Annotated in this window: 54 protein-coding genes (1 of these 54 cut by a window edge); 21 read left to right on the plus strand and 33 right to left on the minus strand. The window is 58.7% G+C overall.

What is annotated here, in order from left to right; translation table 11 throughout:
* From ACJJU9_RS23405 to hutC, 6 genes are all read right to left on the minus strand, one after another.
* Nucleotides 1-686, minus strand: partial view of a proline/glycine betaine ABC transporter permease gene (locus tag ACJJU9_RS23405; RefSeq protein WP_123751050.1) — the 5' portion only. Its footprint begins 166 nt before the window's first position; only the first 686 of its 852 coding nucleotides appear in the window; it begins with the start codon at nt 684-686; its stop codon lies beyond the left edge, outside the window.
* A gap of 53 nt (nt 687-739) precedes the next feature.
* On the minus strand, nt 740-1,708 hold the full coding sequence (locus ACJJU9_RS23410) for an ABC transporter substrate-binding protein (RefSeq protein WP_153328113.1): 969 nt from the start codon (nt 1,706-1,708) through the stop codon (nt 740-742).
* Between the two features lie 45 nt (nt 1,709-1,753).
* Nucleotides 1,754-3,286, minus strand: coding sequence for a histidine ammonia-lyase (gene hutH, locus ACJJU9_RS23415; protein WP_323368847.1), 1,533 nt, complete (start codon nt 3,284-3,286; stop codon nt 1,754-1,756).
* Between the two features lie 131 nt (nt 3,287-3,417).
* The gene (gene hutU / locus ACJJU9_RS23420; RefSeq protein WP_407729646.1) at nt 3,418-5,115 is read right to left on the minus strand and encodes a urocanate hydratase; all 1,698 of its coding nucleotides are present in this window, start codon (nt 5,113-5,115) and stop codon (nt 3,418-3,420) included.
* 315 nt (nt 5,116-5,430) lie between these two features.
* Entirely contained in the window at nt 5,431-6,006 is a 576-nt protein-coding gene (locus tag ACJJU9_RS23425) for a HutD family protein (protein ID WP_407729647.1), read from the minus strand.
* Complete coding sequence (gene hutC, locus ACJJU9_RS23430) at nt 6,003-6,713, minus strand: histidine utilization repressor (RefSeq protein ID WP_407731028.1); 711 nt, start codon at nt 6,711-6,713, stop codon at nt 6,003-6,005. The genes ACJJU9_RS23425 and hutC overlap by 4 nt, the downstream gene beginning before the upstream one ends.
* 145 nt (nt 6,714-6,858) lie before the next feature.
* Between hutC and ACJJU9_RS23435 the strand changes: the two genes are divergently transcribed.
* A complete protein-coding gene (locus tag ACJJU9_RS23435) occupies nt 6,859-8,223 on the plus strand; it encodes a formimidoylglutamate deiminase (protein WP_407729648.1) in 1,365 nt (454 codons plus the stop codon).
* 75 nt (nt 8,224-8,298) lie between these two features.
* Here ACJJU9_RS23435 and ACJJU9_RS23440 read toward each other — a convergent pair whose 3' ends face one another.
* On the minus strand, nt 8,299-10,233 hold the full coding sequence (locus ACJJU9_RS23440) for an ATP-dependent DNA helicase RecQ (protein WP_407729649.1): 1,935 nt from the start codon (nt 10,231-10,233) through the stop codon (nt 8,299-8,301).
* A gap of 202 nt (nt 10,234-10,435) precedes the next feature.
* Here ACJJU9_RS23440 and ACJJU9_RS23445 point away from each other — a divergent pair, with 202 nt between their 5' ends.
* The 3 genes from ACJJU9_RS23445 to ACJJU9_RS23455 are packed head-to-tail and all read left to right on the plus strand — an operon-like array spanning nt 10,436 to nt 11,319.
* Nucleotides 10,436-10,708: a BrnT family toxin gene (locus tag ACJJU9_RS23445; RefSeq protein ID WP_407729650.1), complete on the plus strand. Its 273-nt coding sequence runs from the start codon at nt 10,436-10,438 to the stop codon at nt 10,706-10,708.
* Nucleotides 10,668-10,946, plus strand: coding sequence for a BrnA antitoxin family protein (locus ACJJU9_RS23450; protein ID WP_407729651.1), 279 nt, complete (start codon nt 10,668-10,670; stop codon nt 10,944-10,946). The genes ACJJU9_RS23445 and ACJJU9_RS23450 overlap by 41 nt, the downstream gene beginning before the upstream one ends.
* Nucleotides 10,947-10,968: 22 nt before the next feature.
* Complete coding sequence (locus ACJJU9_RS23455; RefSeq protein WP_123751042.1) at nt 10,969-11,319, plus strand: DUF1493 family protein; 351 nt, start codon at nt 10,969-10,971, stop codon at nt 11,317-11,319.
* A 66-nt stretch (nt 11,320-11,385) separates the two neighbouring features.
* On the opposite strand, the gene ACJJU9_RS23460 is transcribed toward ACJJU9_RS23455, so the two are convergent.
* The 5 genes from ACJJU9_RS23460 to ACJJU9_RS23480 all read right to left on the minus strand — a co-directional run bounded on the left by ACJJU9_RS23460 (nt 11,386) and on the right by ACJJU9_RS23480 (nt 15,516).
* Nucleotides 11,386-11,724 carry a type II toxin-antitoxin system RelE family toxin gene (locus ACJJU9_RS23460; protein ID WP_407729652.1) on the minus strand — a complete coding sequence of 113 codons (339 nt, stop codon included), beginning with the start codon at nt 11,722-11,724 and terminating at the stop codon, nt 11,386-11,388.
* Nucleotides 11,693-11,962, minus strand: coding sequence for a type II toxin-antitoxin system Phd/YefM family antitoxin (locus ACJJU9_RS23465; protein ID WP_314915325.1), 270 nt, complete (start codon nt 11,960-11,962; stop codon nt 11,693-11,695). The genes ACJJU9_RS23460 and ACJJU9_RS23465 overlap by 32 nt, the downstream gene beginning before the upstream one ends.
* 345 nt (nt 11,963-12,307) lie before the next feature.
* Nucleotides 12,308-13,852 carry a phosphoenolpyruvate carboxykinase gene (locus ACJJU9_RS23470; RefSeq protein WP_153331510.1) on the minus strand — a complete coding sequence of 515 codons (1,545 nt, stop codon included), beginning with the start codon at nt 13,850-13,852 and terminating at the stop codon, nt 12,308-12,310.
* 179 nt (nt 13,853-14,031) lie between these two features.
* A complete protein-coding gene (gene hslO, locus ACJJU9_RS23475) occupies nt 14,032-14,946 on the minus strand; it encodes an Hsp33 family molecular chaperone HslO (RefSeq protein ID WP_153331509.1) in 915 nt (304 codons plus the stop codon).
* 165 nt (nt 14,947-15,111) lie between these two features.
* Nucleotides 15,112-15,516 (minus strand): RNA-binding S4 domain-containing protein, encoded by a 405-nt coding sequence (locus tag ACJJU9_RS23480; RefSeq protein WP_331368414.1) that lies wholly within the window; start codon nt 15,514-15,516, stop codon nt 15,112-15,114.
* 274 nt (nt 15,517-15,790) lie between these two features.
* On the opposite strand from ACJJU9_RS23480, the gene ACJJU9_RS23485 reads away from it, so the two are divergent.
* Both ACJJU9_RS23485 and rimK read left to right on the plus strand, forming a co-directional pair.
* On the plus strand, nt 15,791-16,240 hold the full coding sequence (locus tag ACJJU9_RS23485) for an ATP-dependent zinc protease (protein ID WP_173430587.1): 450 nt from the start codon (nt 15,791-15,793) through the stop codon (nt 16,238-16,240).
* Entirely contained in the window at nt 16,237-17,142 is a 906-nt protein-coding gene (rimK, locus tag ACJJU9_RS23490) for a 30S ribosomal protein S6--L-glutamate ligase (protein ID WP_048366762.1), read from the plus strand. Before ACJJU9_RS23485 ends, rimK begins: the two co-directional genes overlap by 4 nt.
* A 91-nt stretch (nt 17,143-17,233) precedes the next feature.
* Here the strand turns inward: rimK and ACJJU9_RS23495 are convergent, their stop codons facing one another.
* Nucleotides 17,234-18,547 (minus strand): ATP-binding protein, encoded by a 1,314-nt coding sequence (locus ACJJU9_RS23495; protein ID WP_153331508.1) that lies wholly within the window; start codon nt 18,545-18,547, stop codon nt 17,234-17,236.
* A 111-nt stretch (nt 18,548-18,658) separates the two neighbouring features.
* Nucleotides 18,659-19,399, minus strand: a complete 741-nt coding sequence (ompR, locus tag ACJJU9_RS23500; protein WP_123751038.1) for a two-component system response regulator OmpR — start codon at nt 19,397-19,399, stop codon at nt 18,659-18,661.
* A 358-nt stretch (nt 19,400-19,757) separates the two neighbouring features.
* Between ompR and ACJJU9_RS23505 the strand changes: the two genes are divergently transcribed.
* The 3 genes from ACJJU9_RS23505 to gshA all read left to right on the plus strand — a co-directional run bounded on the left by ACJJU9_RS23505 (nt 19,758) and on the right by gshA (nt 24,245).
* Nucleotides 19,758-22,079 (plus strand): Tex family protein, encoded by a 2,322-nt coding sequence (locus ACJJU9_RS23505; protein WP_048366765.1) that lies wholly within the window; start codon nt 19,758-19,760, stop codon nt 22,077-22,079.
* Nucleotides 22,079-22,462, plus strand: coding sequence for a PaaI family thioesterase (locus tag ACJJU9_RS23510; protein WP_048366766.1), 384 nt, complete (start codon nt 22,079-22,081; stop codon nt 22,460-22,462). The genes ACJJU9_RS23505 and ACJJU9_RS23510 overlap by 1 nt, the downstream gene beginning before the upstream one ends.
* Nucleotides 22,463-22,661: 199 nt before the next feature.
* The gene (gene gshA, locus ACJJU9_RS23515) at nt 22,662-24,245 is read left to right on the plus strand and encodes a glutamate--cysteine ligase (protein ID WP_407729653.1); all 1,584 of its coding nucleotides are present in this window, start codon (nt 22,662-22,664) and stop codon (nt 24,243-24,245) included.
* Between the two features lie 133 nt (nt 24,246-24,378).
* Here the strand turns inward: gshA and argA are convergent, their stop codons facing one another.
* Together argA and argE are read right to left on the minus strand one after the other, a co-directional pair.
* A complete protein-coding gene (gene argA / locus ACJJU9_RS23520; protein ID WP_048366768.1) occupies nt 24,379-25,677 on the minus strand; it encodes an amino-acid N-acetyltransferase in 1,299 nt (432 codons plus the stop codon).
* 135 nt (nt 25,678-25,812) lie between these two features.
* On the minus strand, nt 25,813-26,964 hold the full coding sequence (gene argE / locus ACJJU9_RS23525; protein WP_048366769.1) for an acetylornithine deacetylase: 1,152 nt from the start codon (nt 26,962-26,964) through the stop codon (nt 25,813-25,815).
* Nucleotides 26,965-27,120: 156 nt separating this feature from the next.
* On the opposite strand from argE, the gene ACJJU9_RS23530 reads away from it, so the two are divergent.
* Nucleotides 27,121-28,509 carry an inorganic triphosphatase gene (locus tag ACJJU9_RS23530; protein ID WP_048386445.1) on the plus strand — a complete coding sequence of 463 codons (1,389 nt, stop codon included), beginning with the start codon at nt 27,121-27,123 and terminating at the stop codon, nt 28,507-28,509.
* Between the two features lie 85 nt (nt 28,510-28,594).
* On the opposite strand, the gene ACJJU9_RS23535 is transcribed toward ACJJU9_RS23530, so the two are convergent.
* The 4 genes from ACJJU9_RS23535 to ACJJU9_RS23550 all read right to left on the minus strand — a co-directional run bounded on the left by ACJJU9_RS23535 (nt 28,595) and on the right by ACJJU9_RS23550 (nt 33,301).
* Nucleotides 28,595-29,158 (minus strand): lipocalin family protein, encoded by a 564-nt coding sequence (locus ACJJU9_RS23535; protein ID WP_282363843.1) that lies wholly within the window; start codon nt 29,156-29,158, stop codon nt 28,595-28,597.
* 18 nt (nt 29,159-29,176) lie between these two features.
* The gene (gene bamE, locus ACJJU9_RS23540; protein WP_048386449.1) at nt 29,177-29,431 is read right to left on the minus strand and encodes an outer membrane protein assembly factor BamE; all 255 of its coding nucleotides are present in this window, start codon (nt 29,429-29,431) and stop codon (nt 29,177-29,179) included.
* A gap of 177 nt (nt 29,432-29,608) precedes the next feature.
* On the minus strand, nt 29,609-30,619 hold the full coding sequence (locus ACJJU9_RS23545) for a class 1 fructose-bisphosphatase (protein WP_048366773.1): 1,011 nt from the start codon (nt 30,617-30,619) through the stop codon (nt 29,609-29,611).
* 234 nt (nt 30,620-30,853) lie between these two features.
* Entirely contained in the window at nt 30,854-33,301 is a 2,448-nt protein-coding gene (locus tag ACJJU9_RS23550; protein WP_153390711.1) for a glycogen/starch/alpha-glucan phosphorylase, read from the minus strand.
* A gap of 254 nt (nt 33,302-33,555) precedes the next feature.
* On the opposite strand from ACJJU9_RS23550, the gene ACJJU9_RS23555 reads away from it, so the two are divergent.
* Nucleotides 33,556-33,993, plus strand: coding sequence for a YkgJ family cysteine cluster protein (locus ACJJU9_RS23555; protein WP_048366966.1), 438 nt, complete (start codon nt 33,556-33,558; stop codon nt 33,991-33,993).
* A gap of 430 nt (nt 33,994-34,423) precedes the next feature.
* Here the strand turns inward: ACJJU9_RS23555 and typA are convergent, their stop codons facing one another.
* Entirely contained in the window at nt 34,424-36,244 is a 1,821-nt protein-coding gene (gene typA / locus ACJJU9_RS23560; protein WP_048366775.1) for a translational GTPase TypA, read from the minus strand.
* Nucleotides 36,245-36,383: 139 nt separating this feature from the next.
* Nucleotides 36,384-37,838, minus strand: a complete 1,455-nt coding sequence (thiI, locus tag ACJJU9_RS23565; protein ID WP_048386453.1) for a tRNA uracil 4-sulfurtransferase ThiI — start codon at nt 37,836-37,838, stop codon at nt 36,384-36,386.
* A 324-nt stretch (nt 37,839-38,162) separates the two neighbouring features.
* Here thiI and glnA point away from each other — a divergent pair, with 324 nt between their 5' ends.
* The 5 genes from glnA to ntrC all read left to right on the plus strand — a co-directional run bounded on the left by glnA (nt 38,163) and on the right by ntrC (nt 43,203).
* A complete protein-coding gene (gene glnA / locus ACJJU9_RS23570; protein ID WP_048386455.1) occupies nt 38,163-39,569 on the plus strand; it encodes a type I glutamate--ammonia ligase in 1,407 nt (468 codons plus the stop codon).
* Nucleotides 39,570-39,742: 173 nt separating this feature from the next.
* Entirely contained in the window at nt 39,743-40,162 is a 420-nt protein-coding gene (locus ACJJU9_RS23575) for a cupin domain-containing protein (RefSeq protein WP_048366778.1), read from the plus strand.
* A complete protein-coding gene (locus ACJJU9_RS23580) occupies nt 40,128-40,463 on the plus strand; it encodes a DUF4124 domain-containing protein (protein ID WP_407729654.1) in 336 nt (111 codons plus the stop codon). Before ACJJU9_RS23575 ends, ACJJU9_RS23580 begins: the two co-directional genes overlap by 35 nt.
* A 224-nt stretch (nt 40,464-40,687) precedes the next feature.
* Nucleotides 40,688-41,773: a nitrogen regulation protein NR(II) gene (gene glnL, locus ACJJU9_RS23585; RefSeq protein WP_048386461.1), complete on the plus strand. Its 1,086-nt coding sequence runs from the start codon at nt 40,688-40,690 to the stop codon at nt 41,771-41,773.
* Nucleotides 41,770-43,203, plus strand: a complete 1,434-nt coding sequence (ntrC, locus tag ACJJU9_RS23590; RefSeq protein WP_048366780.1) for a nitrogen regulation protein NR(I) — start codon at nt 41,770-41,772, stop codon at nt 43,201-43,203. The genes glnL and ntrC overlap by 4 nt, the downstream gene beginning before the upstream one ends.
* 501 nt (nt 43,204-43,704) lie before the next feature.
* Here ntrC and ACJJU9_RS23595 read toward each other — a convergent pair.
* Nucleotides 43,705-44,142: a hypothetical protein gene (locus ACJJU9_RS23595; RefSeq protein WP_153333307.1), complete on the minus strand. Its 438-nt coding sequence runs from the start codon at nt 44,140-44,142 to the stop codon at nt 43,705-43,707.
* Here ACJJU9_RS23595 and trmL point away from each other — a divergent pair.
* Nucleotides 44,141-44,596 (plus strand): tRNA (uridine(34)/cytosine(34)/5-carboxymethylaminomethyluridine(34)-2'-O)-methyltransferase TrmL, encoded by a 456-nt coding sequence (gene trmL / locus ACJJU9_RS23600; RefSeq protein WP_048366782.1) that lies wholly within the window; start codon nt 44,141-44,143, stop codon nt 44,594-44,596. The two genes, ACJJU9_RS23595 and trmL, sit on opposite strands and share 2 nt — an antisense overlap.
* Nucleotides 44,597-44,663: 67 nt before the next feature.
* Here the strand turns inward: trmL and secB are convergent, their stop codons facing one another.
* The 3 genes from secB to ACJJU9_RS23615 are packed head-to-tail and all read right to left on the minus strand — an operon-like array spanning nt 44,664 to nt 45,860.
* A complete protein-coding gene (gene secB, locus ACJJU9_RS23605) occupies nt 44,664-45,149 on the minus strand; it encodes a protein-export chaperone SecB (protein ID WP_048366783.1) in 486 nt (161 codons plus the stop codon).
* Between the two features lie 40 nt (nt 45,150-45,189).
* Nucleotides 45,190-45,444, minus strand: coding sequence for a glutaredoxin 3 (gene grxC, locus ACJJU9_RS23610; protein WP_153433226.1), 255 nt, complete (start codon nt 45,442-45,444; stop codon nt 45,190-45,192).
* A gap of 2 nt (nt 45,445-45,446) precedes the next feature.
* On the minus strand, nt 45,447-45,860 hold the full coding sequence (locus tag ACJJU9_RS23615) for a rhodanese-like domain-containing protein (protein WP_048366785.1): 414 nt from the start codon (nt 45,858-45,860) through the stop codon (nt 45,447-45,449).
* A 147-nt stretch (nt 45,861-46,007) separates the two neighbouring features.
* Here ACJJU9_RS23615 and gpmI point away from each other — a divergent pair, with 147 nt between their 5' ends.
* The 4 genes from gpmI to ACJJU9_RS23635 all read left to right on the plus strand — a co-directional run bounded on the left by gpmI (nt 46,008) and on the right by ACJJU9_RS23635 (nt 51,132).
* A complete protein-coding gene (gpmI, locus tag ACJJU9_RS23620) occupies nt 46,008-47,543 on the plus strand; it encodes a 2,3-bisphosphoglycerate-independent phosphoglycerate mutase (protein ID WP_407729655.1) in 1,536 nt (511 codons plus the stop codon).
* A gap of 167 nt (nt 47,544-47,710) precedes the next feature.
* Nucleotides 47,711-48,997, plus strand: coding sequence for a murein hydrolase activator EnvC (locus tag ACJJU9_RS23625; protein WP_048366787.1), 1,287 nt, complete (start codon nt 47,711-47,713; stop codon nt 48,995-48,997).
* A 36-nt stretch (nt 48,998-49,033) separates the two neighbouring features.
* A complete protein-coding gene (locus tag ACJJU9_RS23630; RefSeq protein ID WP_048366788.1) occupies nt 49,034-50,347 on the plus strand; it encodes a S41 family peptidase in 1,314 nt (437 codons plus the stop codon).
* A 2-nt stretch (nt 50,348-50,349) separates the two neighbouring features.
* The gene (locus tag ACJJU9_RS23635) at nt 50,350-51,132 is read left to right on the plus strand and encodes a divergent polysaccharide deacetylase family protein (RefSeq protein WP_407729656.1); all 783 of its coding nucleotides are present in this window, start codon (nt 50,350-50,352) and stop codon (nt 51,130-51,132) included.
* Nucleotides 51,133-51,203: 71 nt separating this feature from the next.
* Here ACJJU9_RS23635 and ACJJU9_RS23640 read toward each other — a convergent pair whose 3' ends face one another.
* From ACJJU9_RS23640 to ACJJU9_RS23670, 7 genes are all read right to left on the minus strand, one after another.
* Nucleotides 51,204-51,959, minus strand: a complete 756-nt coding sequence (locus tag ACJJU9_RS23640; RefSeq protein ID WP_407729657.1) for a substrate-binding periplasmic protein — start codon at nt 51,957-51,959, stop codon at nt 51,204-51,206.
* A 136-nt stretch (nt 51,960-52,095) separates the two neighbouring features.
* Complete coding sequence (hisF, locus tag ACJJU9_RS23645; protein WP_407729658.1) at nt 52,096-52,866, minus strand: imidazole glycerol phosphate synthase subunit HisF; 771 nt, start codon at nt 52,864-52,866, stop codon at nt 52,096-52,098.
* A 10-nt stretch (nt 52,867-52,876) separates the two neighbouring features.
* Entirely contained in the window at nt 52,877-53,614 is a 738-nt protein-coding gene (hisA, locus tag ACJJU9_RS23650; protein WP_273220847.1) for a 1-(5-phosphoribosyl)-5-[(5-phosphoribosylamino)methylideneamino]imidazole-4-carboxamide isomerase, read from the minus strand.
* Nucleotides 53,615-53,653: 39 nt separating this feature from the next.
* Nucleotides 53,654-53,914, minus strand: a complete 261-nt coding sequence (locus ACJJU9_RS23655; protein WP_048366793.1) for a DUF2164 domain-containing protein — start codon at nt 53,912-53,914, stop codon at nt 53,654-53,656.
* Nucleotides 53,914-54,552 (minus strand): imidazole glycerol phosphate synthase subunit HisH, encoded by a 639-nt coding sequence (hisH, locus tag ACJJU9_RS23660; protein WP_153333315.1) that lies wholly within the window; start codon nt 54,550-54,552, stop codon nt 53,914-53,916. The genes ACJJU9_RS23655 and hisH overlap by 1 nt, the downstream gene beginning before the upstream one ends.
* Nucleotides 54,552-55,145 (minus strand): imidazoleglycerol-phosphate dehydratase HisB, encoded by a 594-nt coding sequence (gene hisB / locus ACJJU9_RS23665; RefSeq protein WP_048366795.1) that lies wholly within the window; start codon nt 55,143-55,145, stop codon nt 54,552-54,554. The genes hisH and hisB overlap by 1 nt, the downstream gene beginning before the upstream one ends.
* Nucleotides 55,146-55,323: 178 nt before the next feature.
* Complete coding sequence (locus tag ACJJU9_RS23670) at nt 55,324-56,985, minus strand: OFA family MFS transporter (protein ID WP_407729659.1); 1,662 nt, start codon at nt 56,983-56,985, stop codon at nt 55,324-55,326.
* Between the last annotated feature and the right edge of the window lie 80 nt (nt 56,986-57,065).

The raw sequence follows: 57,065 nt of genomic DNA on the forward strand, positions 1-57,065 counted from the left end.
GCGATCACCACCATCGACAACGCCATCATCGTGGTCTGGTTGATACCGGCCATGATGCTCGGCATGGCCAGCGGCAGTTGCACGCCGAACAGTTGCTGCCAGCGGTTGGCGCCAAAGGCGTTGATGGCTTCCATGACTTCACCGTCGACCTGGCGAATGCCCAGGTCGGTCAGGCGAATCAGCGGCGGCGCGGCGTAGATCACGGTGGCGAAAATCGCCGGCACCTTGCCCAGACCAAACAGCATCAGCACCGGGATCAAATACACGAAGCTCGGCATGGTCTGCATGATGTCGAGCACCGGCATCAGCACTGCGCGCAAGCGATTGCTGCGCGCCGCCAGAATGCCCAGCGGGATGCCGATGAGCACCGAAATCAACGTGGCCACCAGCATCAATGCCAGGGTTTGCATCAGCTTGTCCCACAAGCCCACGGCACCCACCAAAAACAGCAAGCCGACAATCACCGCCGTGGTGGTTGCCTTGCGCGTTGCGTGCCAGGTAATGCCCGCAACGATGGCCAGCACCAGCCACCACGGCGCCATGCGCAGCACGGTTTCGAGGTTGACGATGGCCCACAGCAAGGTGTCGGAAATATGCCGGAACACATCGCCATAGTTGGCCACCAGCGCGTCAACCCAGCCGTTGACCCAGTCCGCTACAGAGAATGTAAAACGTTCGGGAAACATAAAAACTCTCGATCAAATGAAAGGGACGTTATCCACAGCTACAGCGTCCGCTCTCATAGCGCCGCTTCGATTTTTTTGGCAGCGTCTTCATCGACCCAGGCATGCCAGACTTCCGGGTGTTCCTTGAGGAACAGCTTGGCCAGTTTTGCCGAGTCGATGCGTTCTTTGCTCATGCGGGCCAGGTTCTGGTTGAGCAGATCAATCGGCAGGTTGACCTTTTCCAGCACCGCGATCAGTTCAGGCGCTTGCTCGCTGAAGGTTTTGGAAACGCCCACCTTGATGTCTACGTGCTTGTCGACACCGGGTTTCTCGTCCAGCTTGACCAGGTCAACGCTGCCCAACAGCGGGGTTGGTGACCAGTAGTAAAACAGGATCGGCTCGCCACGGCGGTAGCTCGACAGCACGGCCGCATCGAGGGCCGGGCCGGTGCCCGGGCGGAAGTTGGTGTAGCTGTTTTCCAGGCCGTAATCCTTGAGCATGGCGCTGTTGTCCAGCTCACAGGTCCAGCCCGCCGGGCAGTTGTAGAAGCGGCCCTTGGCCGGTTCTTCCTGGTCTTTGAACACCGAGGCGTACTGCGCCAAATCGGCGATCGACTTCAAGTTCGGCGCGCTGGCTTTGATCTTGCGGCTCTCATCGCCTTCGATCACATAACGCGGCACGTACCAGCCTTCAACGGCGCCCACCACCGGAGCGCCGACGCCCACCACTTTGCCGGCCTTCTCGGCCTTGACCCAGACGTTGCTGCGGCCCACCCACTCTTCGGCAAACACTTGAATGTCGTTGCTGCTCAGGGCGTTTTCCATGGCGATGGAGTTGCCCGGCAAGCTGTCGGTTTTACAGCCGTAGCCTTTTTCCAGCACGAACTGCATCAGGTCGGTGAAGAGCATGCCGCTCTCCCAGTTGAGCCCGGCAAATTTCACCGGTTTACCGGATTCACACCAGGTGGCCGCCTGGGCGGTGCCTGCAGCAACCAACACGCTGAGGGAAAGTAATGGAGTCAGCAGAGTCTTGTAGATTTTCATTGTGTGACACTCCTAATCATTAATGGCCAATGGGCTAATCGACGCCTACAAGCTGGGCAGGGTCTGGCGCACGATCAGTTCATTGAGGCACCGCGACGCCAGTAATTGCTGGGCGGCGTCGATGTCGGGCGCGAAGAAGCGGTCTTTTTCATAAAACGCCACTTTGCTGCGCAGGGTGGTGCGGGCGATTTCGAGTTTGGGGGAGGTTTTGAGGCCAGTGCGCAGGTCCAGGCCCTGGCAGGCGGCCAGCCATTCCACGGCGAGCACGCCGCGAACGTTTTCGGCCATGTCCCACAAGCGCTTGCCGGCCGCCGGGGCCATTGATACGTGGTCTTCCTGGTTGGCCGAGGTGGGAATGCTGTCGACGCTGTGCGGATGCGCCAGCGCCTTGTTTTCGCTGGCCAATGCGGCCGCGGTCACTTGAGCAATCATGAAGCCCGAATTGACGCCGCCGTTGGCCACCAGAAACGGTGGCAACTGCGACATGTGTTTGTCCATCATCAACGAGATGCGCCGCTCGCTCAGGGCACCGATTTCAGCAATGGCCAAGGCCATGTTGTCGGCGGCCATGGCGACCGGCTCGGCGTGGAAGTTGCCGCCAGAGATCACATCGCCCTGTTCGGCAAACACCAGCGGGTTATCCGACACGGCGTTGGCTTCAATGCCCAGCACCTCGGCCGCCTGACGCAACTGAGTCAGGCAGGCGCCCATTACTTGTGGCTGGCAACGCAGGGAATACGGGTCTTGAACCTTGTCGCAATTTTTGTGTGATTCGGACACTTCGCTGCTCGTCCCCAGCAGGTCGCGGTACAGCGCGGCGGCATCGATTTGCCCCCGCTGGCCGCGCGCGGCATGGATGCGCGCATCAAAAGGTGAGCGCGAGCCCAGCACCGCTTCAACCGTGAGGCTGCCGCAGGCAATGGCGGCGGCAAACAGGTCCTCGCCTTCAAACAGCCCGCGCAGGGCAAAGGCGGTCGACACCTGCGTACCATTGAGCAAGGCCAGGCCTTCTTTGGCCGCCAGCGTCAGCGGCGTAAGACCCGCCTGTTTCAGCGCGGCGCCAGCCTCCAGCCATTCACCGTTGTAACGCGCCTTGCCCTCCCCCAATAGCACCAGCGACATGTGCGCCAACGGCGCCAAATCGCCAGAAGCGCCGACCGAGCCCTTGAGCGGAATATGCGGGTACACCTGGGCATTGATCAGCGCGATCAGGGCATCGATCACCACCCGGCGGATCCCCGAAAAGCCACGGCTCAGGCTGTTGACCTTGAGCACCATGATCAGGCGCACCAGGTCATCGCTGAGCGGCTCACCGACACCCGCAGCATGGGACAGCACCAGGGAACGCTGGAGGTTTTCCAGGTCTTCGCTGGCAATTTTTGTCGACGCCAGCAAACCAAAACCGGTGTTGATGCCGTAAATGGTGCGGTGCTCGGCAAGGATCTGCTCCACACACGCCACGCTGGCATCAATCTGCGCACTAGCGCTGTCGTCCAGGCTGAGGCTTACCGGCTGCTGATAAATGTCACGCAGTTGGGCAAGGCTCAGTTGGCCGGGGATCAGGTTTAAACGGTTCACATTGATGCTCCTTGGAAAAGGGGCCGGGCCGTTAATCGCTCCACCTCGCAGAAGCTGGCTGCGATCTTTTGATCGGTTAAAAGATCGCAGCCTTCGTTCCTCGGCAGCTCCTACAGGTTTTACCTCTGGGCTTAGCCGTTGACCATCGGCAGATTCAGGCCCTGTTCGTTGGCGCAGTCGATGGCGATCTGGTAACCCGCATCCGCATGGCGCATCACACCGGTCGCCGGATCGTTGTGCAGCACACGGGCAATGCGCTCAGCCGCTTCGTCGGTACCGTCACACACAATCACCATGCCCGAATGCTGCGAGAAGCCCATGCCAACGCCGCCACCGTGGTGCAGCGATACCCAGGTCGCGCCGCTCGCGGTGTTGAGCAAGGCGTTGAGCAGCGGCCAGTCAGAGACGGCATCCGAACCGTCTTGCATCGATTCGGTTTCACGGTTCGGGCTGGACACCGAACCTGAGTCCAGGTGGTCGCGGCCAATCACGATCGGCGCTTTCAGCTCACCGCTGCGCACCATTTCGTTGAACGCCAGGCCCAACTTGGCGCGCTGGCCCAGGCCAACCCAGCAAATACGCGCTGGCAAACCCTGGAAGCTGATGCGCTCGCGGGCCATGTCCAGCCAGTTGTGCAGGTGGTCGTCGTCAGGGATCAGTTCTTTGACCTTGGCGTCGGTTTTGTAGATGTCTTGTGCATCGCCCGACAGTGCAACCCAACGGAACGGGCCAATGCCACGGCAGAACAGTGGGCGGATGTACGCCGGAACAAAGCCCGGGAAGTCGAACGCAGCTTCAACTCCCACTTCTTTGGCCATCTGGCGGATGTTGTTGCCGTAGTCGAAGGTCGGAATGCCAGCTTTCTGGAACGCCAGCATGGCTTCTACGTGTTCGCCCATCGAGGCTTTGGCGGCTTTGACCACGCCCGCCGGATCGGTCACGGCGCGGTCGCGGTACTGCTCCCAGGTCCAGCCTTTTGGCAGGTAGCCATTGAGCGGGTCGTGGGCGCTGGTCTGGTCGGTGACCATGTCCGGGCGAATGCCACGGCGCACCATTTCTGGCAGCAGTTCAGCGGCGTTACCGCACAGTGCGATGGAAATCGCCTTGCCTTCGGCGGTGTATTTGGCGATGCGGGCCAGGGCGTCATCCAGGTCGGCGGCTTGCTCGTCGACGTAGCGCGTGGCCAGGCGGAAGTCGATACGGCTTTGTTGGCATTCGATGTTCAGTGAGCATGCGCCCGCCAGGGTCGCGGCCAGCGGTTGTGCGCCGCCCATGCCGCCTAAACCTGCGGTGAGTACCCATTTGCCGACCAGGCTGCCGTTGTAATGCTGGCGACCGGCCTCAACAAAGGTTTCGTAAGTGCCCTGAACGATGCCCTGGCTGCCGATGTAGATCCAGCTGCCGGCGGTCATCTGGCCGTACATGGCCAGGCCTTTGGCGTCGAGTTCGTTGAAGTGTTCCCACGTAGCCCAATGCGGCACCAGGTTGGAGTTGGCGATCAGTACCCGTGGTGCGTTGCTGTGGGTTTTGAACACGCCGACCGGCTTGCCCGATTGCACCAGCAGGGTTTCGTCGTCGTTGAGGTTGGTCAGGCTTTCGACGATTTTGTCGTAGCACTCCCAGTTACGCGCCGCACGACCAATACCGCCATACACCACCAGCTCAGTCGGGTTTTCTGCCACCTGTGGATCAAGGTTGTTCATCAGCATCCGCAGGGGTGCTTCAGTCATCCAGCTTTTAGCCGTGAGCTGAGTGCCACGGGCGGCGCGGATCTCACCTTCGCGGTGACGGTTGGACGCGACAGGCGATTTAGGGGTAGTTGAAGTCACGGGTAACTCCTCAGTGCTGGGCAGGTGAACACTTATGTACTTGTACATACAAGCATATGCAAGTAAGCGGCCAACGTGACTTTGCTGTCAATTAAAACATCGCGACATGGGTGTAAAGGCCCGAAAACAAAGGCGTTGAGGCACGCACAAGGTTTGCATAAACATGCAGGAGGGAGAGTAAGGAGATGTTACTTGAAGGGCGTTTTGCGTCTTTTTGGGGCGTTAGGTAACAAGATGGGGCGTTGATTTGCGTGTAGGAGCGAGCTTGCCTCGCGATCTTTTGGTCATTTAAAAGATCGCGAGACGAGCTCGCTCCTACAGATTGGCGCTCAACTCAATCACGCAGCTACGGCCGGTGATGGCGATCTCAAGCAGCTCGCGATTGCCGTTCAGTTGCAGGCAATCGTAGCGGCCCAGTTGTTCGTGCCGCGTGTTACCCACGCGTACGTCAACGTGCTCATCGGCAGCAAACACCAGCACGGTCTGCGCCGGGGTGAACAGGCGGCCACCGGCTTGCAGCCATTGCAAGCGGACGCTGTAACGCTGCGGGGCGTAGATCAGGTTGAAGTCGCGGATCGGCCCGTCGATCAAGCGGCAACTGACCTCGCAGTCACCCTTGAAAGCAAAGGCATCGAACGGTAACAACGCCCGGCTCTGCTCGCCGTCCACCTGCAGGTGCATACCCGCGCCTTGCAGCACGGTGATGACTCGCTGGTAGCCGTCGAAACGCGAAAAACCGCCCGACTCGCCAATGTCGGCAATCGACAAGCGCCAGCCGAAGCCATCAAGACCTTCACCGGCATCGCGGGTGATTTCTTCTGTGCTGCCGCCGCCGTTTTTCCACGGCATGCGCGGGTAATCGGCGGCGCGTAAAACGGTGAGTTCGCTCATTTGCTGAAACGTCCTTCCAGGCGATGACGGGAACCGGGGTGAATCAGACGAGCGGCAGTCACTGGCTGGCGGCCCGACCACGTGCGGCGGCGGATCAGCAGGCACGGCTCGCTGGCTTCAATTTGCAGCAGCTTGCACTCTTTGGGGTCAGCCAAAATCGCTTCGACCACGTGCTCACCTTCGGTCAGCGGTGCGACCTGCGACAGATAGGCGTAAGGCGTTTGCCGAGTGAAGTCTTGCTTGAGGTAGTCAGGGGCGACGAGCGCGTTGACGAAACGGTCCTCAATTTGCACCGGAATACCGTTTTCGTGGTGCACGATCAACGAATGAAACACTTTCTGCCCTTCACGCATGTCGAGGACGGCGGCGCGTTCGGAACCGGCCAGTTCTTCGGCCAGGCTGATCACTTTGCAGGTGTGCTTATGGCCACGGGCGGCGATTTCGTCGGCAATGTTGTTGACCTCAAACAACGCGGATTGCGTTTTTGGCTCGGCCACGAAGGTGCCAACACCCTGCATGCGCACCAGCAGGCCGTCTGCGGTCATTTCGCGCAGCGCCCGATTAATGGTCATGCGGCTGAAACCCAGTTGGCTGACCAGCTCGCTTTCAGACGGCACGCGGTAATGCGGCGGCCAGTTACCGCTCTCGATTTGCTGAGTGATCATCTGTTTTACGCGAGCGTAAAGCGGGGCTGGACTGTCGCCCATGTGGGCGGCCAGCGGGGGCACGACAGGCGGAGTCGACACAGGCAATCCTTGTTCATGAGTTAAGGGGCGTAGCTTGCCGGAGTTTACCGGGCAGGCAAACGTCTGTATATGTATATACAAATTTCCACGATGGGGTGCCGAACCGATGTCCGTCTTCTTCGCTGAACGTGCGCTGTTACCCACAGGCTGGGCTACTCATGTCCGCATCGAGGTCGGGGCCGACGGCTTTCTGACCCGCATTCAAGCCAATGCCGATGCCCAAGGCGCACAACGCTTGAACGGCCCGGTGTTACCGGGCATGCCGAATCTGCACTCCCATGCGTTTCAGCGGGCCATGGCCGGTTTGGCCGAAGTGGCGGGCAACCCCAACGACAGCTTCTGGACCTGGCGGGACCTGATGTACCGGCTGGTCGGAAAAATCAGCCCTGAGCAATTGGGCGTCATCGCCCGCCAGTTGTACATCGAAATGCTCAAGGCCGGGTACACCTCGGTGGCGGAATTCCATTACGTGCACCACGACCTGTCGGGCCAGCCTTACGCCAACCCGGCCGAGCTGGCGCTGCGCATCAGTGAAGCGGCGCGCTCCACCGGCATAGGCCTGACGTTGCTGCCGGTGCTGTACAGCCATTCCGGTTTTGGCGGCCAGGCGCCTAACGAGGGTCAGCGCCGTTTTATCAACAGCACCGAGCAGTACCTGACCTTGCAGCAGCAGTTAAAGCCCCTGCTGGCGCAACAACCGGCGCAACAAATGGGCCTGTGTTTCCACTCGCTGCGGGCGGTCACCCCCGAACAACTAAACGACGTGCTGCGCGCCAGCGACACGGCGTGCCCGGTGCATATCCACATCGCCGAGCAGCAAAAGGAAGTCGATGACTGCATGAGCTGGAGCGGCAAACGCCCGATCCAATGGCTCTATGACAACGTTGAAGTCGACGCGCGCTGGTGCCTGGTGCATGCCACCCACGCGACCCCCAATGAAGTGCGCCTTATGGCGCACAGCCAGGCCGTGGCCGGGCTGTGCCTGACCACAGAAGCCAACCTGGGCGACGGAATTTTCCCGGCGGTGGACTACCTCGCACAAAACGGCCGCATGGGCATTGGTTCAGACAGCCATGTGTCGTTGAGCGTGGTTGAAGAGTTGCGCTGGCTGGAATACGGCCAGCGTTTACGCGACCAACGGCGCAACCGCCTGTACCGCAGTGACCAGCCGATGGTCGGGCGCACCCTGTACGACGCCGCCGTGGCGGGCGGTGCACAAGCGATGGGCCAGCCAGTGGCCGGATTGGCCGTGGGCCAGCGGGCTGACTGGCTGGTACTCGACGGCAACGACCCGTACCTGGCGACGGCCCAGGAAGACGGAATTCTTAACCGCTGGTTGTTTGCCGGTGGCGATCGGCAGGTCCGTGACGTGGTGGTGAACGGCCAATGGGTGGTGCGTGACGGGCACCATGCAGATGAAGACGTGAGCAGCCGGGACTTCACTCGCGTGTTGCGTGAGTTATTGGGCTAAGCACCAATTTTCTGTAGGAGCGAGCTCGCCTCGCGATCTTTTAAAAGATCAAAAGATCGCGAGGCAAGCTCGCTCCTACATGGGGAGGTGGTGTTCGGCCCAGTGGCGTACGTCGGCGTAGGGGTAGTTTTCCAGGGCGGCAAAACCTGCAATCGAACGCGCTTTGATCTTGGTGAATAACGGCACGCTAATGCCGCACAAAAACCGGGTCACGCGTTCCGCCGGTGGATAACTGCCTGTGTATTCCTGATGCCTGTGGATAAAAGCACCGCACAGCGCGTCAAAGTTTTTATCCACAAGCGGCGCCAGCGCAGGCGGGTCGGGCAAGCGCGCAATCTGCCCCGCACACACAGAACAATGCCCGCACTGCTGCGGCGCCTGCTCATCGCCAAAGTACTGCGCCAGCCGATAACTCAGGCAGGTGTCACTGGAGAACAGCGCCAACATTGCGTGGATACGCGCAATTTCGCTGCGCTCATGGGCGGTGAAGTACTGATGCAACTCAAGGCTCAACGCCTGTGTATCCACCTCCGTCACCAGCACGTTATAGACCTCGGTCATCTGCTTGCTTTCAAGCTCGATCCAGCCCTTCTCCTGAAAGTAGTCCAGCGCCTTGACCACTCGATTGCGGTCCGCCTGATGCTGTTCGTACAGGGTGTCAAAGTTCACCGTGGCCCAGGTCCGGGCACGGCTGGAGGTCTGGATAATCGCCGCTACAAACTGTTGGCGCTCGCCTTCAAACTTGGCCAGCAAGGTGTCGGGTTCAATCAAGAACTTGAAACGGTACTCGGCAAAATAGGCATAACGCGGGGCGATCAGGCCGCGCAATTCCAGCTGCACCAAGAGGGTTTTGAGGGGTAACTGGCGGATGTTGCTCTGGTCCGACAGCGGCGTCAGCATGAACTCCCACTGCCCTTCGGCAATCGCTGCACTCAGTTCTTCCAGCACACAGCAAATGCCTTGCAGCTCTGGCGTATCGCCATACACAAAGTTCTCCAGGACATTGAGGCTGTCGCGATTGGCCAGGACCAGACACTCGGACGTTTCGCCATCGCGACCGGCGCGGCCGATTTCCTGGCTGTAGTTTTCAATCGACTTGGGCAGGTCAAAATGCACCACGTTGCGGATGTCGCTTTTGTCGATGCCCATGCCGAAGGCGATGGTCGCAACGATGCAATTGAGCTGGCCCGCCATGAACTGGCGCTGGATGCTTTCCCGTTGCTCGTGGGGCAAGCCGGCGTGGTAAGCGTTGGCGCTGATCCCGTGTTGGCTCAGGTGTTGGGCGATCTGTTCGGCAGTTTTTTGCAAGGTGACGTACACAATGCTCGGCTGGCCGAGACGCTCGCCCATCCACTGCACCAAGCGCTGACGCTTGGCCGCGCCGGTGACGGGCTCGACCCACAAATCCAGGTTGGCGCGATAGAAACCGGTGGTAATGACGTCTGACTCGGCAATCGCAAATTTGCGCTGCATGTCAGCGATCACCGCAGGCGTAGCCGTGGCCGTCAGCAGCAAGGCTTGCGGGATATTGAACTGGTGCTGGTAGTCCGGCAGCTTCAAGTAATCAGGGCGAAAGTTATGCCCCCACTCAGAAATACAGTGCGCCTCGTCCACCACCAGTAATGAAATAGGTACCTGCTGCAAAAAGTGGCGAAAGCGCTCGTTCTTCAGGCGCTCAACCGACACCATCAGAATCTTCAACTCCCCCGCCTTGGCCCGCGCCATGACAGCGCTGGCCTCATCGCGGCTTTGCACCGAATCGATACTGGCGGCAGCAATGCCATGACGCTGCAAAAACGCCAGTTGATCCTGCATCAGCGCCAGCAGCGGCGACACCACCAGCGTCAGGTGCGGCAGCAACAATGCAGGCAACTGATAACACAACGACTTGCCCGACCCCGTCGGAAAAATCGCCGCCGCCGAACGCCCGGCCAGCACCGCACTGATCGCCGCCTCTTGGCCTGCGCGAAACTGTGGATAACCGAAAACCTGTTCCAGGGTGTTGTACATCGCTGTCACTCCATTGACCGCCGCAGAGTCCTGAACCGTAGCGCAGGGTTTGCGGCGAATCGAGAAAAGGTCGGAGGCAAATTGAGAGGGGATGATACAGGGTAGTGGCAAGCAGCTTTGAATACCCTCCGTCTGAAGCGAGGGCAAAATTTGGCAACACCTGAATTTTGCAAGTATGCTTTATTGTGCATACGATAAATCCATGCAAATAACCTACGACATCGCTAAGCGCAACAAAACGTTGATTGAGCGGGGACACGATTTCGCCGATGCAGCAACCGTTTTTGCGGGTTGCCACTTAACGGCTGAGGACCTACGACAAAACTACGGAGAAGTCAGATTTATCAGCGTCGGCTTGTTACAACACCGCATAGTTGTTTTGGTCTGGACACCGCGCGGCGCGGACCGCCGTATTATTTCCATGAGGAAAGCCAATGAGCGCGAACAAGCACTCTACGCACATCGACTGGGTTGATCCCGATGATGCGCCTGAACTGATGGACGAGTTTTTTGAAATTGCCGATGAGTTTAAAGGCCCGCAGCTAGTCAAACGCGGAAGACCCAAAGCTGAAAAAGTACTTACGCGCATCACTATTCGGCTTGCGCCAGAGGTAGTGGATAAATTCAAGGCTTCCGGGCCCGGCTGGCAAACGCGGATGAATGCAGCATTGGCGGACTGGCTAAAAAACCACTCGCCTGAAGAGCTGTCTTGAGCCAATTTACGGACTATCCATCATGAAACTCGCCAGCACCCTCCCCGACACCCCGGCCCTGCGCGAGCTGATGCAGTTGCTGCATGAAGAAATCGGCCTGCCCGAGCACAAGACCATCAGCCTCAAGACCTCGATCAACCTCGACCTGGGTTGTAATGGCAGCGATGCCCAGCATTTGATGGAAAGCTTGGAAGAGCGCTTCGGGCTGGAACTGGCCGATTACGATGCGTATCGCTATTTCCACCCAGCGGGCAACGACCCGCATTTCAAGCGTAACGCCAAAGGCCGGGGCAACAAGGTGCCGCTGACCATTGGCATGCTGTATGAAGCCATCACACTCGGGCATTGGGACACACAAGCCCTGGAAGCCTGAACGGGACCTGTAGGAGCGAGCTTGTCTCGCGATCTTTCAAAGGCTAAAACGATCGCTCTCAGCAAATCAGTGAAGGCGCTTTTTAGCGGCTATGTAAGCCGCGTTATCATCGCGCCTGCCAACCCCCAGCACTAACACCACCAAGCGGTTATCAATGACTTCATACACCAGCCTTACACCGCTGGCGCGCAGTTTGATTTTGTAGCAATCAGCCATATTGCTGAGTTTTGCTGCCGGCACCCTGGGTGCTAACAGGCGTGATTTGAGCTTTTTCAACAGTTGGACCTGAAGAACTGGATCCAGCTTTGACAGTTCCTTTTTGGCTTCCATTACAAATTCAAGGGTATAGCGCTTGATCACATCTGCCTGAGGTTCAGTTCTTTTCGGCAGTGGCGATGAGCTCATCAATATCGACCTTGATAGCAGGATTGCCCCGCCGCTCATTGACCAGCTTTTCCAGCTCAGCGTCGTCAATCATCTCGAGCAGCAGCTCATAGCGCTCTGGCGAGAGGATGTAAAAAGCGGGTTCATTACGATTGAGAATAACCATCGGGTCGCCGCCGCTTTCGCGAAAGGTGCCCATAGGGTCCTTTTTCAAATCGGTTACAGAAGCTGCAACTTTAGCGAGTACGGTGAACGTCATATACGGCCTCATGTCTTTGAATAAGGGATGACTTATCCGTTATCGCTGTAAGTCATCAGAGCCAAAATTCATCTTTAGTCTGCGCGATAAGCCAAATCGAAACACTTAAGCGACTGGCCGTTGATCGCATGATAAGGGCCGAAAATAGCACGCTTAAAGATTTTATCAAAAGCACTTTTAAAAGGGCTTTAAAAGAATCAAAAGCCCACGTATCACTTCAGACAAGCTCGGTTATTGGATATACACCGATGCAGGAGCTGCCGAAGGCTGCGAGCTTTTAATTTTCAGGCACAAAAAACCGCCCTTTCAGGCGGTTTTTTTGTAGATCAATGCGCTAACCGATGCTTACAGCTTCGGGCCAGCAGCTTTGATCGCGTCGCTGACGTCGAACTTCTTGAAGTTCTCAACGAACAAGCCAGCCAGGGCTTTGGCCGCTTCGTCGTAGGCCGCTTTGTCAGCCCAGGTGTTACGTGGGTTCAGCAGGGCAGTGTCAACACCCGGTACGGCCAATGGCACGTCGAGGTTGATGGTGTCCAGGTGCTCGGTTTCTGCGCCGATCAGAGCACCGCTCTGGATCGCTGCAATCACGCCACGGGTGGTCGGGATGTTGAAGCGCTTGCCAACGCCGTAGCCGCCGCCAGTCCAACCGGTGTTAACCAGGTAAACCTTGGAGCCAAAACCGCGGATGCGCTTGATCAGCAGCTCTGCGTATTCGCCAGCAGGACGTGGGAAGAATGGCGCGCCGAAGCAGGTCGAGAAGGTCGACTTGATGCCGCTGCCCGAACCCATTTCAGTCGAACCCACCAGTGCGGTGTAACCCGACAGGAAGTGGTAAGCCGCTTGTTCTTCGCTGAGGATCGACACCGGTGGCAGAACGCCGGTCAGGTCGCAGGTCAGGAAGATCACAGCGTTTGGCTCGCCACCGAGGTTTTTAGGTGCGCGTTTTTCGATCAGTTCACGCGGGTAAGCAGCACGGCTGTTTTGCGTCAGGCTGTCGTCTGCGTAGTCCGCTTTTTTGGTGACTGGATCAATAACAACGTTTTCCAGTACCGCGCCGTGCTGGATGGCTTTCCAGATTACCGGCTCGTTTTTCTCGGACAGGTCGATGCACTTGGCATAGCAACCGCCTTCGATGTTGAACACCACGCCCACGCCCCAGCCGTGTTCGTCGTCACCGATCAGGTAACGGCTTTCGTCAGCCGACAGGGTGGTTTTACCGGTGCCCGACAGGCCGAAGAACAGGGTCACGTCGCCCTCTTCGCCCATGTTGGCCGCACAGTGCATCGGCAGAACGTCAACCGCTGGCAGCAGGAAGTTCTGAACCGAGAACAGGGCTTTTTTCATTTCGCCGGCGTAACGCATACCTGCGATCAGTACTTTTTTGGCTGCAAAGTTGATGATCACGCAACCGTCGGAGTTGGTGCCATCACGCTCTGGCTCGCACACGAAGTTCGGTGCGTTGATGATTTGCCACTCGTCTTTGCCCGCAGGGTTGTACTGTTCCGGGTTGATGAACAGGCAACGGCCAAACAGGTTGTGCCACGCGGTTTCGGTGGTCATTTTGACGGGCAGGTAGTGCGCCGGATCAGAGCCTACATGAACGTGAGAAACGAAACGCTCACGCTCAGCCACGTAAGCCGAAACACGGTCCCACAGAGCGTCGAACTTGTCGGCCGGGAACTTGCGGTTGATCGGGCCCCAGGCGATTGCGTCCTGAGTAGTCGGCTCTTCAACAATGAAGCGGTCAGCAGGTGAACGACCCGTGCGATGGCCGGTACGAACAACCAGTGCACCGCTGTCGGCAAGCTCGCCTTCACCACGGCTCAGGGCTTCTTTTACCAGATCGTCGATGCTCAGATCGATGTGCACGGCGTTATTAGCTTGCGTCATGAGGTTCCCCGTCGGCCATTGGCCGAGTGCGCCAAACGTTTTGTAGTAGAAATAGTTGCACTACTACCGCGAAAAAAGTGGGCCGGATTATGCCAGAAATGGCCAAAAAGAGTAGGGCCCACCTGTCAGAACCGCGCAAGAACGGCAATTGACAGGTGTTTCACCTGCGCTGAAACGTTTTAGTGATGAGTATTGGAAGGCGACTGAACACCCGCGCCGGAGAATAATTGATCCACATCGGCCGCATCGAACAGGTATTGAGCGTTACAAAACTGGCAATCGATCTCGATATGACCACCGTGTTCGGCCACCAGATTGAGCGCATCTTCATGGCCCAGGCTGGTCAATGCATTGCCTGAACGCTCACGCGAGCAACTGCATTTGAACTCAAGTGCTTCTGAGTCGAACACACGCACGGTTTCTTCGTGGTACAGACGGTGCAGGATGGTTTCGTTGTCCAGCCCCATCAGTTCTTCAGCCTTGAGCGTATCGCCCAGCATCAGCAGTTCTTTCCACTTATCGGCACGCTCGTCTTCGTCATCGATCACGTCGACCGGCAGTTGCTGCAAGAACATGCCACGTGCACGCAGGCCGTCTGCTTTCAGCCAGAAACGCGTAGGCACTTGCTGAGACATGACGAAGTAATTGGTGAAGCAGTCAGCCAGCGTGTCGCCATCCAGGTCCACAAAACCCTGGGAACGTTCGCCCACTTTGGGCACAACGGTAATGGCCAGCAGGCCGTCTGGCAGCAGGTCGGCCAAGGTGGCATCCGGGGCAATCTGCTCAGGATCAAAACGGGCCAGGCCACGGATTTCGCGCTCGCTGGTGCACTCGATGGTCAACAATGGCACCGGGCCTTCGGAACGTGCTTGCAGGCTCAGCAAACCGTCGTTTTTCTGGTTGCCCACCAGCAACGCCGCTGCCGCCATCAACTCGCCCAGCAATTGCTGGACCGGTTCTGGGTAGTTATGTTTGGCCAACACTTCTGCGTAGCTGTGCTCCAGCGAAACCAGCTCGCCACGGGCATCGCAGGTGTCAAACATAAAGCGTTGGGTGGCGTCTTTTGGGAGGTCGTTTTTAAGTAGATCGGACATAAGAATAGAGTTCTGAATGGGTTACTTAATGTAGATGGGGCTTTAACAGGCCGCTGGCTAATAACCCTATATGGCGTTTCACCTGCGCAGTTACAAGTCATGTCTGCACAGACACGACGCACGGCAAAGCAATGGCAGCCCACAACGTACCCGTCGTTGCCGTTGTTACAAATCGCTCACGTCATGCAACTGGTGCAGTTGGCGACGTTGTTTTTTGGTCGGCTTACCGTCGGTAGTGATCCCCATCGCCCCGGCCTTGCGCAGCGCAGCCGCGTTTTCGCGCTTGGCGATGCTTTGCTCGGTTTCGGCATACAGCGTTTGCGCCTCCGGGGCGCCACGACGTACGACTGACAAGGCTTTGACTTCGACGGTGCGCTCTTCAAGCCCTACCCGGATCTGCAACTCATCACCCACACGCGGCTCTTTGCTGGGCTTGCAACGCTCGCCACGGCAGTGAACCTTGCCACTTTCAATGGCCGCCTTGGCCAACGCCCGGGTTTTATAGAAGCGTGCGGCCCACAGCCATTTGTCCAACCGGACTTTGTCGTCCTCTTCCTGTTTCTGCGCCATTGGAAGCCCCTTCATTTAAATTCACAGAACTGTACTACTACTTTTGATGAACCAAGGAAGGAATACGCCCGATAGAATGCTCATCGGCCAACACTGCAGCTCAATCACTGCATTGCATCCCCCCGTAGGAAAACTGTCGCCATTTGCCAGCTATTCTGCGTGAATACCGCCTGTTGGCTTTCATGTGTGACCTGCAGGGCCTTTCCTGCAACCTGAATACGTTAATCGCTGGTTACTTATATTGAAGACATTTGATCATTTGACCGTTGTCGGTCTGCGCGAGTGGGTGGCGCTGCCCGATTTGGGCGTCGCCGGCTTGCGCGCGAAAATCGACACCGGCGCCAGTACCTCCAGCTTGCACGCCACCGAGATCGAGCCTTTTGAGCGCGACGGTGTCGAATGGGTACGTTTCAATGCCCATTTGGGCACGTTGGTACAACTGCGCCACCGTCGCTGCGAAGCGCCGTTAGTGGCGATTAAAACCATTAAGAGCTCAAACGGTCACACACAGGTGCGCTATGTCATACGCACCGACCTGGCCTTGGGTGATCATGTGTGGCAAGTCGAATTCACCCTCGCTTGCCGCAAATCGATGCGCTACCGCCTGTTGCTGGGCTCAAAAGCGCTGGTCGACGGCCAGTTGGTCGTTAACCCGGGGCAAAAATACGTTCAAGACAAGCCGGTGTTTCCGGTGACTACTACCTCCTCCAAAGGTGCTGCATGAAGATCGCTGTGCTGTCGCGCAACCCGCGTCTGTATTCCACTCGTCGCCTGGTTGAGGCCGGGACCGAACGAGGCCATCAGATGGTGGTGATCGATACCTTGCGCGCCTATATGAACATTGCCAGTCATAAGCCGCAGATCCATTACCGTGGCAAGCCACTGGAAGGCTTTGATGCAGTAATCCCGCGCATTGGTGCATCCGTGACGTTTTACGGCTGTGCGGTGTTGCGCCAGTTCGAAATGATGGGCGTGTTCCCGCTCAATGAGTCGGTGGCCATTGCCCGTTCACGTGACAAATTGCGCTCGCTGCAATTGCTCTCGCGTCGTGGCCTGGGCTTGCCGGTGACCGGTTTTGCCCACTCGCCGGATGACATTCCGGACTTGATCGAGATGGTTAACGGCGCACCGCTGGTGATCAAGGTGCTGGAAGGCACACAAGGCATTGGCGTGGTGCTGTGTGAAACCGCGACGGCGGCCGAGTCGGTGATCGAAGCCTTTATGGGCCTCAAGCAAAACATCATGGTGCAGGAATACATCAAGGAAGCGGGCGGTGCCGATATCCGTTGCTTCGTGGTGGGCGACAAGGTGATTGCCGCCATGAAGCGCCAGGCCAAGCCGGGCGAGTTCCGCTCCAACCTGCACCGTGGCGGCAGCGCCAGCCTGATCAAAATCACCCCCGAAGAACGCATGACGGCCATTCGTGCAGCCAAAGTCATGGGGTTGAGCGTGGCGGGTGTCGATATTCTGCGCTCCAACCACGGCCCGCTGGTGCTGGAGGTCAACTCATCGCCGGGGCTTGAAGGGATCGAAACCACCACGGGCAAAAATGTGGCGGGGATCATCATTGAGCATCTGGAAAAAAACAGCGGCCCGAACATGACGCGGACTAAAGGCAAAGGTTAACGCACCCCAAACGTGTAGGAGCGAGCTTGCCTCGCGATCTTTTAACAGATCAAAAGATCGCGAGACGAGCTCGCTCCTACAGGGTGTGTGTTTAAACGGCGCCGCGCGGCAACATCAAGCCCAGCGGCAGCCGAACTCTGGCTTCCAGGCCACCGCCAGCACGGTTACGCAACTCAACGTTGCCCCCGTGCATGGAGGCGATGCGTTTAACAATCGCCAGGCCCAGACCAGTGCCTTTGCCGCCTCGGGCACGGTCACCGCGAATAAACGGGTTGAAGATGTCTTCAAGCTCCGACGGGTCAATGCCTGCACCGCGGTCCATCACACTCAGCACCACGTAAGGCGCGCTGGTATCGCCTGACACATAGGCGGCCACTTCAACGTCATCCCCCGCATGGTGCAAGGCGTTGCCGATCAAGTTGTTGAGCAGACGCTTCATCGATACCCGGCGCAACGCAAACGGCTGAATGGGCTGCAAGCGCAAGCGCACCTGTTCGTCATTCTGGTTATACGGCGCAACGACTTCGCGGATCAGTTCGCACAGGTCAACTTCTTCAACCGGCTCATCGCGACCGTCGCGGATAAACGCCAAAAACTGATCCAGAATGGCGTCCATGTCTTCAATGTCGCGCACCATGTCGTCGGTCAGGTCGTTGTGGCTGCCCATCAACTCCAGCGACAAACGCAAACGCGTCAACGGCGTGCGCAAGTCATGGGACACACCCGCCAGCATCAGTTCGCGCTCGCGGCCTGCCTGTTCCACATCTTCAGCCATCTGGTTGAAGGCGCTGTACACCTCGGTCATTTCGCTCGGTGTATCACTGATCGGCAGGCGCACACTGCGGCCCTGCCCCAACTGCCTGGCCGCATAAACCAGCCGTTTAAGTGGCTGATTGAGCTGGCTGACGAAAATCCACGCCGAAGCAGTGGATAACAACCCGATGGCCAGGAACCAGCCCAGTACGCTCCAGATTTTTTGACCACGCAGCGGGTGCGGATACAACGGTACCTTTAGCCAGCCATCGCCCAGGCTCGGCGCTCGTACCCACAGCGCCGGAGGCGAGTGCATGCGCAAACGCACTTCGGTGTCAGCGCCCAGTTCGGCCTGCATCTGACGCTCGTAAATCTCGCTGTAAGGCCAGTGTTGCTCGCCTTCGGGCACCCCGCCGCCCACCACACGCGTCAGCGTTGCGGCATCGGCGATCTTGGCGCGGTTCTCTTCATCAGCTGCCCAATAGGCGCGCAGCACCAGGCCCACGCCGTGGCTGTATTGGCGGTCGACCAACATATCTTCGTTCATCAACAGATAAACCAGGGTCAATGCCTTGGAGAACAGGACGACGATGAGCACCAGCCAGAGGGTGCGGGAGAAAAAACTTTGGGGGAACCACAGAGGGGTTTTCATAGATGGCGCTTTACACGTTGCAGGGACGAGTACCAAGACCCGCAATAGAATGAAGTGCGAGCCACCCGGCGCCCTAAGGCCACTGGGTGACTCGCGCCTGCACAGGCGACATCACTTGGTTGCGTTGCCATCCGGCACGAACACATAACCGACACCCCAGACCGTCTGGATGTAGCGCGGTTTGGAAGGGTCCGGCTCGATCATGCGGCGCAGGCGGGAGATTTGAACGTCGATTGAACGCTCCAGGGCATCCCACTCACGGCCACGGGCCAGGTTCATCAGCTTGTCGCGGGTCAACGGCTCGCGCGCATGCATGACCAACGCCTTGAGTACGGCAAACTCACCGGTGGTGAGCATGTGTACTTCATCGCCACGCTTGAGTTCGCGCGTGGCCAGGGACAACTCGTAATCACCAAAGGTGACGCTTTCGTCTTCGCTACCCGGAGCCCCCGGTACAGGCGATGCCTGGCGGCGCAGAACTGCCTTTACCCGAGCCATCAGTTCGTCAGGGTTGAAGGGTTTGGACAGATAATCGTCGGCCCCCAGTTCAAGCCCTTTGATACGGCTCAGTTCGTCGCCTTTGGCCGTCAGCATGATGATCGGTATCTGGTTGTTGCCTGCACGCAAGCGGCGGCACGCAGACAGCCCGTCTTCGCCGGGCAGCATCAGGTCCAATACCACAAGGTTAAATACCTCACGAGCCAGCAAACGGTCCATTTGCTCGACGTTCGGCACAGCGCGGGCGCGGTAGCCCTTGCTGACGAAGAAACGCTCCAGCAGGCTGCTCAGCCCTGGATCGTCATCAACGATAAGAATTTTTTCGCCTTCAGCCGGTTGTGCAATGCTGCTCATTAGATGCTCCTGTGATCTCGGCGCGCATTATGGCTTAGCTGCTGTTATACGCATCGTGTGCATTGTTAGCAGATTTTTCCTTCACGGCCAGTGCGCCGAGTATAGCGGGTGAAGTGCGCAATCCCCTGAATCCGGGAACGCTGGTTATAATGCGCCGCCTTTTGTGTCAGGCAATCTCGGTTTTTCAAACATTGCGCCAGGATTTATTTTTTCAATGCCTGCCGTAATTTGCTGATTTCACGGGTCAACAGGCTGCCCTTTTGGCCCAGGTAGCGGCGCCCTTCGGGCCGCTCAACCAGTCTCGCAAGCCTTACAGCCCGGGCCTGCGAGCCTGCATCACAATTTGTCAGGTGGTTTTATGGACAGCATCAACAGCCGCATCGCCGAAGAACTTGGCGTGCGCCCGCAGCAGGTCGAAGCGGCCGTCGCTCTTCTGGATGAAGGCTCCACCGTACCCTTCATCTCTCGCTACCGTAAGGAAGTGACAGGCAGCCTGGATGACACCCAGTTACGTCATCTGGAAGAACGCTTGCGCTACCTGCGTGAACTCGACGAACGGCGTATCAGCATCCTCGCCAGCATCGAAGAACAAGGCAAATTGACGCCTGAACTGGCCCGCGACATCAAGCTGGCCGACACCAAGACCCGCCTCGAAGACTTGTATCTGCCTTACAAGCAAAAGCGCCGCACCAAGGGCCAGATCGCCCTGGAAGCCGGCCTCGGCGAACTGGCTGACGGCCTGTTCAACGACCCCAACCTCAGCCCGGACACCGAAGCCGCACGTTTTGTTGACGCTGAAAAAGGCGTGGCAGACGTCAAGGCCGCACTCGATGGCGCCAAGTACATCCTCATGGAGCGCTTCGCCGAAGACGCCAGCCTGCTGGATAAACTGCGCAGCTTCTTGAAGCAGGAAGCCACCCTCAGCGCCCGCGTTATCGCTGGCAAAGAGGAAGAAGGCGCCAAGTTCCGCGATTACTTCGAACACGACGAACCGCTCAAAAGTATGCCGTCGCACCGTGCGCTGGCGATTTTCCGGGGCCGCAACGAAGGCATCCTCAGCTCGTCGCTCAAGGTCGGTGAAGAACTGCCCGGCACGATGCACCCTGGCGAAATGATGATTGCCCAGCGCTTCGGCCTGGAAAACCAAAACCGCCCGGCAGACAAATGGCTGAGCGAAGTGGTGCGCTGGACCTGGAAGGTCAAGCTTTACACCCACCTCGAAACCGACCTGCTGGGTGAACTGCGCGACGCCGCAGAAACCGAAGCGATCAACGTGTTTGCCCACAACCTGCACGACCTGTTGCTGGCCGCCCCTGCTGGCCCGCGTGCCACGCTGGGCCTGGACCCGGGCCTGCGCACCGGCTGCAAGATCGCCGTGGTCGATGCCACCGGCAAACTGCTTGAGCACGCCACGGTGTACCCGCACGTGCCGCACAACAAGTGGGATCAGACCATCGCCATCATGGCCGCCCTGTGCGCCAAGCATTCGGTTGAGCTGATCGCCATCGGCAACGGTACCGCCAGCCGCGAAAGCGACAAATTGGCCCTTGAGCTGATCAAAAAATACCCGGCCCTGAAAGTCACCAAAGTGATGGTGTCCGAAGCCGGTGCATCGGTGTACTCGGCCTCTGAACTGGCCGCCAAGGAATTCCCGGACCTCGACGTGTCGATCCGTGGCGCCGTGTCGATCGCCCGCCGCCTGCAAGATCCGCTGGCCGAGCTGGTAAAAATCGACCCGAAATCCATTGGTGTCGGCCAATACCAGCACGACGTGTCCCAGCTCAAACTGGCACGCGGCCTGGACGCCGTGGTCGAGGACTGCGTAAACGCCGTGGGCGTGGACGTGAACACCGCCTCGGTCGCGCTGCTGGCGCGTATTTCCGGCCTTAACGCCACCTTGGCGCAAAACATCGTGGCCCACCGCGATGAAAACGGCGCCTTCAAAACCCGTGCGGCGCTGAAAAAAGTCAGCCGTCTGGGCGAGAAAACCTTCGAACAAGCCGCCGGTTTCTTGCGCGTCATGAACGGTGACAACCCGCTCGACGCCTCGGCCGTTCACCCGGAAGCCTACCCACTGGTGAAGCGCATCGCCTCGGACACCGAGCGTGACATTCGCTCGCTGATCGGCGACGCCGGCTTCCTCAAGCGTCTGGACCCGAAGAAATTCACCGACGAAACCTTCGGCCTGCCGACCGTCACCGACATCCTGCAAGAGCTGGAAAAACCCGGCCGCGACCCGCGTCCCGAGTTCAAGACGGCAGAGTTCCAGGAAGGGGTTGAAGACCTTAAAGACCTGGAGCTGGGGATGATCCTCGAAGGCGTAGTCACCAACGTGACCAACTTCGGTGCGTTCGTCGATATCGGCGTGCATCAGGACGGTTTGGTGCACATCTCGGCTTTGTCCGAGAAGTTCATCAAAGACCCGCGTGAAGCCGTTAAAGCCGGTGACGTGGTCAAGGTCAAGGTCATGGAAGTCGACATCCCGCGCAAACGCGTTGGCCTGTCGATGCGCATGAGCGATACCCCCGGTGAGAAAATCGACGGCGCACGCGGTGCCCGCCCAGGTTCTGCGCCGCGTCAGCAACACTCGGCCCCACGCAAGGAAACGGTCGCCGCTGCCCCGGCCAACAACGCAATGGCTTCGCTGTTCGCCAATGCCAAACAGCTGAAGAAACGCTAATGACGCTGCCTGAGGGTTTGACCCAAAGCGCGTTCAGCGAGTTGATCGGTTGTCGCGTCGAGTCGGTGGAAGACGGCATTGCGCACGTCGCGCTTAGCCTTGAGCCGCAGTTGCGCAACCGCGGCGGCAAAATGCACGGCGGGGTGATTTTTAGCCTGGTCGATATCACCATGGGGCTGGCCTGTTCCGGCGCCCATGGTTTTGACCGCCAAAGCGTGACGATCGAGTGCAAGATCAACTACTTGCGCTCCGTGTCAGACGGCGATGTGCTGTGCATCGCCAAGGTCATCCACCCCGGCCGACGGACGTTTGTCGTCGAAGCGGACGTCATGCAAGGCGACAAACTGGTCGCTAAAGCACAAGGCACGTTCGCTGTCCTGTAGCGGTCATCAGGTCATTTGAGTTAATTTCGGCACTGTGAAAGCAGTGCCGAAATGCGCTCGGAGCGCCGTAATACCGAAACAGGGACGGGGCTGAGCATCACCCCTACAAAGCCAGGCGACCACGCCGGTATAACTTCACCCTTGTAGACCGTCCTGACCACCCCCATATTGGGGCGACTGACGCGTGAAGGAATCTAACTTGAGCGAACTTCTCAACCGCCGCCTGAACTTACTTGGCGAGCGCACACACCTCTCTTTGCTCGAGCAGTGCCTGCATGGTATCGAGCGCGAATGCCTGCGCGTAACGGCCGATGCACGACTGGCGCAGACCCCGCATCCTGAAGAACTGGGGTCGGCGCTGACCAACGACCAAATCACCACTGACTATTCCGAGTCGCTGCTGGAGTTTATTACCCCGGCCCTGCCCGACCCTGCGGACACGCTGGCCAGCCTCGACAAGATTCACCGTTTTGCCTACAGCAAACTTGGTAACGAGTTCCTGTGGAGCCCTTCGATGCCGTGCCCGTTGCCGGCCGAAGAAGACATTCCGATTGCTTACTACGGCACGTCCAACATCGGTCAGCTCAAGTACGTGTACCGCAAGGGCCTGGCCCTGCGTTACGGCAAGACCATGCAGTGCATCGCCGGGATCCACTACAACTTCAGCCTGCCTGAAGCCCTGTGGCCGGTGCTCAAGCAAGCAGAGGGCTTTGTCGGTACCGATCGTGATTACCAGTCAGACGCCTACATCGCGCTGATTCGTAACTTCCGCCGTTACAGCTGGTTGCTGATGTACTTGTTTGGCGCCTCACCTGCGCTGGATGCCGGCTTCTTGCGCGGCCGTTCGCACCAGTTGGAGCAACTGGATGCCGACACGCTGTACCTGCCGTTCGCCACCAGCCTGCGCATGAGCGACCTGGGTTACCAGAGCAACGCCCAGGCGGGCCTCACGCCTTGCTACAACAACCTCGACAGCTACACCGACAGCCTGCGCAAGGCCGTGGCGACGCCGTACCCGCCGTATGTCGAGATCGGTACGCACAAAGATGGCGAATGGGTGCAACTGAACACCAACATTCTGCAAATCGAAAACGAGTACTACTCCAACATTCGCCCCAAGCGCGTGACCTACACCGGCGAACGCCCGATCCAGGCCCTGGTGGCCCGTGGCGTGCAGTACGTTGAAGTGCGCCTGCTGGACATCAACCCGTTCCTGCCGGTGGGCATCGACCTGCCGCAAGCACGCTTCCTGGACGCCTTCCTGCTGTATTGCGCGCTGCAAGAGAGCCCGCAATTCGAGAGCAGCGAATGCGGCAACTGCACCTCCAACTTCTTGAGCGTGGTCAAAGAAGGCCGCCGCCCGGGCCTGCAATTGCAGCGTCAGGGCCAAACGGTCGAGCTGAAAGAGTGGGCGGCAGAACTGCTGGAAAAAATCGCCCCGGTGGCGGCATTGCTGGACCAAGTGCATGGCAGCGACGCCCACAGCAAGGCACTGGACGATCAGTTTGCCAAGGTTAAGGACGTGTCCCTGACCCCGTCGGCCAAAGTGTTGGCCAACATGACTGAACACAAAGAAAGCTTCGCCCAGTTTTCGATGCGCCAGAGCCAGGCCCACGCGGAGTACTTCCGCGACACCCCGCTGAGCCCGGAAGACCAGGCCGCATTCGAAGCCAAAGCCAAGCAATCGCTACTCGAACAAGCCGAGACCGAGAAAATCGAAGAAGGTGATTTCGACCTGTTCGTGGCCTCGTACCAGGCGAGTATTTTGGCGATCAGTAACTAAGGCGACACAGCGACTCTGTAGTCGCTGTCGAGGCACGAAGGCTGCGATGCGGGCCGCAGGACCGCCGTCCGGGGTCGCTTCGCAACCCATCGCAGCCTTCGTGCCTCGTCAGCGACTACAGGCCTTGTATGTTTTACAGCGCCTTTTCAAAGATCTTGGAGTTGCGCTGAAAGTTGTACAGCGACGCCCGCGCTGCTGGCAGGCGTTCGACGCTGCTAGGCTCAAAGCCGCGTTCACGGAACCAGTGAGCCGTGCGTGTCGTGAGGACGAACAGGGTTTTCAGCCCCTGCGCCCGCGCACGGCTTTCGATGCGCTCGAGCAATTCATCACCCCGACGGCCATGACGGTACTCCGGGTTGACCGCCAGGCACGCCAGTTCACCGGCATCCGAATCCGCAATCTGATACAGCGCCGCGCAGGCGATGATCATGCCTTCGCGCTCAACCACGCTGAATTGCTCTATTTCACGCTCCAGCACTTCCCGTGAACGGCGCACCAAGATGCCCTGCTCTTCCAGCGGGCTGATCAGGTCCAGCAAACCGCCCACGTCTTCAATCGCCGCTTCGCGGGTGACTTCAAATTGTTCCTGGGCAACCAGGGTGCCGCCGCCGTGGCGGGTAAACAGTTCGGTCAGCAGCGCACCGTCTTCGGCGTAGCTGACGATGTGGCTGCGGGCCACGCCCCCGCTGCACGCCTCGGCAGCCGCTTCAAGCAATTCAGCCTGGTAATCACTGCCCAGACGCTTCATGTGCGCCGGGATTTGCTGTGGCCGCAACTCACGCACCAGCCGCCCTTGTTCATCCAGTAACCCGGACTCAGCGCCAAACAGCAGCAGTTTGTCAGCCCCTAGGTCGATAGCGGCGCGGGTGGCGACGTCTTCGCAGGCCAGGTTGAAGGTTTCGCCGGTGGGCGAGTAGCCCAAGGGCGACAGCAGCACGATGGAGCGCTCGTCCAGCAGGCGGTTGATGCCCTTGCGGTCGACCCGACGCACTTCGCCGGTGTGGTGGTAGTCCACGCCATCGAGCACGCCAATCGGCCGTGCGGTCACCAAGTTGCCGCTGGCCACGCGCAAACGCGAGCCCTGCATGGGCGATGAGGCCATGTCCATGGACAAGCGCGCTTCAATCGCAATGCGCAATTGGCCCACGGCGTCCATCACGCACTCCAGCGTCGCAGCATCGGTGATGCGCATGCCTTTGTGGTAATGCGGTTGCAGACCACGGGCTTCAAGGCGGCTTTCGATTTGCGGGCGCGAGCCATGAACCAGCACCAGCCGCACGCCCAAGCTGTGCAGCAGCACCAGGTCGTGGACGATGTTGCCAAAGTTGGGGTGCGCTACACCGTCGCCGGGGAGCATGACGACAAAGGTGCAGTCGCGGTGAGCATTGATGTAAGGGGAAGCATGACGCAGCCAGTTAACGTAATCGTGCATAACCAAAGCCTGTAAAAAATGAGCCGCCTAAAAAGGGCAAAAACAGCAAACGCACAGCAGGCTGGTAGTTATCGTCGAAACAAACTTGGCAACACGCGTGCTCTCCTTGTGTATACGGGTCGGGCCTGCGGCCATTTACTGGGCCGGGGTGAGGCAATAATGTTCGATCAGTTGGCTTAGTAGACGCACTGTCGGCTGCAAACGTGACATTTCGAGGTGTTCACCGGGCTGATGCGCGCAGGTGATGTCACCCGGGCCCAACACGATGGTCTCGCAGCCAAGCTGCTGAAGATAAGGTGCTTCGGTGCCAAACGCTACTGCTTCGGCGCGATGCCCGGTGAGCCGCTCGGCCACGCGCACCAGTTCGCTGTCAGCCGCCTGCTCGAACGGCGCGACACCCGCCGCGATCGGGGCAAAGTCGATTTTGACCTGATGGCGCTCGGCCAACGGATCGAGTTTGCTGCGAATGATTGAACGCAACAGCGCCGGGTCCATGCCTGGCAAAGGCCGCAGGTCGAATTCCAGCGAGCATTGGCCACAAATCCGGTTCGGGTTGTCGCCACCATGGATGCAGCCAAAGTTGAGGGTCGGTTGCGGCACGCTGAACTGCGGGTTGCGGTACTCGTTCAGCCATTGCTGGCGCAGCCCTTTAAGCTCGGTGATTGCGTCGTGCATGGCGTCCAGCGCGCTGTGGCCCAGGCTTGGGTCCGATGAATGGCCGCTGCGCCCCAGAATGTCGATGCGCTCCATCATCACGCCTTTGTGCATGCGGATGGGTTTGAGCCCGGTCGGTTCGCCAATCACCGCGGCACGCCCCAGCGGCCGCCCGGCCTCGACCAGCGCACGCGCACCGGCCATGGAGGTTTCTTCGTCGCAGGTGGCCAGAATCAGCAGCGGCTGCTTGAACGGTTGGTCCAGCAGCGGGCGCACGGCTTCGATGATCAAGGCGAAAAAGCCCTTCATGTCGCAACTGCCCAGGCCTACCCAGCGATTGTCCACTTCGGTCAACTTGAGCGGATCGGTCTGCCACAGAGCTTCGTCATACGGCACCGTGTCGCTGTGGCCGGCCAGTACCAGACCGCCGGGGCCGCTGCCGAAACTGGCGAGCAAGTTGAACTTGCCGGGGCTGACCTGCTGGATATCGCAACTGAAGCCCAACTCACCCAGCCACGTGGCCAGCAAATCGATCACGGCGCGGTTGGACTGATCCAGATGGGGCTGAGTACAACTGACCGACGGCGTGCCGATCAACGCAGCGAATTGCTCTTTGAGGGACGGTAAGGGCATGCGCTGGCTTCCTGTTGGCTGGGCGAGGCCCATCATAGAGCCATCTGCGCCACAGAATAAACCCGCGCGACGCGCCGGGGCGGTGAGTCCTGTACACTGCACGGCCTTGGCAGCCACACTTTCCCCGGCTGCGCACCGTTCCTGGATTTTCCGGCCATGCAAAAAGAAACCGAAATCAAGCTCCGCGTCAGCCGAGAAACCCTCGCCGCCTTGCGCGAGCACCCTTTGCTGAAAAAACGCAACAAAAGTGGCTGGGAAAGCCGTGAGTTGTTAAACCAGTACTTCGACACGCCTGAGCGCGATCTGGCCAAGGCCAAGGTTGCCCTGCGCTTGCGCCGCGATGGCGAAGAGGTGATTCAAACCCTCAAGACCCGCGGCCAAAGCATTGCCGGGCTGTCGGAGCGCAACGAATACGACTGGCACTTGCCCAAGGCCAAGCTCGACATCAAAAAGCTCGAAGGCGAATGCTGGCCTGACGAACTGGCCGAGCTGGACAAAAAAACCCTGAAGCCGATCTTCACCACTGATTTCGTTCGCGAGCGCGCTGAAATCTCGTGGGGCCGTGGCAAAGCCAAAGTAGTGATCGAAGCCGCGCTGGACCTGGGCCACGTGATTGCCGGCAAGCAGAAAGAAGAAATCTGCGAGCTGGAACTCGAACTGCGCGAAGGCGAACCTGCCGCCCTGCTGGAACTGGCCGCCGAACTGGCTGAAAAATTGCCGCTGATGCCATGCGACATCAGCAAGGCTGAGCGCGGCTACCGCCTGTTCGATGCCAACAGCTACACCGTCACCCTGCCTGCCCCTGAGTTGACCCCGGAAACGCCGCTGGACGACGCCTTTGCCGCGTTGGCCTGGCACCTGTTGGGCAACAGCCAGCGCTTGGCTGAGCAATACCGCTTCAATGGTCACTGGCGCTTGCTGCAAGACTGGCTGCACCAGTTGATTGACCTGCGTGCACTGGTCAGCAGCCTCGGCCAGGCCGCCCCGCGCCAGTCGACCCACACCCTGCGGGCCGAGCTGGATGCCCTGCTTGAAGACTGGCGCCCGATTGTGCAAATCGGCCAGGACGATGAGGACGTGCGTAAAGCCGCCCCTGAGCAGTTCCTTGAAGAGCTGCAAGACCCGCGCTGGGGCCAGTTCTCGCTGAACACCTCGCGCTGGCTGCTGGCCCGCAGCTGGACTATCGACCGTGGCACCACCCGTGGCAACCGTCAGGGCGCTGCACAATTGGCCAGTTGGCTGCCACGCCTGCTGTCGGACGAAGCCATTGCGTTGCGTCTGAACCGCTACCAGCAGCAGCCAGAAGACTTGGCCGAGCAACTGCCACGCATTGAGCGCATTCAGGCCTGGTTGCGCCTGGCGCGCGGCGTGCTGGAGATCCCGGAAGTGGATCGCTTGTACGGCGAGATGAACAAGTTGCAAGAATTGGCGAACTTGCCAATCACTGACGACGCCGAGAGCAATGACCTGCTGCTCAACGCGCGCAAGCAACAAGCCATTGCCGTGTACCAGAACCGCGCCTGGAAAACCCTGCTGCGCGCCTAAGCCTCAACCCCTGTAGGAGCGAGCTTGCTCGCGATCTTTTAGAAGATCAAAAGATCGCGAGACGAGCTCGCTCCTACACAGGGATTTACTCTTTGGGCATGTCCGCGTCGGGCGTTCGCCAGATCAGGCGGGTGGTGTCATAACCCTGCTGCTGAGCCTTGCTGAGCAGTTCGTCGCGGGTTTGCTGGTCGATCTGCGGCTTGCGCGACAGCAGCCACAGGTAGCGCCGGTCCGGGTTGCCGACCAGCGCGGTGCTGTAGCCATCCCCCAGATACAACACCCAGTAATCGCCCTTGGTCGCGCCCGGCAACAGCCTGGACACCCAGTTATCGAACTCGACCCACAGCTTGTCGGTTTTGCCCGGTACTTGCGGGCTGGCGGTGCCCTTGGCCTCTTCCCACTTGCCTTCTGCCGTTCGGCAACGGTTCAACACCGCGACATTGCCGTCAGATTTGAGCGTGTACTGAGCCTCGGATTGCGCGCAGTTACGCTGGAAGAACATCGGCAACCGCGCCTGCTCATACCACGTGCCCTGATAGCGCTGTAAGTCGACGCTACCCACCGTGTTCGGTGCCAGCGCGTCGTTGTTGGATGTCGAGCACCCGGCCAATAACCAGGCAGCCCCGAGGCAAACTAAAAGACGTTTCATCGCAAACGCTCCTGCGCTTTATTTAAGGCCCTGCCCCGAGAACATCAGCACTTTGTCACCGGCGTATTGCACGCTGATAAAGCTGCTCTTATCGCCCCAAGTGCAACTCGACATTCCCAGCGCACCCGAGCAATCGGTTGGGCTGCCCAGCAGTTGCTCCACCTCGGCCTTGGTCATGCCCGCCGACAGTTTGGAGTAGTTTTCTTGATTGACTTTGCTGCAAGCCGCCAGCAACACACAGAACGACAACAACGCCAATGAACGCAACTTCATGGAAAAGCTCCTGAATAAAAGAATCGGCATCGCTGCCTGCTGCAAGCTTAGAAGAGAAAAGCGCGGGCGGGTTCCCTGACCCAGAAACGACTGTAGGAGCGAGCTCGCCTCGCGATCTTTTAAACAGTCAAAAGATCGCGAGACAAGCTCGCTCCTACAGAGGGTGCGGCGATGTATTTACGCTTTGTGGTACGAGGTCACGCGCGCCACTTCTTCTTTCGAGCCCAGGAACACCGCTACGCGCTGGTGCAGGCCTTCTGGCTGGATGTCGAGGATGCGCTGATGGCCGTCAGTCGACGCGCCGCCAGCCTGCTCAACCAGGAACGACATCGGGTTGGCTTCGTACATCAGGCGCAGTTTGCCCGGCTTGGACGGCTCGCGGCTGTCGCGCGGGTACATGAACAGACCACCGCGGGTCAGGATGCGGTGCACGTCAGCGACCATCGCGGCCACCCAACGCATGTTGTAGTTCTTGTTCAGCGGGCCTTCTTCGCCAGCCAGCAATTCGTCAACGTAGCGCTGTACCGGGGCTTCCCAGTGACGCTGGTTGGACATGTTGATGGCGAATTCCTGGGTAGTTTCCGGAATGCTGATGTTTTCGTGGGTCAGCACGAAGCTGCCCATTTCGCGGTCCAGGGTGAAGCCTTTTACGCCGTCGCCCAGGGTCAGAACCAGCATGGTCTGTGGACCGTAGATGGCATAACCGGCAGCAACTTGCTGGGTGCCTGGCTGCAAGAAGGCCTTCTCATTCAACGGCTCGTTCTGGCTCAGGTATTCGTTCGGGCAACGCAGTACCGAGAAGATCGTGCCGACTGGAGCGTTGATGTCGATGTTCGACGAACCGTCTAGCGGGTCGAATACCAGCAGGTAGGCGCCTTTCGGGTATTTGCCCGGGATCTGGTAGGCATTGTCCATTTCTTCGGACGCCATGCCGGCCAGGTGACCGCCCCATTCATTGGCTTCGAGCAGGATTTCGTTGGAAATCACGTCGAGCTTCTTCTGCACTTCACCTTGCACGTTTTCAGTGCCCATGCTGCCCAGAACACCACCCAGGGCGCCTTTGGACACGGCGTGGCTGATCTCTTTGCAAGCACGCGCCACCACTTCGATGAGGAAACGCAAATCAGCAGGGGTGTTGTTGCTACGGGTCTGCTCGATCAAATAGCGACTCAGGGTAACGCGGGACATGTAAGGCTCCGAACAATGGGGAGGGGGCGAAAAAACCCGCGCAGTTTAACGCGTGTTGCCGTGCAAATCTTCTAAACAGACTCACAACCGACGGAGAGGCCGGTGCTGAACCCTTAAATCAACTTAAAACAGTAGCCACTGCCGCAGGCTGCGATAAGGCCCGAAAGGGCTTCGTTGTTAAAAACGCGAGCCCTGCGGACTCGATCGCAGCCTTCGGCAGCGACTACAGGGGTATTACAACGCCTTCCAGATGTCGGTCGCGTATTCACGAATGGTCCTGTCCGATGAGAACCAGCCCGCACGTGCGGTGTTCAACACGGCTTGGCGCCACCATTCGTCCGGGTTGTGCCACAGGTGTTCAACGCGCATCTGCGCATCCCAATAAGCATCAAAGTCGGCACACACCAAAAAGCGGTCGTACTCGATCAGAGAATCGACAAAACCGGTGTAACGCGCCGGATCGTCGTGGGAAAACACCCCGCCGCGTATGGCTTGCAGCACATCATTGAGCCGATGCGACGCCGCAACGTCCGCCGAGGCGTGGAACTCGCCATTGAGCTTGCGGGCTTCGACCTGCTCGGAGGTCAGGCCAAAAATAAACATGTTTTCAGCGCCGATGCGCTCACTCATCTCCACGTTGGCACCGTCCATGGTGCCGATGGTCAACGCACCGTTTAGGGCGAACTTCATGTTGCTGGTGCCCGACGCCTCGTAGCCGGCAGTAGAGATTTGCTCGGACAAGTCCGCTGCCGGAATGATGTTCTCGGCCAGGCTGACGTTGTAATTGGGGATAAACACCACTTTGAGCAGGCCGCGCACCGTGGGGTCGCTGTTGACGGTGCGGGCGATATCGTTGGCCAGCTTAATAATCAGCTTGGCCTGTGTATAACTGGCCGCCGCCTTGCCCGCGAAGATCTTCACCCGTGGCACCCAGTTGTTGCTCGGCTCTGCTCGAATGGCCTGATACAGCGCCACGGTGTGCAGCAGGTTAAGCAACTGGCGCTTGTACTCATGGATCCGTTTGATCTGCACGTCGAACATCGCTTCAGGGCTGACCACAACTCCCAGCCGCTCGTAGATCAGCGCCGCCAGGGTGCATTTGCTCTGCAGGCGCTGTTCGGCAAACTGTTTGCGGAAATCAGCGCGCTCGGCAAACGGTTCGAGCTTGATCAATTTATGTTCAGTTTCATCCAGCACATCTTCGCCCAGCGCATTTTTGAGCATCGCGGTCAACGGCGGGTTGGCCTGGAACAGCCAGCGGCGGAAGGTCACGCCGTTGGTTTTGTTGTTGATACGGTCGGGGTACAGCTTGTGCAGATCGGCAAACACCGTGCTGCGCATCAGTTGGGTGTGCAAGCCCGACACGCCGTTAACGCTGTGCGAGCCGAGAAACGCCAGATTGCCCATGCGCACCCGGCGGCCGTTGTCTTCTTCGATCAGCGACACGGCCCGCAGCACGCCAAAGTCGTGAATGCCTTTTTCACGCAGTTGGTCGATGTGGTAGCCGTTGATCAGGTAGATGATCTGCATGTGGCGCGGCAGCAGGCGCTCCATCAAGCCCACCGGCCAGGTCTCCAGCGCCTCGGGCAGCAAGGTGTGGTTGGTGTACGACAGCGTGTCGACGGTGACCTGCCAGGCGGTGTGCCACTCGATGCCGTGCTCATCGACCAGAATGCGCATCAACTCGGCGACAGCGATGGAAGGGTGCGTGTCGTTGAGCTGGATCGAGACATGCTCGGCCAGGTTGAGCAAGGTGTCATGGACGTTCAGGTGGCGACGCAGCAAGTCTTGCAGCGAGGCCGAAACAAAGAAGAATTCCTGACGTAAACGCAGCTCTTGGCCAGCCTCGTTGCTGTCAGCCGGGTACAGCACGCGCGAGATGCTCTCGGCCCGTACCACTTCGGCCACCGCGCCCAAGTGATCACCGGCGTTAAAGCGCCCCAGGTTCAAGTCATGCAGCGCCCTCGCACGCCACAACCGCAAGGTATTGACGCTAGCCCCGCGCCAGCCGACCACCGGCGTGTCGTAGGCGATGGCGCGCACGGTTTCGCTGGGCCACCAGATTTGCCGTGACAGGCCTTGCTCGTCCTGTTTGGTTTCAACCGAGCCGCCAAAGCCCACTGAGTACAGCACCTCGGCGCGCTCAAACTCCCAGGGGTTACCGAAGTCGAGCCAGTTTTCGGTTTGCTCTTGCTGCCAGCCGTCGACGATGCTCTGGCGGAACAACCCGTGCTCGTAGCGAATGCCATAACCGTGCGCGGCGACGCCCAAGGTCGACATGCTTTCCATAAAGCACGCGGCCAGTCGGCCCAGGCCGCCGTTGCCCAGAGCCGCATCGGGCTCCAGCAGGCGGATGCGCTCCAGGTCCACGCCCAGCTCGGTCAGCGCCTCACGTGCGACGTCGAGCAGGCCCAGATTGCTCAGGCTGTCGTAGAGCAAACGGCCGATCAAAAACTCCAGCGACAGGTAATACACCCGCTTCTGGTCTTTGCGGTAAATCTGCCGGGTATGGTCCATCCAGTGCTCGACCATATGGTCGCGGGCGGCCAGAGCAATGGCTTCAAACCAGTCATGGTCAAACGCGTGATCCGGGTCTTTACCCACCGCGTAAGTCAGTTTGGCCAGTACAGCGTCACGAAAAGCCGTTACCTGCGCGTCACGAACAAGCGGTTCCTGGGGCATCGATACAACCTCTGGCGGGATGGAGCGATTAGAAGGACGAGTGGTGTCAGCCTAGACCGTTCGACAGGAACAACGCGCGTTGATTCGGGCTTTTTTTTATTAAAAACAGACGAAATGAACAGCGCCCCAAAACGATGCACCCCGCCTGCTAAACGCTTCAACGCACACTTTGTACAAAAAACCGGCAAATGGTGATTCACTCTGCGATCAACCCCGGTATGATCGCGCGCCCTGATGCACGCTGGAATACACCCCTGATGAAGTCCAACCTGATTGCTGCCGCGGAAATCGACCGTCTCGATACCTGGGCCAAATACTCCGCACCCATGTGCGGCTCCTGCATTTCCAGCTGCTGCACCCTGCCGGTTGAGGTCAAGGTCAAAGACTTGATCCGCATTGGCCTGGTGGACGAATTCGAGCTGGGCGACCCGCCGAAGAACATCGCCAAGCGCCTGCAAAAAGAAGGGATCGTTGAGCGTTTCAACCAGAAGTCAGGGATTTTCACCCTGCAGCGCATGAGCAATAACGATTGCCTGTACCTGGATCGCAAGTCGCGCATGTGCACCATTTACGACAAACGCCCCGACACCTGCCGCAACCACCCGCGTGTAGGCCCGCGCCCAGGCTATTGCGCGTACGTGCCCAAAGCCGTAGAGCGTAAAAACAGCAGCGAACGGCTGATGAATTTTTAAAGCAGCCCTCACCCCAACCCTCTCCCGGAGGGAGAGGGAGCTTGACCGAGTCGCCTGCAAGATCGCCGATTGCCTGAACACCGCAAATCGGCCCCCTCTCCCTCGGGAGTGTATGGGCCGGGGACATAGCGAACACAATGTTCGCAGACATAGCGAACAGTTAACGAAGCTTTTTCCCCGAAATTACAACCCCGGTCGCTCTGTCAATTTGCGCACTACGATGGCTTCCCCAGAAGACATACTCCCGGAGTGAGAGGAAGCTTGACCGAGCTCCCTGCAAGATCGCTGATTGCCTGAACGCCGAAAATCGGCCCCCTCTCCCTCGGGAGAGGGCTGGGGTGAGGGGCCAGCCGTTACACAAAACCCGGACATAAAAAAACGCCCCCAACCACAAGGTCGGGGGCGTTTTTGTAACCGCTAACTAATTAACTTAGTTTTTGGCCTTTTTAGCAGCGCGGGTACGCTCGCCTTCGTCCAGGATCTTCTTACGAAGACGGATGGACTTAGGAGTCACTTCACACAGCTCGTCGTCCTGGATGAATTCCAGTGCTTGTTCCAGAGTGAAGCGAACAGGCGGAACCAGAGCGATGGTTTCGTCTTTACCCGAAGCACGCATGTTGTCGAGCTTCTTACCCTTGGTAGGGTTAACGCCCATGTCGGTGTCACGGCTGTTCAGACCAACGATTTGACCGTTGTAGATCTCTTGACCGTGCTCAACAAACAGCTTGCCGCGTGCTTGCAGAGTTTCCAGGGAGTAGGTCAGTGCCTTGCCAGTTTCAACCGAAACCAGAACGCCGTTCTGACGGCCAGACATTTGGCCCGACTTCATCACGTCGTAACGGTCGAAGATCGAGGTCAGGATGCCAGCACCGTTGGTCAGGGTCAGGAACTGGTTACGGAAACCGATCAGACCACGAGCAGGGATGTTGTATTCCAGACGAACACGGCCTTTACCATCCGGCACCATGTTGGTCAGGTCGCCTTTACGCAGACCCATCTCTTCCATCACCTTGCCCTGAGATTCTTCTGGCAGGTCGATGGTGACGTTTTCGAACGGTTCGTGCTTCACGCCGTCAACCAGACGGATGATCACTTCTGGACGACCAACGCCCATTTCGAAGCCTTCACGACGCATGGTTTCGATCAGTACCGACAGGTGCAGCTCACCACGGCCAGAAACCTTGAACTTGTCAGCCGAGTCGCCTTCTTCAACGCGCAGAGCAACGTTGTACAGCAGCTCTTTGTCCAGACGTTCCTTGATGTTACGGGAAGTCACGAACTTGCCTTCTTTACCGCAGAATGGCGAGTCGTTTACCTGGAAGGTCATGGAAACGGTTGGCTCGTCAACGGTCAACGGCTTCATCGCTTCAACGTTCAGCGGGTCGCACAAGGTGTCGGAGATGAACAGCGAGTCCATACCGCTGATGCAAACGATGTCGCCTGCTGCAGCTTCTTCAACGTCTACACGGTGCAGACCGTGGTGACCCATCAGCTTCAGGATACGACCGTTGCGGCGCTTGCCGTCAGCGTCGATCGCTACAACCGGAGTGTTCGGCTTGACGCGACCACGAGCGATACGGCCAACACCGATAATGCCCAGGAAGCTGTTGTAGTCCAGTGCCGAGATTTGCATCTGGAACGGACCGTCACGGTCTACAGCTGGCGCAGGTACGTTGTCGACGATCGACTGGTACAGCGGGGTCATGTCTTCAGCCATGTCGGTGTGGTCAAGACCAGCAATACCGTTCAGGGCAGAGGCGTAAACCACTTTGAAGTCCAGCTGTTCTTCGGTAGCACCCAGGTTGTCGAACAGATCGAAGATCTGGTCCAGAACCCAATCAGGACGCGCGCCCGGACGGTCAACCTTGTTGATAACCACGATTGGACGCAGGCCGGCTTCGAAGGCCTTTTTGGTCACGAAACGGGTTTGCGGCATAGGGCCGTCTTGAGCGTCAACCAGCAGCAGAACGGAGTCAACCATCGACATTACGCGTTCTACTTCACCGCCGAAGTCGGCGTGGCCCGGGGTGTCCACGATGTTGATGTGGTAGCCGTTCCAGTTGATGGCGGTGTTTTTCGCCAGAATGGTAATACCGCGCTCTTTCTCCTGGTCGTTGGAGTCCATCACGCGCTCGTCGTTGAGCTCGCCGCGCTCCAGAGTGCCGGATTGGCGCAAGAGTTTGTCTACCAAGGTGGTTTTACCATGGTCAACGTGGGCGATGATGGCGATGTTACGTAGATTTTCGATCACTTGTGTATCTCGATCAGAGGATTCGGTGTGCTGACAGGTCGTGGCAGCGATTAACAGTAGAGTCAGGCCTTGCCGTTACAACTTGACGGTGGCGTCGGGGGGCCGGTGACGCAGGCCACAGGCAAACAGCCCCGGGCTCTTAGCTCGGTCGATAAACGCGCACATTGGCATGTCCCTCACTGAGCAAATGGTGAGCATGCAGGCGACTCATCACGCCTTTGTCGCAATACAACAGGTACTGACGTGTTTCATCCAGTTCCTTGAAGCGGCTGTTCAATGCATAGAACGGCAACGCTTGTACTTCGATGCCAGCCAGTTCCAGCGGTTGATCCTCTTGGGCATCCGGGTGACGGATGTCGATGACGATCTGGCCCGCCAGCACTTCGCTGACCTCTTCGACTTGCAAGTCCTGGCCCAATTCGTCGATCACCCGATCGATCGGCACCAGTTTGGCCCGCTCAAGCGCACGCTCAAGCACGGCCATATCAAACTGTTGTTCTTCGTACTCCACACGCGGACGCTTGGCGTGGGTCTTGGGGTTGACCGAAATCACCCCGCAATATTCAGGCATGTGCTTGGCAAAATCGGCAGTGCCGATCTCGTTCGCCTGATCAATGATGTCTTGCTTGTGGCTGGCGATCAGCGGGCGCAAAACCAGCTTGTCGGTCACGCAGTCGATCACCGACAGGTTAGGCAAGGTCTGGCTGGACACCTGGGAAATCGCTTCACCGGTGACCAGTGCATCAATTTCGAGGCGGTCCGCAATACGGGACGCAGCGCGCAACATCATACGCTTCAAAATGACGCCCATATGACTGTTGTCGACTTTGCCGAGAATTTCACCCAGCACTTCTTCAAACGGAACGCTCACAAACAGCACGCGCTGCGAGCTGCCGTACTTCTTCCAAATGTAGTGCGCGACTTCCATCACGCCCAATTCGTGGGCACGCCCGCCGAGGTTGAAGAAGCAGAAGTGGCTCATCAGGCCGCGACGCATGATCTGGTAAGCCGCCACGGTGGAGTCGAAACCACCGGACATCAACACCAGGGTCTGCTCCAGCGAGCCCAGCGGGAAACCGCCAATGCTGTCGTGCTGGCTGTGAATCACAAACAACCGTTGGTCGCGAATTTCGAAACGGACTTCGATTTCCGGCTTTTTCAGGTCAATACCGGCCGCGCCGCATTCACGTCGCAGCTTGCTGCCGACGTATTTCTCGACTTCCATCGAGGTAAATGGGTGCTTGCCGCCGCGTTTGCAACGCACTGAAAAGATTTTGCCGGCCAGTACATCGCCGTAGTGCAGTTTGCACTTCTCAACGATGTCATCGAAGTCGCCCAGCGGGTACTCGTCGACTTGCAGGAAGTGCGCGATGCCCGGCATGCAGCTCAGGCGCTCGGTCATCTCCTTCAAGGCTTTGGGGTCGCTCACACGGGTTTGCAACTCAATGTTGTCCCACACGCCTGTCACTACCACGGCCGGGTCCAGATCGCGGAGCACAGCACGGATGTTTTTAGCCAATTGACGGACGAAACGCATCCGAACCGGGCGGCTCTTGATAGTGATCTCGGGGAAGACTTTAACAATTAGTTTCATGAAAACAGCGCGCGAGCAGCCTGCCAAAAAAGGGGGGCGCGGATTATAGCGGAAATTGCTCAAGGTTTAACCAGTTATCGTACAAACGGTTTTCATCGCACCAAAATGGTTCATAAAGCACTTATTTCGCTTCATTTGAGTGCGATTAGGGCCGTGAATCCGTAGTCTTGTGGGCTGCCCTGCTTGAGATTGGGGCAAGTCGGGGCACTGGCATGCAATTTGCTCCCTTGTGAGGCAGGTTGCCTTGGCCGAGTATTCGCGCCGGCATCAACCACATTTAAAGGGCTACTCCACTACCAGCCCTAAGCCACCCCGGAGGACACTATGTCGAAGTCGGTTCAACTCATCAAAGATCATGACGTTAAATGGATTGATCTGCGCTTCACTGACACCAAGGGCACACAACATCACGTGACCATGCCGGCCCGTGATGCGTTGGACGAAGACTTCTTCACCGACGGCAAAATGTTCGACGGTTCCTCCATTGCTGGCTGGAAAGGCATCGAAGCGTCCGACATGATCCTGCTGCCAGACGACAGCACGGCTGTTCTGGACCCGTTCACCGAGCAACCTACGCTGATCCTGGTGTGCGACATCATCGAACCTTCGAGCATGCAGGGTTACGACCGTGACCCGCGTGCAATCGCCAAACGCGCTGAAGAGCACCTGAAAGCGACCGGCATCGGCGACACCGTATTCGCTGGCCCGGAGCCAGAGTTCTTCATCTTTGACTCGGTTAAATTCAAGTCGGACATTTCCGGCTCGATGTTCAAAATCTACTCCGAGCAAGGTTCGTGGATGTCCGACCAGGACGTCGAAGGCGGCAACAAAGGTCACCGTCCAGGCGTTAAAGGCGGCTACTTCCCGGTGCCACCGTTCGACCACGACCACGAAATCCGTACCTCCATGTGCAGCGCACTGGAAGAAATGGGCCTGACCGTTGAAGTTCACCACCACGAAGTGGCGACTGCCGGCCAGAACGAAATCGGCGTCAAGTTCAACACCCTGGTGAAGAAAGCCGACGAAACCCAGACCCTGAAATACGTCGTGCACAACGTTGCCGATGCATACGGCCGCACCGCGACCTTCATGCCTAAGCCTCTGTATGGCGATAACGGTTCGGGCATGCACGTTCACATGTCCATCTGGAAAGATGGCAAGAACACCTTCGCAGGCGAAGGCTATGCCGGCCTGTCCGACACCGCTCTGTACTTCATCGGCGGCATCATCAAGCACGGTAAGGCCCTGAACGGCTTCACCAACCCGGCAACCAACTCTTACAAGCGTCTGGTTCCAGGCTTCGAAGCCCCAGTAATGCTGGCTTACTCGGCGCGTAACCGCTCCGCTTCGATCCGTATTCCTTACGTGTCCAGCCCTAAGGCTCGCCGTATCGAAGCACGTTTCCCGGACCCGGCTGCCAACCCGTACCTGTGCTTCGCCGCACTGCTGATGGCTGGCCTGGACGGCATCCAGAACAAGATCCACCCTGGCGATGCCGCTGACAAAAACCTGTATGACCTGCCGCCAGAAGAAGCCAAGCAGATCCCACAAGTGTGCGGCAGCCTGAAAGAAGCCCTGGAAGAGCTGGACAAAGGTCGTGCGTTCCTGACCAAAGGCGGCGTTTTCAGCGACGACTTCATCGACGCTTACATCGCCCTGAAAAGCGAAGAAGAAATCAAAGTACGTACCTTCGTACACCCACTGGAATACGAGCTGTACTACAGCTGCTAATCCAGACTCACCCGCGCTAGCGGCGTGATGTGAAAGGCCTCCTTCGGGAGGCCTTTTTTATGCGAAACGTCTTACGGTAATACGCGCAAACTCGCAGAACATATCTCCTGCGCCTGACAGCCACTTTAGAGCGCGATCTGTAGTTTGAGGCAACTCACCCTACGGACGCCGACATGACGCTCACTCTTAAAATAAAAGCCCTGCTGCTATCACTGGCCTGCCTGACGTTATTGGGATGCACCAGCAAAACCCCTGGCGTCACAGTCGAGCAATTGATCAAAACCAGTGAATCCTGGGATGGTGCACCTTACGCCCCCTATCCTCTTGGCCCACCTGAAATCACCGTTCTCAAAATCATCATCCCGGCCAACACTGCACTCGGTTGGCACACGCACCCCATGCCCAACGTGGCTTACGTGCTGTCGGGCGAACTATTTGTAGAAACCCGGGACGGCAAACACAAACTGTTGCTCAAGCCCGGCCAGGTGTTGCCCGAAGTGGTGCAAACAGAACATCGTGGAACCAGCGGTAACCAGCCCGTTGAGCTGATCGTGTTCTATGCGGGCGGTAAGGGCATGCCTCTGTCACAGTAATCGATTGGTGCGCTACTTTTTTATAAGCCTCTGCGTGCTCGCGCTGCCCGCGAGCGCGCAGGTGTACAAACACCTCGACGATCACGGCACGACTCACTTCAGCAACACACCTCATGAGCCGTCCAACAACACACCGATGACACTGGCACCCCTTAACCGCCAACCTGCCGTAGCGATTATCCCCGTCGACAACCCACAACACCTGCTGCCCGAGCAAGAACCCGCCCATCGTTTTCCAACTGCCACACCCCCGCCGCCTCCCCCCGCAAACCCGAACATCGGCGCTTTTGAGAGAAACTGAATCTATTCAGCCAAGTTGCACTATATTGGTGCAAGAGCTGCACGATGACGCCGTTACCAGCCCACTTTGGTTCAAAAAGCCTCATTGACCGAGCCGGTACGCGATCCAGACGGCCTCCAAGTCCTTATTTCAGGCAATTAGCGCTTCTTTTCGGAGCCTTGGTTTGTTTTTTGCATTTTCCTTGCACCAGCGCCTCACCCGCGCACGCAATCCGGGATCGGCCCATGACCATCAGTGATGCCCTGCACCGACTGTTACTCGACAACCTGACCACCGCCACGTTGTTGCTCAATGACGCTCTGCGTCTTGAGTACATGAACCCGGCGGCGGAAATGCTGCTGGCCATCAGCGGGCAGCGCAGCCATGGGCAATTCATCAGCGAACTGTTCACCGAGACCACCGAGGCCCTGCAATCGCTGCGTCTGGCGGTTGAGCAAGCGCACCCGTTTACCAAACGAGAAGCGCTGCTGACCTCTGCCACCGGCCAGACCCTGACCGTCGATTACGCGGTCACGCCAATCTTGAGCACCGCAGGCACCATGCTGCTGCTCGAAGTGCACCCAAGGGACCGGCTGCTGCGCATCACCAAAGAGGAAGCGCAGTTGTCCAAGCAAGAAACCAGCAAGATGCTGGTGCGCGGTCTGGCTCACGAAATCAAAAACCCGCTGGGCGGCATTCGCGGCGCGGCACAGTTGTTGGCGCGCCAGTTGCCCGATGAAAACCTGCGCGACTACACCAACGTCATCATCGAAGAAGCCGACCGCTTGCGTAATCTGGTGGACCGCATGCTGGGCTCCAACAAGCTGCCGTCGCTGGCCATGACCAACGTGCACGAAGTGCTCGAACGCGTGTGCAATCTGGTCGAAGCCGAGACCCAGGGCGACATCACCCTGGTGCGCGATTACGACCCGAGCCTGCCTGACCTGTTGATCGACCGTGAACAAATGATCCAGGCCGTGCTCAATATTGTGCGCAACGCGATGCAGGCTATCAGCGCTCAAAACGAGCTGCGTTTGGGCCGCATCACCTTGCGTACCCGGGCCATGCGCCAGTTCACCATCGGCCATGTGCGCCACCGGCTGGTGACCAAAATTGAAATCATCGACAACGGTCCGGGCATCCCGCCTGAGCTGCAAGACACCCTCTTCTTTCCGATGGTCAGCGGACGCCCGGATGGCACCGGGCTGGGTCTTGCCATCACCCAGAACATCATTAGTCAGCACCAGGGATTGATCGAGTGTGAAAGCCAGCCCGGCCACACACTCTTCTCGATCTTTCTACCACTGGAACAAGGAGCCGCATCGACATGAGCCGAAGTGAAACCGTGTGGATCGTCGACGACGACCGTTCAATCCGTTGGGTCCTGGAAAAAGCCTTGCAACAGGAAGGCATGACCACGCAGAGCTTCGACAGCGCCGATGGGGTAATGAGCCGTCTGGCTCGCCAGCAGCCGGACGTGATCATTTCTGACATCCGCATGCCGGGCGCCAGCGGCCTCGACCTGCTGGCCAAGATCCGCGCACAGCACCCGCGCCTGCCCGTGATCATCATGACCGCTCATTCCGACCTGGACAGCGCTGTCGCCTCTTATCAGGGCGGCGCGTTTGAATACCTGCCCAAGCCGTTTGACGTTGACGAGGCCGTGTCGCTGGTCAAGCGTGCCAACCAGCACGCCCAGGAGCAACAAGGCCTGGCCGTGGCACCCGCAGCGGCCCCCACCCCCGAGATCATTGGCGAAGCGCCGGCGATGCAGGAGGTGTTTCGCGCCATTGGTCGCCTCAGCCACTCCAACATCACCGTGCTGATCAACGGCGAGTCCGGCACCGGTAAAGAGCTGGTGGCCCACGCCCTGCATCGCCACAGCCCGCGGGCGGCTTCGCCCTTTATTGCGTTGAACATGGCGGCGATCCCCAAGGACCTGATGGAGTCCGAGCTGTTCGGCCACGAAAAAGGCGCCTTTACTGGTGCGGCCAACCTGCGTCGCGGGCGCTTTGAACAAGCCGACGGCGGCACGTTGTTCCTCGACGAAATCGGCGACATGCCAGCCGACACCCAGACGCGCCTGCTGCGCGTGCTGGCCGATGGCGAGTTCTACCGGGTGGGCGGGCATATTCCGGTCAAGGTCGACGTGCGCATCATTGCGGCGACCCACCAGAACCTCGAAACCCTGGTGCAGGCCGGCAAGTTCCGTGAAGACTTGTTCCACCGCCTGAACGTCATCCGCATCCATATTCCGCGTTTGTCAGATCGTCGCGAAGACATCCCGACGCTGGCGCGGCACTTTCTCAGCAGCGCGGCGCAAGAGCTGTCGGTCGAGCCAAAACTGCTGAAAGCCGAAACCGAGCAATACCTGCGAAACCTGCCGTGGCCAGGCAACGTGCGCCAGCTCGAAAACACCTGCCGCTGGATCACGGTAATGGCTTCGGGCCGCGAAGTGCACATCAGCGACTTGCCCCCCGAGTTGCTGAACCTGCATCAAGACGCGTCGCCGGTGACCAACTGGGAGCAAGCGTTGCGTCAATGGGCCGATCAGGCGCTGGGCCGTGGTCAGTCGAGCCTGCTCGACAGTGCGGTGCCGACCTTTGAGCGCATCATGATCGAGACAGCCCTCAAACACACCGCTGGCCGCCGCCGCGATGCCGCCGTGTTGCTGGGCTGGGGGCGCAACACCCTGACCCGCAAGATCAAAGAGCTGGGCATGAAAATCGACGGCGACGAGGATGACGGCGACGACGCTTAAACGCCGTTTAATGTAGGAGCGAGCTTGTCTCGCGATCTTTTGATCTTTTAAAAGATCGCGAGGCAAGCTCGCTCCTACAGTTTTGTGAACACCGCACCACTCGTATGCATCTCGCCCCACTTCTGTGCACTGCATACCCCAACGCCTCTGGCCTGCTGCACACATCACACCCGCCCTACACGCAAAAGCCCCGGATTCCGGGGCTTTTGCGTGTATGCAAAGAAAATAACAGCCAAAAAACAAAACTGGCACGCGCCCTGCAATAACCCTATTACCTAAGCAACACCGGTTTAGGGGACCTTGGTACAGGCAGGCCAGGACTCCCCACTTTTACACCGCAGCCTTGATGCCATCTGCATCAACGCGCACAACACTTTTAGGGAACCCGGTACAGGCAGGCCGGGACTCCCTTCTTTTACACCACAGCCTTGATGCCACCGCATCAACGCGTTCAACGCTTTTGGGGAGCCTGGTACAGGCAGGCCGGGACTCCCTCTTTTATTACTCTTGCAGGTTCACCTGCAGCCGCCAGCGACCATCCTGCGGCGCACCGGCCCAGTCGCCCTTCAAGGCGCGGGCCGCCACCAGGGTCAGCATCACACCCGCATCGGTGCGACTCACCCGCCAGTTCACATCCCTACCGTTCACCTTAAGCTGGCCGTTTTGCGGCTGGCCCTTGGCCGCGAATAACAGCCCGAGGGTGCCATCCACCCATTCACCGTGCAGCTTGGGCTCGTGGTTAAACCACACCACCAACCCCTGCGGCTGAACCTCTATCTGCTGCAGCTCAGTCGGCTCAGGCATCGTCAAACGGCCGATCATCATCCCGACCATCACACCGACTATCGCTAAAGAACCTAAAACCCGTGGCCATAGTTTCGGCCTTGGGTCCTCTTCAGGCGTAGAATGCTGCCCATCTTTATATTCGGAGCCGTGCATGTTTCACGTCATCCTTTTTCAACCAGAAATTCCGCCGAATACCGGCAACATTATCAGGCTCTGCGCCAACAGCGGCTGCCACCTGCACTTGATCGAGCCTATCGGTTTTGAGCTGGACGACAAGCGCTTGCGCCGGGCAGGCCTGGATTATCACGAATACGCGCCGCTCAAGCGCCATGCCGACCTGGCCAGTTGCCTGGAAAGCCTGGGCCACCCGCGCCTGTTCGCTTTTACCACCAAAGGCTCGCGGCCGTTCCACGATGTGCAGTTTGCCGAAGGCGATGCCTTTATCTTCGGCCCTGAAAGCCGTGGCCTGCCGCCTGAGGTGCTCGACGCGCAAGACAGCGATCACCGCCTGCGCCTGCCCATGCGCGAAGGCTGCCGCAGCTTGAACCTGTCCAACACCGTGGCTGTGGCCGTTTACGAAGCCTGGCGCCAGTTGGGGTTTAAGTAACCGCGGATACAACGTTACCCATAAAAAAAGCGCCATTCAGGCGCTTTTTTTATCGGCGGGGCGCTGTTTACTGAACAGTCGCGCTGCCTTCTTCTTGCATGCGCTGCAGCTCTTGAGCGTACAGAGCATCGAAGTTCACCGGAGCCAGCATCAACGCCGGGAACGAACCACGAACCACCAGGCTGTCCAGAGTTTCGCGGGCATACGGGAACAGCAGGTTCGGGCAGAACGCGCCCAGGGTGTGGCTCATCGAAGCTTGATCAAGGTTTTTGATCAGGAAGATGCCAGCCTGCTGAACTTCAGCAATAAACGCCACTTCTTCAGCGTTTTTCACGGTGACCGACAAGGTCAGAACCACTTCAAAGAAGTCGCCTTCCAGTGGCTTTTGGCGGGTGTTGAGGTCCAAAGCAACGCTCGGCTCCCACTGCTGACGGAAGATGGCCGGGCTTTTCGGCGCTTCAAACGACAGGTCACGTACGTAAATACGCTGCAGGGAGAATTGTGGAGCAGTGTCTTCGTCGCTAACAGCAGCGGTGTTCTGTTGGTCAGTCATCACAGATCCTTGATCATCTTGGGGCTTTAGAGAATGAGAGTCAGACGTTCAGCAGCGCATCCAATTTACCTGCGCGTTCGAGCGCAAACAGGTCATCGCATCCACCCACATGCCGGTCGCCGATCCAGATTTGCGGAACCGAGGTACGACCTGCCTTTTGGGTCATTTCTGCACGAACTTGAGGCTTGCCGTCGACTTTGATTTCTTCGAAGGCAATACCCTTTTTCTCCAGCAAAGCCTTGGCTCGCATGCAGTAAGGGCAATAGTCGCTGGAATATACGATGACCTTGGACATAGTTACTTCACCACTGGGAGGTTATCTGCACGCCAGGTCGCAATACCACCGGACAGCTTGGCGGCGTTGTAGCCGGCCTTGAGCAGTTCGCGTGCGTGCGTGCCGGAGTGTTGGCCAGCCGCATCCACCAGGATCAGGGTCTTGCCTTTGTGCTTGTCCAGTTCGGCAATGCGCGCCATCAGTTTGTCTTGCGGAATGTTCAGCGCACCCACAATGTGGCCGGCAGCAAAGTCTTTGGCCGGGCGAATATCAATCACCACGCCTTCGTCGCGATTGACCAGGCCGGTCAGTTCGCCGGTGCTGACGCTGCGGCCGCCGCGGCTCACCTCATGGGCGATCAACAACGCCAACAAGATGACAAACGCGCCTACAAGCAGGTAGTGAGAAGTGGCAAATGCAATCAGGTGATCAACCATCAGAAGGTTCCAGGGCGTGAAAATGTGGGCCAGTATACACAGGCACCATGGCCCGCCAAACCCCGCCCGGCGGTGACGCCACATGAACTTCGCTTTAAACTGCGCATCTTCTTGATACTTCTATTAACCACGCCACGAGTGGGATCTATGACTACCACGCCTAAACCTCTGATCCTGATCATCCTGGATGGCTTCGGTCACAGTGAAAGTCACGATTACAACGCCGTCTATTCAGCCAAAAAACCTGTGCTTGATCGCCTTACCGCCAGCATGCCAAACGGCCTGATCTCAGGTTCGGGCATGGATGTGGGGCTGCCGGACGGCCAAATGGGTAACTCCGAGGTCGGCCACATGAACCTCGGCGCCGGGCGCGTGGTTTATCAGGATTTCACCCGCGTCACCAAGTCGATCCGCGACGGCGAGTTCTTCGGGAACCCGACCATTTGCGCAGCCGTGGACAAAGCCGTTGGCGCGGGCAAAGCCGTGCACATCATGGGCCTGCTGTCGGATGGCGGTGTTCACAGCCATCAGGACCACTTGGTCGCGATGGCCGAGCTGGCCGTTAAACGCGGCGCTGAAAAAATCTACCTGCACGCCTTCCTGGATGGCCGCGACACGCCGCCTAAAAGCGCTGCATCGTCGATCGAGCTGCTGGACGAGGCCTTCAAAACCCTCGGCAAAGGCCGTATCGCCAGCCTGATTGGCCGTTACTTCGCTATGGACCGCGACAACCGTTGGGACCGTGTGGCGCAAGCCTACAACCTGATCGTCGACGGCAAAGGTGAGTTCAACGCTGCCACTGCACAAGAAGGCCTTGAAGCCGCGTATGCCCGCGGCGAAAGCGATGAGTTCGTCAAAGCCACCACCATTGGTGAGCCAGTGACCGTTGAAGACGGCGATGCCGTGGTCTTCATGAACTTCCGTGCCGACCGCGCCCGTGAGCTGACCCGCGTGTTTGTGGAAGACGGCTTCAAGGAATTCGAACGTGCACGCCAGCCGAAACTGGCCGGCTTCGTCATGCTGACCCAATACGCGGCCAGCATCCCGGCCCCGAGCGCTTTCGCACCGGGCAGCCTGGAAAACGTGCTTGGCGATTACCTGGCAAAAAACGGCAAAACCCAGCTGCGCATTGCCGAAACCGAAAAATACGCCCACGTGACGTTCTTCTTCTCGGGTGGCCGCGAAGAGCCGTTCCCGGGTGAAGAGCGCATTTTGGTGCCGTCGCCGAAAGTCGCGACCTATGACCTGCAGCCAGAAATGAGCGCGCCTGAAGTCACCGACAAAATCGTTGATGCCATCGAGCACCAGCGCTACGACGTGATCGTGGTCAACTACGCCAACGGCGACATGGTCGGCCACAGCGGTGTGTTCGACGCCGCCGTCAAAGCCGTTGAATGCCTGGATGCCTGCGTGGGCCGTATCGTTGAAGCGCTGGACAAGGTGGGCGGCGAAGCGCTGATCACCGCCGACCACGGCAACGTTGAACAGATGGAAGACGAGTCCACCGGTCAGGCACACACCGCCCACACCTGCGAACCCGTACCGTTCATCTATGTTGGCAAGCGTGCGCTAAAAGTCCGCGAAGGCGGTGTATTGGCTGACGTCGCACCGACCATGCTCAAGCTGCTGGGGCTGCCACAGCCCAAAGAAATGACCGGCACCAGCATCCTGGTCGACGCCTAAGCACCGGCGCTCTGTAGGAGCGAGCTCGTCTCGCGATCTTTTGACCGTTTAAAAGATCGCGAGGCAAGCTCGCTCTTACAGGCCACAATTTCACCTTCATCCATTCCTTATAGACAACGTTGGCGGGCATACTAGGCCGTCCCGTTCCTCCAGGTGTCGCCCGCCCCATGCTTCGCGCCCTTATAGCTCTGACCCTCACATGCTTGCTCCAACCGGCGTTTGCCGACGAGCGCGCGCAAACTCAACAGCAGCTGGAAGCCACGCGTCAGGACATCGGCGAGCTGAAAAAGCTCCTCGGCAAGCTCCAGGAAGAAAAATCCGGAGCGCAAAAAGACCTGCGCAGCACCGAAACTGAAATCGGCAAGCTGGAAAAGCAGGTGGAGGCCCTGCAACAAGAACTAAAAAAGAGTGAAGGCGAGTTGCTGCGCCTTGATAGTGAGAAGAAAAAACTCAACAGCGCAAAAGTTGAACAGCAACGTCTGATCGCCATTCAAGCCCGGGCCGCGTATCAAGGTGGCCGTCAGGAATACCTCAAACTGCTGCTTAACCAGCAGAACCCCGAGAAGTTCGCCCGAACCCTCACCTATTACGATTACCTGAGCCAGGCCCGTCTGGCCCAGCTCAAAGGGTTTAACGAAACCCTGCGCCAGTTGGCCAATGTCGAATCCGACATCAACACGCAACAGGCACAACTGCTGACACAAAAAAGCAGCCTGGACAGCCAGCGCGCCGAACTCGACAAAGTCCGCGCTGACCGCCAGCAAGTGCTGGCCAAGATCAACGCCGACGTCAAAAACCGCGATCAAAAGTTACAAGCTCGCGAGCAGGATCAGGCAGATCTGGCTAAAGTCCTCAAGACCATTGAAGAAACCCTCGCCCGTCAGGCCCGCGAAGCCGAAGAGGCGCGGCAAAAAGCCCTGATCGCGCAGCAAGAAGCTGAAAAGAAACGCCAGCGTGAGGCTGAATCGGTGGCTACCGACGCCCCGCGCAAAGTGGTCAAGTCGACCCCTGGTGCCTTGGTTTCAAGTGCGGGCGTCTCTTATGGCGGACCTTTTTCTCAGGCACGGGGCAAACTTCCTTGGCCGGTTGATGGTCGATTGCTTGCCCGCTTCGGTGAAAGCCGTGGCGATGACGCCCGTGCCAAGTGGGACGGGGTGATGATCAGCGCCAATGCGGGCACCCAGGTGCACGCGGTGCACGGCGGTCGAGTGGTGTTTGCCGACTGGCTGCGCGGCGCCGGGCAACTGGTCATTCTGGACCACGGTAACGGTTACTTAAGCTTGTATGGCCACAATCAGACCCTGCTTAAGTCTGCTGGAGACATTGTAAAAGCTGGCGATGTGATCTCCACCGTGGGCAACAGCGGTGGGCAAGCCACACCAGCGCTGTACTTTGCTATTCGTCAGCAGGGCCGCCCCAGCGACCCTGCACAATGGTGCCGCACTCAAGGATGAGTGCCATCACCTTTAATACGTAGGAGTTCGTTCAACATGCCGCACTTGTCCCGCCTCAACTCGCTGGCCCTGACGATCGCTCTGGTGATTGGATCACCCCTGGTGTTTGCTGCTCAGCCAGTCGCTCAGCCTGCGGCCGCTGCCAGCGCCAAGGCACCGCTGCCGCTGGAAGAGCTGCGTACATTTGCCGAGGTCATGGACCGCATCAAGGCCGCGTATGTTGAACCGGTAGACGACAAGACCCTGCTGGAGAACGCCATCAAGGGCATGCTCAGCAACCTTGACCCGCACTCTGCGTATCTGGGCCCCGAAGACTTCGCCGAGCTGCAAGAAAGCACCAGCGGCGAGTTCGGCGGCCTGGGCATCGAAGTCGGCTCGGAAGACGGCAATATCAAAATCGTTTCGCCGATCGATGACACCCCTGCCAGCAAGGCCGGCATCCAGGCGGGCGACTTTATCGTCAAGATCAATGGCCAGCCTACCAACGGCCTGACCATGACCGAAGCCGTGGACAAAATGCGCGGCAAAGTCGGCCAGAAAATCACCCTGACCCTGGTTCGCGGTGGCGGTGCGCCGTTCGACGTGACGCTGACCCGCGCCAATATCCAGGTCAAGAGCGTCAAAGCGCAATTGCTCGAAGACGGTTACGGCTACATCCGCATTACTCAGTTCCAGGTCAAGACCGGCGAAGAAGTCGCCGCGGCGCTGGCCAAACTGCGCAAAGAAAACGGCAACAAGAAGCTCAAGGGCATCATCCTTGACCTGCGTAACAACCCCGGCGGCGTGCTGCAATCAGCCGTTGAAGTGGTCGACCACTTCATCAAAAAAGGCTTGATCGTGTACACCAAAGGCCGCCTGCCAAACTCCGAACTGCGCTTCTCGGCCACCGGCAAAGACTTGAGCGAAGCCGTGCCGCTGGTGGTGCTGATCAACGGCGGCAGCGCCTCGGCATCCGAAATCGTCGCCGGCGCCCTGCAGGATCAAAAACGTGGTGTGGTCATGGGCACGCCAAGCTTCGGCAAAGGCTCGGTGCAGACCGTCTTGCCGCTGAACAACGACCGCGCACTGAAAATTACTACCGCGCTGTACTACACCCCGAACGGGCGCTCGATTCAGGCCCAGGGCATCGTGCCGGACATCGAAGTCAACCGCGCCAAGATCACCCGCGAGCAAGACAACGAGTACTACAAAGAGGCCGACCTGCAAGGTCACCTCGGCAACGGCAATGGCGGTGCAGACAAACCGACCGGCTCCGGCACCAAAGCCAAACCCATGCCGCAAGACGATGACTACCAATTGAGCCAGGCCTTGAGCCTGCTCAAAGGCTTGAGCATCACGCGCGGCAATTAACGGTGCGCTTCTGGTCTGTCATCGCCCTGCTCTGCTTCCTGAGCGGCGCCGCCCACGCGGCGCCTGCCAACGCCCCCGAGGCACCGCGCAAGGCTTACCTGACCCTGATCATCGACGACCTGGGGCAAAACCTGCCCCGTGATCGGCGGGTTCTGGCCTTAGCGGGGCCGGTGACCACGGCGATCATGCCCGACACCCCGCACGCGGCTGAATTTGCCCGCGAGGCGCACGAGGCCGGCAAAATCGTCATTTTGCACATGCCAATGGACCCGGCCACGGGGCCGTTTGCCTGGCACCCTGACCTGCCTCTGGAGGAACTGGCCAAACGCCTCGATGCAGCATTCAAGGCCGTGCCCTACACCAGCGGCATCAACAACCATGAAGGCAGCCGCATGACCGCTCAGCCGCAGGCGATGGCCTGGTTGATGGGCGAGCTGCAACAGCGGCACAAATTCTTCGTCGACAGCCGCACCAGCGCCAAAACGGTTGCCGCGGCCGAGGCGCAAAAAATCGGCCTGGCCAGCGTGTCGCGGGACGTGTTCCTGGACAACGTACGCACCGAAGACGCCATCACCCAGCAGCTCAATACCGCGATCAAACACGCACGCAGCCACGGCTCCGTGGTCATGATCGGCCACCCCTACCCGCAAACCCTCGCCGTGCTCGAACGCGAACTGCCCACGCTCAAAGCCCAGGGCATCGACTGGATCGACATCAAACAAATGATCGGCGTGCGCAGCAACCAGGCGATGGACGCGCATGGCAAGAATGGGGTTTATCGCTAAAACACCTCTGTAGGAGCGAGCTTGCCTCGCGATCTTTTAAACAATCAAAAGATCACGAGGCAAGGGTTGGGTCAGAGGTAGCGGGCGCGGATTTTGTCCAGTTCGCCTTCGGCCTTGAGCTGATCCAGCGCGGCCTGCAATTTGCTGACCACGGCATCGGGCACTTGTTTGTTCAACGCCAGAAACAGCTCAGCCTGGTTAAACCGCAGCACCGTCTTGAACCCTGAAATACCCACTTGCCGGGCCAAAAACTGCCCCGCCGGATCACCCGTGGCCCACAGGTCGATGTGACCGGCCTGCAGCTTTCTGGCGTTGTCCTGGTCGCGTAACACAATCACCGGCGCGTAGCCCTGCTTCTCCAGGAACATGGCGATCACATCGTCTTTATAAGCGCCTATTCGATAGGCCCGCGCTTGTTCAAGCGTGGTCAGTTGAATGGGGCTATTGGCCCGCGCCAGCAGCACCCAGTCGTCCGGGCCAAGCGGGCCGACCCACTTGAACAGGTGTTCACGCTCAGGCACCCGCGCCGTCACAAACACTCCGTAATTGGGGTTATCCATCGCCAGGTTGTAGATACGCTGCCAAGGGAAGCGCAAGGTCATGCTGTAGTCGACGCCTGCACGCTCGAACGTTTCACGCAGAATATCGACGGCAATGCCTTCAAGGTTCTGGTTTTGCGCAAAGTTCTTGCCGTTTTTGGCCATGTTGTAAGGCGGGAAATTTTCAGTCAGCAGCACCAGCGATGGCCGCTCGGCCGGGGCCGCAAACACGCTACTCACCAGCAACATCGTGCCACTGGCAAGCAAGAGACAAAGACGCTTAAACATAACGTTTACCCAAATCCATGGTGTGCAAAGAGTGCCGTGGGCTTGCCATGCTGTCCAGTAGCCTTTGGACGTGTGGCCGGATTGGGTCAAACGATGAAATATCAGCGCCCATTGCGGGCGCTGAAGGGCCAGGCTATTAGCGCACTACAATCCCGCGCTCAGCCATATAGGCCTTGGCTTCTGGCACGGTGTATTCGCCGAAGTGGAAAATGCTCGCGGCCAGCACTGCACTGGCGTGGCCTTCAAGGATGCCATTGGCCAAATGCTGCAGGTTGCCGACGCCCCCGGAGGCGATGACCGGAATGCCCAGCGCGTCGCTGATGGCACGGGTCACGCCCAGGTCAAAACCGCTTTTCATGCCGTCCTGATCCATGCTGGTCAGCAGGATCTCACCGGCGCCCAAGCCTTCCATCTTCATCGCCCACTCGACTGCGTCGAGCCCGGTCGGCTTGCGCCCGCCGTGGGTGAAGATTTCCCAACGCGGGGTTTCACCCGGCTGTGAAACCTTTTTCGCATCAATGGCGACCACGATGCACTGCGAGCCGAAATGCTGCGCAGCTTCGCCCACAAACTCCGGGTTGAACACCGCCGCCGTGTTGATCGACACCTTGTCGGCACCGGCATTGAGCAGGTTGCGAATGTCTTGAATGCAGCGCACGCCGCCGCCCACGGTCAGCGGGATAAACACCTGGCTGGCCATGCGCTCGACGGTATGCAGCGTGGTGTCGCGACCATCGACGCTGGCGGTGATGTCGAGAAAGGTAATCTCGTCAGCCCCTTGCTCGTCATAGCGGCGGGCAATCTCGACCGGGTCACCCGCATCGCGGATGTTCTCAAATTTAACGCCCTTCACAACCCGGCCGTTATCCACGTCCAGGCAAGGGATGATGCGTTTGGCCAGCGCCATGCGGTTCTCCTCAGCCCTTGTAGCTGTCGCAGAAGGCTTGCGCTTCGGCAACATCCAGCGTGCCTTCATAGATGGCGCGGCCAGTGATGGCGCCCACGATGCCCGGTGCCTTGGCATCCAGCAGAGCTTTGATGTCGCCCAGGTTGTGGATACCGCCCGACGCGATCACCGGGATGCGGGTGGCCGCGGCCAAGGCTGCGGTGAATTCCACGTTGCAGCCCTGCATCATGCCGTCTTTGGCGATGTCGGTATAAACGATGGCCGACACGCCGTCCGCTTCAAAGCGCTTGGCCAGGTCGATGACCTGCACGGTGCTGACTTCAGCCCAGCCATCAGTGGCCACGAAGCCGTCTTGTGCATCCATGCCGACAATGATCTTGCCCGGGAAGGCACGGCAGGCTTCAGCCACGAACTCCGGTTCCTTGACCGCCTTGGTGCCCAGAATCACGTAGCTCACGCCCGCCTTGACGTAGTGCTCGATGGTTTCCAGCGAGCGAATGCCGCCGCCAATCTGGATCGGCAGGTGCGGGTAACGCTTGGCGATGGCAGTCACCACCTCACCGTTGACCGGCTGGCCTTCAAAGGCGCCGTTCAGGTCAACCAGATGCAGACGACGGCAACCGCCCTCTACCCATTTGGCGGCCATGCTCACCGGGTCATCGGAGAACACCGTGGAATCTTCCATACGGCCTTGGCGCAGACGTACACAGGCACCGTCTTTAAGATCGATAGCGGGGATAATCAGCATCTGGCAAACCTTCAAATTCGGGAGTCAGTGACTCGAAAATCAATTCTTTTCAAGTGCCCACAGGTCGCTTTCGATGCTCTCGAACCTCTCTTTGAGGTGCGTCTGCACATCGAAAATCGCGCGATTGTAGTAATGCGGCGCGATTTCGCGAGTGAACAGCTCAAGGATTTCGGCCGCTTCAAACGAACCCAGGTCCAGTTCGAAGCGGTCTTCCATAAAGCGTTTAATTTTGCTGGTGGCTTCGCTCTCTTGCTCTGGGGTGAGCGTGAGAATCGGCAGCTTCGGCTTGCGCGGCGCCATTACCAGCGGCCGTCCCAGGCCGCGAAGTTTTGCAGCAACTGCAAGCCGTGGGTGTGGCTCTTCTCGGGGTGGAACTGCACCGCGAAACGCGAGCCTTCGGCCAGTGCAGCCGCGAAGTCGACGCCGTAATGCCCGCCACCCACCACTTGGCGAGGGTTGCCCGCCGCGATGTAGTAGCTGTGCACAAAGTAGAAGCGCGCCAGGTCCGGGATGCTGTGCCACAGCGGGTGATCGACCTTCTGCTGCACTTCGTTCCAGCCCATATGCGGCACCTTGAGGTGCTCGCCCTCTTCATGCAGGTCTTTGCCGAAGAACTTCACCTGGCCCGGGAACAGGCCGATGCAGTCGACGCCGCCGTTCTCTTCGCTGCTGTCGAGCAGGGCTTGCATGCCCACGCAAATACCGAGAAAAGGACGGTCCTGGCTGACTTCACGCACCAGCGAGTCGAAACCCAAACGGCGGATCTCAGCCATGCAGTCGCGAATCGCGCCTACCCCCGGAAACACCACGCGGTCGGCTTCGCGAATCACGTTGGCATCGCTGGTGATCAACACCCGGCCAGCGCCCACGTGCTCCAGCGCCTTGGCCACCGAGTGCAAGTTACCCATGCCGTAATCGATAACCGCCACTGTCTGCATCAGAGTACGCCCTTGGTCGAGGGCATTTGCCCGGCCATACGCTCATCGAGCGTGATCGCCATGCGCAGTGCGCGGCCGAAAGCCTTAAACACGGTTTCGATCTGGTGGTGGGTGTTGGTGCCGCGCAGGTTGTCGATGTGCAGTGTCACGTTGGCGTGGTTCACAAAGCCCTGGAAGAACTCTTGAAACAGGTCAACGTCGAAACCGCCGACGGTGGCACGGGTGTACGGAACATGCATTTGCAGGCCAGGACGGCCCGAAAAGTCGATGACCACGCGCGACAGCGCTTCATCCAGCGGGACATAAGCGTGACCGTAGCGGGTCATGCCTTTTTTGTCACCGACCGCTTGGTTGAAGGCTTTACCCAAGGTAATGCCAACGTCCTCGACGGTATGGTGATCGTCGATATGCAGGTCGCCTTTGCACTCGATGTCCAGGTCGATCAGCCCATGCCGGGCGATCTGGTCGAGCATGTGCTCAAGAAAAGGCACACCGATATCGAATCGGGCCTTACCGGTACCATCCAAGTTGATCGAGGCTTTGATCTGGGTTTCCAGAGTATCGCGCTCGACTGACGCCTTACGTTCGGCCATCACCAGCTCCGCAAAATCATTGGGCGAAAAAGGTGGCCATTATAGGCACGGGTCAGGCAAACAGAAACATGGAAGGGGATGAGCGTACGCAAAACACTGTAGGAGCGAGCTCGCCTCGCGATCTTTTGATCTTTAAAGATCGCGAGGCAAGCTCGCTCCTACAGATTAACCACGGATTTTAGTGAAACAGCACCGCTGTTTTCTGCACCGTGACCCACACACCCCACAACAGGGGAATGCCCACCGCCAACCACGCGGCAATGGTCAAGGGACGGCTGCCCGGCGCGGCTTTCCATTCCAGCGAGGTCGTCGTATCGGCGCCTTTGTCATGCCCCAGCGCTTGCTCAGCCGCCAGTTGCGCGTCGGTCATGAAGTACTTGTCGGCCACCGGGCGCACCAGCAGGTTGCAGATAAAGCCCAGCACCAGCAGGCCCGCAAGGATGTACAAGGTGATGTCATAGGCCGCCGCGCGCGGCACCCCGATGCTCAACTGGTACTCGCGCAGGTAGTTGACCAACACCGGCCCCAGCACGCCCGCCGCTGCCCAGGCGGTCAGCAAGCGACCGTGAATGGCCCCGACCATTTGCGTGCCGAACAAGTCCGCCAAGTAAGCCGGCACCGTGGCAAAACCACCGCCGTACATCGACAAGATGATGCAGAACGCCGCCACAAACAGCGACACGTTGCCCAGATGCCCCAGGTTGGGAACCATCGCGTACAGCGCAAAGCCCAGCGCGAAGAACACAAAGTAGGTGTTTTTACGCCCCAGGTAGTCCGAGAACGACGCCCAAAAGAATCGCCCGCCAATGTTGAACAAGCTCAACAAGCCGGTGAACCCGGCCGCGATGGCCGCGATCTGGCCCAGTTGCGCAGCGTCCAGCTGGCTGAACGACAGGTCATTGCCCAGCAACTTGCCGGCGAACACCTCCTGCAACAACGGCGAGGCCATGCCCAGAATGCCGATACCGGCCGACACGTTCAGGCACAACACCAGCCACACCAAAGCAAACTGCGGTGTTTTCCAGGCCACGCTCACGTGCACATGGCGCTTGGTAATCATCGAGTTGGCCACCTTGTTAGGCGAAGCCGTCCAGCCTGCGGGCTTCCAGCCGGTCGGCGGCACGCGGTACGACAAGGCACCACCGATCATGAACACGAAGTAAATCGCCGCCATCGCCACAAAGCTCTGCCACACGCCCACGCCATCCGGACCGGCAAAATGCCCCATCAGCGCTGTCGCCAACGGCGCACCTACCATGGCCCCGCCGCCGAAGCCCATGATCGCCATGCCGGTGGCCATGCCGCGTTTGTCCGGGAACCACTTGATCAGCGTCGACACGGGCGAGATGTACCCCAGGCCCAGGCCGATACCGCCGATCACCCCCGAACCCAGCCACATCAGCCAGATCTGGTGGGTATAAATGCCCAGCGCCGAAATCAGCAAGCCGCCGCACCAGCACAATGCCGATACAACACCCGCCTTGCGTGGCCCGGCATGTTCCAGCCAACCGCCCCACACCGCTGCCGAGCAGCCCAGAAAGATGAAGAACAAGGTGTAGATCCAGCCGAGCATCGAGATCGGCCAGTCGCATTGCGATGAGAACACCTGCGCGATAAAACTCATGTCCGGCGCGCAAGCAACCGCTTGGGTGATGCCGACCGCTTTGGACAATGGCAGCCAAAACACGGAAAAACCGTAGGCCATGCCGATGCACAAGTGAATGGCCAACGCGGCGGGCGGAACCAGCCAGCGGTTGAAGCCGGGTTTTGCGATGATGCGTTCTTTGGACAAAAACGCAGGTGGCGAGGCAGGGCTGCCCGCGACAGTACTGGTTGTCATTGTTATCTCCCCCATGGATGGAATGTTCCCCAAGTACGCTCAATCCCCGACTTTGGCGCCTGTATAGCGCACTGCCGTTT

Origin of the sequence: Pseudomonas helleri (genome assembly GCF_045830615.1) — a bacterium.
GTDB lineage: Bacteria > Pseudomonadota > Gammaproteobacteria > Pseudomonadales > Pseudomonadaceae > Aquipseudomonas > Aquipseudomonas helleri.

Coding starts and splice junctions, on each gene's coding strand:
- ACJJU9_RS23465 (WP_314915325.1), bottom strand. CDS start 11,962: ATGACGTTCACCGTACTCGCTAAAGTTGCAGCTTCTGTAACCGATTTG.
- thiI (WP_048386453.1), bottom strand. CDS start 37,838: ATGAAACTAATTGTTAAAGTCTTCCCCGAGATCACTATCAAGAGCCGC.
- ACJJU9_RS23470 (WP_153331510.1), bottom strand. CDS start 13,852: ATGACGCAAGCTAATAACGCCGTGCACATCGATCTGAGCATCGACGAT.
- ompR (WP_123751038.1), bottom strand. CDS start 19,399: ATGAGCAGCATTGCACAACCGGCTGAAGGCGAAAAAATTCTTATCGTT.
- ACJJU9_RS23625 (WP_048366787.1), top strand. CDS start 47,711: ATGCTTCGCGCCCTTATAGCTCTGACCCTCACATGCTTGCTCCAACCG.
- ACJJU9_RS23545 (WP_048366773.1), bottom strand. CDS start 30,619: ATGTCCCGCGTTACCCTGAGTCGCTATTTGATCGAGCAGACCCGTAGC.
- trmL (WP_048366782.1), top strand. CDS start 44,141: ATGTTTCACGTCATCCTTTTTCAACCAGAAATTCCGCCGAATACCGGC.
- hisF (WP_407729658.1), bottom strand. CDS start 52,866: ATGGCGCTGGCCAAACGCATCATCCCTTGCCTGGACGTGGATAACGGC.
- ACJJU9_RS23455 (WP_123751042.1), top strand. CDS start 10,969: ATGAAACTCGCCAGCACCCTCCCCGACACCCCGGCCCTGCGCGAGCTG.
- ACJJU9_RS23615 (WP_048366785.1), bottom strand. CDS start 45,860: ATGGTTGATCACCTGATTGCATTTGCCACTTCTCACTACCTGCTTGTA.
- ACJJU9_RS23670 (WP_407729659.1), bottom strand. CDS start 56,985: ATGACAACCAGTACTGTCGCGGGCAGCCCTGCCTCGCCACCTGCGTTT.
- ACJJU9_RS23440 (WP_407729649.1), bottom strand. CDS start 10,233: ATGTACAACACCCTGGAACAGGTTTTCGGTTATCCACAGTTTCGCGCA.
- hisH (WP_153333315.1), bottom strand. CDS start 54,552: ATGCAGACAGTGGCGGTTATCGATTACGGCATGGGTAACTTGCACTCG.
- ACJJU9_RS23445 (WP_407729650.1), top strand. CDS start 10,436: ATGCAAATAACCTACGACATCGCTAAGCGCAACAAAACGTTGATTGAG.
- ACJJU9_RS23530 (WP_048386445.1), top strand. CDS start 27,121: ATGCAAAAAGAAACCGAAATCAAGCTCCGCGTCAGCCGAGAAACCCTC.
- rimK (WP_048366762.1), top strand. CDS start 16,237: ATGAAGATCGCTGTGCTGTCGCGCAACCCGCGTCTGTATTCCACTCGT.
- ACJJU9_RS23450 (WP_407729651.1), top strand. CDS start 10,668: ATGAGCGCGAACAAGCACTCTACGCACATCGACTGGGTTGATCCCGAT.
- ACJJU9_RS23535 (WP_282363843.1), bottom strand. CDS start 29,158: ATGAAACGTCTTTTAGTTTGCCTCGGGGCTGCCTGGTTATTGGCCGGG.
- ACJJU9_RS23425 (WP_407729647.1), bottom strand. CDS start 6,006: ATGAGCGAACTCACCGTTTTACGCGCCGCCGATTACCCGCGCATGCCG.
- ACJJU9_RS23410 (WP_153328113.1), bottom strand. CDS start 1,708: ATGAAAATCTACAAGACTCTGCTGACTCCATTACTTTCCCTCAGCGTG.
- hisA (WP_273220847.1), bottom strand. CDS start 53,614: ATGCTGATTATCCCCGCTATCGATCTTAAAGACGGTGCCTGTGTACGT.
- ntrC (WP_048366780.1), top strand. CDS start 41,770: ATGAGCCGAAGTGAAACCGTGTGGATCGTCGACGACGACCGTTCAATC.
- glnL (WP_048386461.1), top strand. CDS start 40,688: ATGACCATCAGTGATGCCCTGCACCGACTGTTACTCGACAACCTGACC.
- grxC (WP_153433226.1), bottom strand. CDS start 45,444: ATGTCCAAGGTCATCGTATATTCCAGCGACTATTGCCCTTACTGCATG.
- argE (WP_048366769.1), bottom strand. CDS start 26,964: ATGCCCTTACCGTCCCTCAAAGAGCAATTCGCTGCGTTGATCGGCACG.
- ACJJU9_RS23510 (WP_048366766.1), top strand. CDS start 22,079: ATGACGCTGCCTGAGGGTTTGACCCAAAGCGCGTTCAGCGAGTTGATC.
- secB (WP_048366783.1), bottom strand. CDS start 45,149: ATGACTGACCAACAGAACACCGCTGCTGTTAGCGACGAAGACACTGCT.
- ACJJU9_RS23630 (WP_048366788.1), top strand. CDS start 49,034: ATGCCGCACTTGTCCCGCCTCAACTCGCTGGCCCTGACGATCGCTCTG.
- hutC (WP_407731028.1), bottom strand. CDS start 6,713: ATGGGCGACAGTCCAGCCCCGCTTTACGCTCGCGTAAAACAGATGATC.
- ACJJU9_RS23575 (WP_048366778.1), top strand. CDS start 39,743: ATGACGCTCACTCTTAAAATAAAAGCCCTGCTGCTATCACTGGCCTGC.
- ACJJU9_RS23495 (WP_153331508.1), bottom strand. CDS start 18,547: ATGAAAACCCCTCTGTGGTTCCCCCAAAGTTTTTTCTCCCGCACCCTC.
- ACJJU9_RS23460 (WP_407729652.1), bottom strand. CDS start 11,724: ATGAGCTCATCGCCACTGCCGAAAAGAACTGAACCTCAGGCAGATGTG.
- hslO (WP_153331509.1), bottom strand. CDS start 14,946: ATGTCCGATCTACTTAAAAACGACCTCCCAAAAGACGCCACCCAACGC.
- ACJJU9_RS23580 (WP_407729654.1), top strand. CDS start 40,128: ATGCGGGCGGTAAGGGCATGCCTCTGTCACAGTAATCGATTGGTGCGC.
- hisB (WP_048366795.1), bottom strand. CDS start 55,145: ATGGCCGAACGTAAGGCGTCAGTCGAGCGCGATACTCTGGAAACCCAG.
- ACJJU9_RS23640 (WP_407729657.1), bottom strand. CDS start 51,959: ATGTTTAAGCGTCTTTGTCTCTTGCTTGCCAGTGGCACGATGTTGCTG.
- argA (WP_048366768.1), bottom strand. CDS start 25,677: ATGCACGATTACGTTAACTGGCTGCGTCATGCTTCCCCTTACATCAAT.
- ACJJU9_RS23550 (WP_153390711.1), bottom strand. CDS start 33,301: ATGCCCCAGGAACCGCTTGTTCGTGACGCGCAGGTAACGGCTTTTCGT.
- ACJJU9_RS23655 (WP_048366793.1), bottom strand. CDS start 53,914: ATGGCGCCGCGCAAGCCGAAGCTGCCGATTCTCACGCTCACCCCAGAG.
- bamE (WP_048386449.1), bottom strand. CDS start 29,431: ATGAAGTTGCGTTCATTGGCGTTGTTGTCGTTCTGTGTGTTGCTGGCG.
- gpmI (WP_407729655.1), top strand. CDS start 46,008: ATGACTACCACGCCTAAACCTCTGATCCTGATCATCCTGGATGGCTTC.
- glnA (WP_048386455.1), top strand. CDS start 38,163: ATGTCGAAGTCGGTTCAACTCATCAAAGATCATGACGTTAAATGGATT.
- ACJJU9_RS23435 (WP_407729648.1), top strand. CDS start 6,859: ATGTCCGTCTTCTTCGCTGAACGTGCGCTGTTACCCACAGGCTGGGCT.
- ACJJU9_RS23505 (WP_048366765.1), top strand. CDS start 19,758: ATGGACAGCATCAACAGCCGCATCGCCGAAGAACTTGGCGTGCGCCCG.
- ACJJU9_RS23480 (WP_331368414.1), bottom strand. CDS start 15,516: ATGGCGCAGAAACAGGAAGAGGACGACAAAGTCCGGTTGGACAAATGG.
- ACJJU9_RS23595 (WP_153333307.1), bottom strand. CDS start 44,142: ATGCACGGCTCCGAATATAAAGATGGGCAGCATTCTACGCCTGAAGAG.